General features: G+C 41.5%; 42 protein-coding genes (2 of these 42 only partly in view). 18 read left to right on the forward strand and 24 right to left on the reverse strand.

Translation table 11 applies throughout. The annotated features are described in order from the left end of the window. Positions 1–932 carry the 3' portion of a sugar porter family MFS transporter gene (locus FC093_RS02965; RefSeq protein WP_137260228.1) on the forward strand. Its footprint begins 469 nt before the window's first position, so 932 of the gene's 1401 nt are visible here — the last part of the coding sequence; the start codon falls outside the window, past its left edge; its stop codon occupies positions 930–932. Between the two features lie 99 nt (positions 933–1031). After that, positions 1032–1445, forward strand: coding sequence for an EamA family transporter (locus FC093_RS02970; RefSeq protein WP_137260229.1), 414 nt, complete (start codon positions 1032–1034; stop codon positions 1443–1445). Positions 1446–1685: 240 nt separating this feature from the next. On the opposite strand, the gene FC093_RS02975 is transcribed toward FC093_RS02970, so the two are convergent. Continuing rightward, positions 1686–2891 carry an acetate/propionate family kinase gene (locus FC093_RS02975; RefSeq protein ID WP_170970975.1) on the reverse strand — a complete coding sequence of 402 codons (1206 nt, stop codon included), beginning with the start codon at positions 2889–2891 and terminating at the stop codon, positions 1686–1688. A 125-nt stretch (positions 2892–3016) separates the two neighbouring features. Then, on the reverse strand, positions 3017–5110 hold the full coding sequence (gene pta, locus FC093_RS02980) for a phosphate acetyltransferase (RefSeq protein ID WP_137260230.1): 2094 nt from the start codon (positions 5108–5110) through the stop codon (positions 3017–3019). A gap of 791 nt (positions 5111–5901) precedes the next feature. Between pta and fcl the strand changes: the two genes are divergently transcribed. Further along, positions 5902–6840 carry a GDP-L-fucose synthase gene (gene fcl / locus FC093_RS02985; RefSeq protein WP_137260231.1) on the forward strand — a complete coding sequence of 313 codons (939 nt, stop codon included), beginning with the start codon at positions 5902–5904 and terminating at the stop codon, positions 6838–6840. A 345-nt stretch (positions 6841–7185) separates the two neighbouring features. Then, complete coding sequence (gene gmd / locus FC093_RS02990; protein WP_137260232.1) at positions 7186–8283, forward strand: GDP-mannose 4,6-dehydratase; 1098 nt, start codon at positions 7186–7188, stop codon at positions 8281–8283. Positions 8284–8357: 74 nt separating this feature from the next. Here the strand turns inward: gmd and FC093_RS02995 are convergent, their stop codons facing one another. The 5 genes from FC093_RS02995 to FC093_RS03015 form a co-directional block, all read right to left on the reverse strand. Beyond that, positions 8358–10409: an alpha-amylase family glycosyl hydrolase gene (locus FC093_RS02995; protein WP_137260233.1), complete on the reverse strand. Its 2052-nt coding sequence runs from the start codon at positions 10407–10409 to the stop codon at positions 8358–8360. Between the two features lie 36 nt (positions 10410–10445). Then, positions 10446–10679, reverse strand: coding sequence for an alpha/beta hydrolase family protein (locus FC093_RS03000; RefSeq protein WP_137260234.1), 234 nt, complete (start codon positions 10677–10679; stop codon positions 10446–10448). Further along, a complete protein-coding gene (locus FC093_RS03005; RefSeq protein ID WP_137260235.1) occupies positions 10676–10996 on the reverse strand; it encodes a hypothetical protein in 321 nt (106 codons plus the stop codon). Before FC093_RS03005 ends, FC093_RS03000 begins: the two co-directional genes overlap by 4 nt. Positions 10997–11265: 269 nt before the next feature. Beyond that, complete coding sequence (locus FC093_RS03010; RefSeq protein ID WP_137260236.1) at positions 11266–11844, reverse strand: helix-turn-helix domain-containing protein; 579 nt, start codon at positions 11842–11844, stop codon at positions 11266–11268. Positions 11845–11924: 80 nt separating this feature from the next. Next, positions 11925–12494 carry a helix-turn-helix domain-containing protein gene (locus FC093_RS03015; protein ID WP_137260237.1) on the reverse strand — a complete coding sequence of 190 codons (570 nt, stop codon included), beginning with the start codon at positions 12492–12494 and terminating at the stop codon, positions 11925–11927. Positions 12495–12645: 151 nt separating this feature from the next. On the opposite strand from FC093_RS03015, the gene FC093_RS03020 reads away from it, so the two are divergent. From FC093_RS03020 to plsY, 10 genes are all read left to right on the forward strand, one after another. After that, a complete protein-coding gene (locus FC093_RS03020) occupies positions 12646–13998 on the forward strand; it encodes a multicopper oxidase family protein (RefSeq protein ID WP_137260238.1) in 1353 nt (450 codons plus the stop codon). A gap of 4 nt (positions 13999–14002) precedes the next feature. Then, a complete protein-coding gene (locus tag FC093_RS03025) occupies positions 14003–14671 on the forward strand; it encodes a DJ-1/PfpI family protein (RefSeq protein WP_137260239.1) in 669 nt (222 codons plus the stop codon). A gap of 105 nt (positions 14672–14776) precedes the next feature. Continuing rightward, complete coding sequence (locus FC093_RS03030; protein WP_137260240.1) at positions 14777–15676, forward strand: methyltransferase domain-containing protein; 900 nt, start codon at positions 14777–14779, stop codon at positions 15674–15676. 316 nt (positions 15677–15992) lie between these two features. Continuing rightward, positions 15993–16661, forward strand: coding sequence for a GNAT family N-acetyltransferase (locus FC093_RS03035; protein WP_137260241.1), 669 nt, complete (start codon positions 15993–15995; stop codon positions 16659–16661). A 125-nt stretch (positions 16662–16786) separates the two neighbouring features. Beyond that, the gene (locus tag FC093_RS03040; protein WP_137260242.1) at positions 16787–19231 is read left to right on the forward strand and encodes a TonB-dependent receptor; all 2445 of its coding nucleotides are present in this window, start codon (positions 16787–16789) and stop codon (positions 19229–19231) included. 223 nt (positions 19232–19454) lie between these two features. Next, positions 19455–19898: a thioredoxin family protein gene (locus FC093_RS03045; RefSeq protein ID WP_137260243.1), complete on the forward strand. Its 444-nt coding sequence runs from the start codon at positions 19455–19457 to the stop codon at positions 19896–19898. A 118-nt stretch (positions 19899–20016) separates the two neighbouring features. Then, a complete protein-coding gene (rpsO, locus tag FC093_RS03050) occupies positions 20017–20289 on the forward strand; it encodes a 30S ribosomal protein S15 (protein ID WP_137260244.1) in 273 nt (90 codons plus the stop codon). A gap of 179 nt (positions 20290–20468) precedes the next feature. Continuing rightward, complete coding sequence (pnp, locus tag FC093_RS03055; protein ID WP_170970976.1) at positions 20469–22634, forward strand: polyribonucleotide nucleotidyltransferase; 2166 nt, start codon at positions 20469–20471, stop codon at positions 22632–22634. Positions 22635–22776: 142 nt separating this feature from the next. After that, positions 22777–23601 carry a 50S ribosomal protein L11 methyltransferase gene (prmA, locus tag FC093_RS03060; RefSeq protein ID WP_137260246.1) on the forward strand — a complete coding sequence of 275 codons (825 nt, stop codon included), beginning with the start codon at positions 22777–22779 and terminating at the stop codon, positions 23599–23601. Between the two features lie 79 nt (positions 23602–23680). Continuing rightward, positions 23681–24343: a glycerol-3-phosphate 1-O-acyltransferase PlsY gene (plsY, locus tag FC093_RS03065; protein WP_137260247.1), complete on the forward strand. Its 663-nt coding sequence runs from the start codon at positions 23681–23683 to the stop codon at positions 24341–24343. Between the two features lie 641 nt (positions 24344–24984). On the opposite strand, the gene infB is transcribed toward plsY, so the two are convergent. The 15 genes from infB to FC093_RS03140 all read right to left on the reverse strand — a co-directional run bounded on the left by infB (position 24985) and on the right by FC093_RS03140 (position 50564). Then, the gene (gene infB, locus FC093_RS03070) at positions 24985–28173 is read right to left on the reverse strand and encodes a translation initiation factor IF-2 (RefSeq protein WP_137260248.1); all 3189 of its coding nucleotides are present in this window, start codon (positions 28171–28173) and stop codon (positions 24985–24987) included. A gap of 348 nt (positions 28174–28521) precedes the next feature. Further along, positions 28522–29769, reverse strand: a complete 1248-nt coding sequence (gene nusA, locus FC093_RS03075; protein WP_137260249.1) for a transcription termination factor NusA — start codon at positions 29767–29769, stop codon at positions 28522–28524. A gap of 64 nt (positions 29770–29833) precedes the next feature. Continuing rightward, positions 29834–30352 carry an LSm family protein gene (locus FC093_RS03080; RefSeq protein WP_240743161.1) on the reverse strand — a complete coding sequence of 173 codons (519 nt, stop codon included), beginning with the start codon at positions 30350–30352 and terminating at the stop codon, positions 29834–29836. Positions 30353–30463: 111 nt separating this feature from the next. After that, positions 30464–31525 carry a GTP-binding protein gene (locus FC093_RS03085; protein ID WP_137260250.1) on the reverse strand — a complete coding sequence of 354 codons (1062 nt, stop codon included), beginning with the start codon at positions 31523–31525 and terminating at the stop codon, positions 30464–30466. 20 nt (positions 31526–31545) lie between these two features. Continuing rightward, entirely contained in the window at positions 31546–31884 is a 339-nt protein-coding gene (locus tag FC093_RS03090) for a peptidylprolyl isomerase (protein WP_137260251.1), read from the reverse strand. Further along, entirely contained in the window at positions 31881–34523 is a 2643-nt protein-coding gene (locus FC093_RS03095) for a GH116 family glycosyl hydrolase (RefSeq protein WP_137260252.1), read from the reverse strand. The genes FC093_RS03090 and FC093_RS03095 overlap by 4 nt, the downstream gene beginning before the upstream one ends. Positions 34524–34658: 135 nt before the next feature. Beyond that, positions 34659–36002: an L-fucose:H+ symporter permease gene (gene fucP, locus FC093_RS03100; protein WP_137260253.1), complete on the reverse strand. Its 1344-nt coding sequence runs from the start codon at positions 36000–36002 to the stop codon at positions 34659–34661. Between the two features lie 158 nt (positions 36003–36160). Further along, positions 36161–37933, reverse strand: coding sequence for an L-fucose isomerase (locus FC093_RS03105; protein ID WP_137260254.1), 1773 nt, complete (start codon positions 37931–37933; stop codon positions 36161–36163). Between the two features lie 144 nt (positions 37934–38077). After that, positions 38078–39325 carry a DUF6786 family protein gene (locus FC093_RS03110; protein ID WP_137260255.1) on the reverse strand — a complete coding sequence of 416 codons (1248 nt, stop codon included), beginning with the start codon at positions 39323–39325 and terminating at the stop codon, positions 38078–38080. Between the two features lie 153 nt (positions 39326–39478). Then, positions 39479–40513, reverse strand: coding sequence for a LacI family DNA-binding transcriptional regulator (locus tag FC093_RS03115; protein ID WP_137260256.1), 1035 nt, complete (start codon positions 40511–40513; stop codon positions 39479–39481). A gap of 334 nt (positions 40514–40847) precedes the next feature. Continuing rightward, positions 40848–43535, reverse strand: coding sequence for a GH116 family glycosyl hydrolase (locus tag FC093_RS03120; protein ID WP_137260257.1), 2688 nt, complete (start codon positions 43533–43535; stop codon positions 40848–40850). Positions 43536–43609: 74 nt separating this feature from the next. Next, positions 43610–44116: an FKBP-type peptidyl-prolyl cis-trans isomerase gene (locus FC093_RS03125; protein WP_137260258.1), complete on the reverse strand. Its 507-nt coding sequence runs from the start codon at positions 44114–44116 to the stop codon at positions 43610–43612. Between the two features lie 133 nt (positions 44117–44249). Further along, positions 44250–45410 carry a glycoside hydrolase family 172 protein gene (locus FC093_RS03130; RefSeq protein ID WP_137260259.1) on the reverse strand — a complete coding sequence of 387 codons (1161 nt, stop codon included), beginning with the start codon at positions 45408–45410 and terminating at the stop codon, positions 44250–44252. Between the two features lie 152 nt (positions 45411–45562). Beyond that, positions 45563–47302 (reverse strand): RagB/SusD family nutrient uptake outer membrane protein, encoded by a 1740-nt coding sequence (locus FC093_RS03135; RefSeq protein WP_137260260.1) that lies wholly within the window; start codon positions 47300–47302, stop codon positions 45563–45565. A gap of 67 nt (positions 47303–47369) precedes the next feature. Beyond that, positions 47370–50564 (reverse strand): SusC/RagA family TonB-linked outer membrane protein, encoded by a 3195-nt coding sequence (locus FC093_RS03140; protein WP_137260261.1) that lies wholly within the window; start codon positions 50562–50564, stop codon positions 47370–47372. A 726-nt stretch (positions 50565–51290) separates the two neighbouring features. On the opposite strand from FC093_RS03140, the gene FC093_RS03145 reads away from it, so the two are divergent. Together FC093_RS03145 and FC093_RS03150 are read left to right on the forward strand one after the other, a co-directional pair. Beyond that, positions 51291–52133, forward strand: a complete 843-nt coding sequence (locus tag FC093_RS03145) for an SDR family NAD(P)-dependent oxidoreductase (protein ID WP_240743162.1) — start codon at positions 51291–51293, stop codon at positions 52131–52133. A 456-nt stretch (positions 52134–52589) separates the two neighbouring features. Further along, the gene (locus FC093_RS03150; protein ID WP_170970977.1) at positions 52590–52952 is read left to right on the forward strand and encodes a response regulator transcription factor; all 363 of its coding nucleotides are present in this window, start codon (positions 52590–52592) and stop codon (positions 52950–52952) included. Between the two features lie 93 nt (positions 52953–53045). On the opposite strand, the gene FC093_RS03155 is transcribed toward FC093_RS03150, so the two are convergent. Next, the gene (locus FC093_RS03155) at positions 53046–53582 is read right to left on the reverse strand and encodes a DinB family protein (RefSeq protein ID WP_137260264.1); all 537 of its coding nucleotides are present in this window, start codon (positions 53580–53582) and stop codon (positions 53046–53048) included. Between the two features lie 357 nt (positions 53583–53939). Between FC093_RS03155 and FC093_RS03160 the strand changes: the two genes are divergently transcribed. Continuing rightward, complete coding sequence (locus FC093_RS03160; RefSeq protein ID WP_206106492.1) at positions 53940–54365, forward strand: hypothetical protein; 426 nt, start codon at positions 53940–53942, stop codon at positions 54363–54365. A gap of 152 nt (positions 54366–54517) precedes the next feature. Here the strand turns inward: FC093_RS03160 and nhaA are convergent, their stop codons facing one another. Beyond that, positions 54518–55705, reverse strand: a complete 1188-nt coding sequence (gene nhaA / locus FC093_RS03165) for a Na+/H+ antiporter NhaA (RefSeq protein ID WP_137260265.1) — start codon at positions 55703–55705, stop codon at positions 54518–54520. Between the two features lie 188 nt (positions 55706–55893). Here nhaA and FC093_RS03170 point away from each other — a divergent pair, with 188 nt between their 5' ends. Then, positions 55894–57671, forward strand: the 5' portion of a protein-coding gene (locus FC093_RS03170; RefSeq protein ID WP_137260266.1) for a bifunctional YncE family protein/alkaline phosphatase family protein. 637 nt of this gene lie beyond the right edge of the window; 1778 of the gene's 2415 nt are visible here — the first part of the coding sequence; it begins with the start codon at positions 55894–55896; its stop codon lies beyond the right edge, outside the window.

Raw genomic sequence — 57671 nt, forward strand, 5'->3', positions numbered from 1 at the left:
TTAATATTGTATTTGCCATTCTGGTGGCTTATATTTCAAACTATTTGCTGAAAGGTATTGGCGGCGTTAACGACTGGCGCTGGATGCTGGGCGTAATGACAATACCTTCCCTTATCTATTCTGTGCTGGTATTTACCATACCCGAAAGTCCGCGCTGGCTGGTAACCAAAGGCAAAGAAGCCGAAGCCAGAAAAGTGTTGGAACAAATTGGTATCATCAACATAGATGAAGAAATAGCCGGTATCAAAGCAGGCATACAGCATGAGACCAGCGGCAGCAATTTGTCGGGCTTTTTTAGTGCCAGGCACAAAACCATTCTGTGGCTTGCATTTTTTGTGGCTTTCTTCAACCAATGGTCGGGTATTAACTTTATTTTGTACTATGCACCGCGCATTCTCGAGCGGGCGGGGCTGGCAGCGAAAGACTCGCTGTTGAGTTCTATCACTATTGGCGGCACCAACCTGGTATTTACATTTGTTGGTTTGTATCTCATTGACCGCCTGGGCAGAAAAACGCTGTTATTAATTGGTTCTTTTGGTTATATTATAAGTTTGATGGCTGTAGCCTGGTGCTTTTACAGTCATGCAAGCCCTGGTTTATTAACCTTCTTTTTAGCTATGTTTATAGCAGCCCATGCAGTGGGGCAGGGCGCTGTTATCTGGGTGTTTATATCCGAAATTTTCCCTAATAAAATTCGGGCATTAGGGCAGTCTTTTGGTGCCAGCACGCATTGGGTATTTGCTGCAATTATTACACTTATTTCTCCTGTTTTTATTGATAAAGACAATGGTATTTTAAAAGATAATCCGTGGCCCATTTTTGCTTTTTTTGCTTTTATGATGGTATTGCAGTTGATTTGGGTAATAACGAAAGTGCCCGAAACAAAGGGTAAATCACTGGAACAAATACAGCAACAACTGGGTATTGAGTAAAGCGGAATATAGTTTGCATAAACGTTGCACAAATAAATACCTGTTGCATTCGCTTAAGCAAAGTAAATGGTATAATGGTATTTAAAAACTGATTCTTCAATGTGGTGGATATATGCTTTGCTCTCTGCTTTATTCGCAGCGCTTACAGCCATTTTTGCCAAGGTTGGCGTTACTAATGTCAATTCCGACCTGGCTACGGCCATAAGAACAATTATTATTCTATTCGTTGCGTGGGGCATTGTTATTACGCGCGGCGAAACGAAAGGGTTACCTGCATTATCAACACACAATCTTATTTTTTTAATTATCTCCGGTATCTGCACCGGCTTATCATGGATATTTTATTTCAAAGCCTTGCAGATAGGCAAAGTATCGCAGGTAGCGCCGGTAGATAAATTAAGTGTTGCTTTGACCATTGTGCTATCTGTTGTATTCTTGGGCGAAGCATTAACGTGGAAAACTGCTGTTGGTGCCATTCTTATTATTGCCGGTACACTGGTACTCATCTTTTGAATAAATGCCTCTATGTAGTAAGTAAAATTGATACCCGCCACATTACCATTTCTATATCATACACGGGTAATTTTTTAGCATTGCTAATGCCTGCCGGTAGTTTACTTTATTGTAGAAAGTATTGCAGCGTAATACTGAGCTTTTTAGTAAATACGTGTTTTATTTTACAGCAGAGAACGGGGATAAAACACAGGAGCATACAGTAAGCTATATACTTTGCGTCTTTGTGTCTTCGCAGTATCAAGAGCCGCCCAGCAACTCAAAACATTGCTTTGCTATTTCCAGTTCTTCGTTGGTAGGTATTACCAGTACTTTTGTTGTAGCATCAACTTTATTAATCTCAAGCATATTATTTACCCGCACATTATTTCTTTCATCATCTATGCTGATGCCTAAATAATCCATATTACTGCATATTCTTCTCCGCATACTGCTGTCGTTTTCGCCTACTCCTGCCGTAAAGATAATCGCATCCAATCCGTTCATGGCAGCAGCATAGGCGCCAATGTATTTTTGAATGCGATATGCATACATTTTGCAGGCAATTTCCGCTTCTTTATCACCATTTTCTACTTTCTTGTTTACATCGCGCATATCTATAAAGCCGGTAAGTCCCAGCATACCACTTTGTTTATTTAATAAAGTGCTTACCGTATCGGGTAAATAATGGAGTTCATTTATCAGATAAAAAATAACAGACGGGTCAATATCTCCGCTGCGGGTGCCCATTACCAGGCCCGCCAGCGGACCAAAACCCATGCTGGTATCTATACATTTGCCGCCAACTACTGCTGCCATACTGCAACCATTGCCAAGATGAATAGAGATAAGTTTGGCAGCAGGATTTTGCAAATACTGCATGGCTTGCTTAGTTACATAATCGTGGCTTGTGCCATGAAAGCCATACACACGTATGCCGTCGTTGGTGTATAATGAAGTGGGAAGGGCATACCGAAATGCATACTCTGGCATCGTTTGATGAAAAGCCGTATCAAAAATGGCTATTTGTTTAGCGCCGGTAAATACTTTTTCTGCCACTTCGATGCCCGTATAGTTGGCAGGATTGTGTAGCGGTGCTAATGAAAACAGCTTATGAATACTTTCCTTTACTTCAGTCGTGATGAAGGTCGCCGATGCAAATTTTTCGCCGCCATGCACCACGCGGTGCCCAACGGCATCGATGGACTGGAGGTTATCAATTACTTTATTAGCACCATGCGTTAATAAATCTACTGCCTGCTGCAAACCGGCTTCATGGTTGAGGAGGGGGAGTGTTTGTTCTGCTGTATCTTCTTTGCCACCGATAAAAGTTTTATGCTTGATGGTGGCATTTACGCTGCCAATCCGTTCTATCAATCCCGTACAAACTGGCTGTATAGAAGGCATTTGAAACAACTGATATTTGATGGAGCTGCTGCCGGAATTAATTACAAAAATATTCATCATATAGAGGCAAAGTTATTTAGCCGTAAAGGAGCAAAGACAGAAAGAAATAAGGCAATAAGAAAATGTACATCAGGAGTTATATTCTTTTTCTCTTTGCGCCTTCATGCCTTTATGGCTGCCAAAAATTATTTATCCTGACACTGGATAGCGGTAATGATTACCGTATTAAAAATATCATCTACCGTGCAGCCGCGGCTCAGGTCATTGATTGGTTTATTGAGGCCTTGCAGCATGGGACCAATAGCTAGGGCACCCGTCTCGCGCTGCACGGCTTTGTAGGTGTTATTGCCTGTATTGAGGTCGGGAAAAATAAGCACGCTTGCTTTGCCGGCTACCTGCGAGTTGGGCAGCTTTTGGCTGCCTACTACCGGATCTACTGCTGCATCGTACTGGATAGGTCCTTCTATTTTTAAATCCGGTCTTTTGCTTTTTACTATTTCGGTTGCTTGCCGCACTTTCTCTACATCCGCACCTTCGCCCGAGGTGCCGGAAGAATAAGACAGCATGGCAACTCTTGGCTCAATGCCAAAACGCCGGCTGCTTTCTGCCGATGAAATAGCAATTTCGGCTAATTGTTCAGCAGTAGGATTAGGATTCACCGCACAGTCGCCAAATACCGATACGCGTTCAGGCAAACACATGAAAAATACCGATGATACAATAGAAACGCCGGGCTTTGTTTTAATAAACTGCAATGCAGGTCTGATGGTATGCTGTGTAGTGTGTACCGCGCCCGATACCATGCCATCGGCATAGCTTTTATATACCATCATGGTTCCAAAATAAGATACATCAGTCATCAGGTCGCGCGCCATTTCCAGCGTTACATTTTTATTCTTCCGCAACTCATATAAAGTATGCACAAAGTCGTCGTAGTATTCTGAAGAAGCAGGGTTTACAATATTAATTTTATTAATATCCAGTGTTATACCCAGCCGTTTGATGGCGGCCGCAATCTCGCTGCTATCGCCCAGTATGGTGAGCTTTACAATATCCTGGGCAATCAGGCGTGCTGCTGCCCGCAGTATGCGGTCGTCGTTGCCTTCGGGTAGCACAATATGCTTTTTCTCGCTTTTTGCCCATTTTGCCAACTGATACAAAAACATGTGCGGTGTAATACTATCTGACCGGTATGTAACAATCTTTTCATCCAGTGCTTTAGTGTCCATGTACTTATCAAACACCGTAATAGCTAACTCTATTTTCTTGCTGTTGTCGGGTGTAATGCGCGACTGGATATTGCCTATTGTAGTGGTGGTTTCAAAAGTGCCTGTTTCTACGGCAATGATGGGTATAACAACAGGCGAACCTTCAATCAGCCGCATCATTGGCTCTTCGGGCAATGTGCCGGCAGTGAGTACAATACCAGCAACTTTGGGGTAAGAGGCAGATAAATTTGCCTGCAACGCCCCAATGATAATATCACCACGGTCGCCAGGCGTAACAATGAGTACATTTTCTTTTATATACGACAAAAAATGCGGCAACTGCATGGCGCCTACAATAAAATGATCCACCTGATTAGTGAGTTGTTGCTCGCCAAAGAGCAGCTTGCCATTTAGTTGCTCATTTATTTCTTTCATAGTAGGGCTTAGCAGGTTTCTATCCAGTGGAATCACGGCAAGGATAATATCTTTGGGCAGTTGCGTACGCAGTAGTTCGCGCACATCCCTTTCCTGCCCGGGGTTTACTTTGTTGACCACCAGGCTCAATACCTGCACCTCACGTGTTTCAAAATTGTGCCATACATTGAGGGCAAAATTGATGACCTGTGCAGTGGTTTTGTTATCGCCCGATACGACTATTACCACCGGTGCACCCAGGTTTTTGGCAATGAGAATATTGTATTCAAATTCAAAAGCAGTGCCTTCGCCCACAAAATCGCTGCCTTCCATTACCGTAAAATCGTATTGTTCTTCCAGCTTTTTATACTTGCTGATGATGGTGTTTATAATCTCGCCCTGGCTATTGCTTTCTATACCCTGCAACACCTGCTGGCGCGTAAAGGCATACGCATCGTCGTACACCACCGGCAGCGAAAAATAAGTGAGTACCGTATCTATATGCACTTCCCTTTTACCATTGTTATCGCCATTAATGATAGGTTTGAAATACCCAATTTTTTTTGCTTTGCCAAGCAGCATATTAATAAGCCCAATGGTAATGAGTGACTTGCCGCTATACGGTTCGGCTGCCGCTATAAAAATCATTTTTGTCATGCACCTATGTTGGTTTTATATGCGAAGGTAAAAGAGTAGCAAGGAACAGACCAATGGCTTATAAAATGAATAGCGGTGAGGGCTGGTTATAAATGTTCAAAAGATTATTTTACTGCCATTTGGGTTGAAATAAGGTACTTTTATTCCGGTTTTGTGCTTAAACTGGCAGGAGAAAGCAGCAGTGCTTTAGGATAAATCATTGGTTTCGTAAACACTGATTTTTCTACTACCTGCATAATCTGTTAGCAGCGGATGACAAAAGCAGTCTTGACTGTTAAATTAAACTGCATAAGAGTAAGTAGTACTTCCGGGCAAAAAAGTACAATCACACGCCGGTTGCAATCAATACAAACTTACTATACATAAAGTACTGGCACGATAACAAATAATAGAACATTATGGACTGCCTAATCTGGCATTAACAGGTACAGGTCACAGGGATAATATCTAACTTTTAATTACTTTAGCAGAAAAATACCTTGGTTAGTACAAGTTGAGGCATTTAAATAACACATAAGTTCCTGTTTTCTGATAAAGCAAGGACAAAAACCTTAAACACGCATTATTAAAATCAGTATAAAATATAGCGAAATTTTGAAGTGTGGCTTTGAGCCTTATTACACAATGGCAAACAAGAGTTTCTGGTTGAGCGTACGGCAATTACAGTTACAACCGCTATTATTTTGTACATCAGTGAGCATACATTGCCTTACTGGCAATAGTAGCCAGTTTCTTACAAATACTGGTCTATTCCATCATTCATCAAAACATTTATAACAATATTTGTAAATATGCTTTTATCCGATAAAATATACATTGCCGGCCACCGCGGAATGGTGGGCGGTGCTATCAAAAGGGCACTTGAAAAAAGGGGCTTTACCAACCTGCTGGTACGTACTTCTGCCGAACTGGACCTGCGTAGCCAGGTGGAAGTGAACCAATTTTTCAGGGAAGAACAACCAGCCTATGTATTTCTTGCTGCCGCCAAAGTGGGTGGTATTGTTGCCAATAATACCTACCGTGCCGAATTTCTATACGACAACCTGATGATAGAAACAAATATCATCCATGCGGCGTATGAAACAGGTGTAAAAAAGTTGATGTTCTTAGGTTCTTCGTGTATTTATCCTAAAATGGCGCCTCAGCCATTGAAGGAAGAGTACCTTTTGACCGGTCTATTGGAACCCACAAACGAGCCGTATGCCATTGCTAAAATAGCGGGCATCAAACTGTGCGAAGCTTACCGCGACCAGTACGGATGCAATTTTATATCGGTGATGCCTACCAACCTGTATGGCATGGGCGATAATTACCATCCACAGAACTCGCATGTATTGCCGGCTTTGATAGGCCGTTTTCATGAAGCGAAGGAGCGTGGCGATGCAGCCGTAGTGGTATGGGGAAGCGGTACACCCAAACGGGAGTTTCTATATGCCGATGACTTGGCAGATGCCTGCGTTTTTTTGATGGAAACGTACAACGATAAGAGCTTAGTGAATATAGGCACCGGCGAAGACCTGAGTATTAAAGAACTGGCTTATCTGGTAAAGGAAATCACCGGCTTTGAAGGTGATATTGTGTTTGATACCAGCAAGCCGGATGGCACACCGCGCAAACTGATGGATGTATCCAAACTGCACGGGCTTGGCTGGAAGCACACTACTTCATTAAAAGAAGGTATCCGTGCCGCTTATCAGGATTTTTTGAAAAAGGCGCACGCTATGGCATAAATACATTGATAAGTAAAATTGGTTAGAATATACAATTGTATTCGGATGGTGTTCAACCTAAAAGAATATCCTGCTAGCCAAACCATCCACTGAACTATTGAAATCCGTTTTAGAGTAAGTGGTGGCGTTGGCCCGGACAAATGCGCGGAGCGATCGGGTTGTCCTTGAATTTTTTTGTTACTTTTTTCTTTCCGGGGGAAAAAAGTAAATACGAACTACAGTTCTAAACCATCCCCAACACCTTTGATGTCTCACCATCCAAATACTATAAAGAACCTTTTTGACAGTGTACTTAAATAAAACAGATTTATACAATCATTCAATTATTCATATCAACATATCTACATGAAAACAGCTTTAATTACCGGGGTAAACGGACAGGATGGCGCTTATTTAGCCGAACTGTTGCTTCAAAAAGGCTATATGGTACATGGTATCAAAAGGCGCTCTTCCCTCATCAATACCGAGCGTATTGACCACCTGTACCAGGATCCGCACGAGCAGAATGTCCGCTTCCGGCTGCACTATGGCGACATGACCGACAGCACCAATCTCATCCGTATTATCCAGGAAACACAGCCCGATGAGATTTATAACCTCGCAGCCATGAGCCATGTAAAAGTGAGTTTTGATGAACCGGAATATACCGCTAATGCCGATGGTATAGGCACATTACGACTATTGGAAGCTATCCGGATATTGAAATTAGAAAAAAAGACGAGGATTTACCAGGCATCTACTTCGGAGCTGTATGGCTTGGTACAGGAAGTGCCGCAGAAAGAAACCACGCCTTTTTATCCCCGCTCGCCTTATGCCGTAGCAAAGCTGTATGCCTATTGGATTACGGTGAATTACCGCGAAGCATACGGTATGTATGCATGCAATGGCATCCTCTTCAACCACGAAAGCCCGCTGAGAGGTGAAACCTTTGTAACGAGAAAAATTACCCGCGGTGCGGCTGCTATTGCCCTGGGCTTACAGGATTGTTTGTATGTGGGTAACTTGGACGCTCGTCGCGACTGGGGACATGCTAAAGATTATGTAGAAGCTATGTGGCGGATACTACAGCAGGATGCGCCCGAAGATTTTGTGATTGCCACCGGTGTTACTACGCCGGTAAGAGACTTCATCCGTATGGCATTTGAAGAAGTGGGTATTATGGTAGAGTTTGAAGGCGAAGGTGCGAATGAAAAAGGGATAGTAACAGCTTGCACAAATGATGCTTACCAGTTGCCAAAGGGCAAGGTAGTAATAGCAGTAGATTCACGGTATTTTCGACCTACCGAAGTAGAGCTGTTGATAGGCGATGCTACGAAGGCAAGAACAAAACTAGGTTGGCAACCGCAATACGACCTGCCCGCATTGGTGAAGGAAATGATGCAAAGCGATCTGCAGGAATTTGATCGCAAAGGCTATTCGCATTACGAACACCTGATGGGCTAAGGAGCATAGAGATGACTGTTGGGAGTTGGCGGCATGCAGAAAGAAGCGTGTATTGTAAGTTGGTTATTCTAAACTTATTCAATAACAGGCTTTCCATTTTCCTGCATGCTGCCAACCAAAAAAATGCGTGTACAATAGCCATTCACAGGCACCTTTATTTTTTTCAAATTCATATTTTTATAACTAAAAACTTCTTTGGTTATAAGATCAGTGAGTGTAAGTGTATTCCCCTCCTTTTTCAATACTTTGTGTAAATCAAGTATAGCGTTGCGGGCAGATACATCCATGTTGATGACGGTTACAATATCTTCCTGCTCATCTCCCCGGTGAAATGCAACCATTGTAGCCGCGGGTGTAAGACTGATCTTTTGCATTGCCTGATTGCGAAGGCATGGATGAGCCGCACGGATAGCCGCAAGCTGCTGATGAAAACGAAAAAGACCATCTTTATCCTGTGCTTGTATAGATTCATCCGCTCTAAATGTTGGGGCTGCTTTGGAAGGCATTGTTGTTATGCCTGCTTCCTGTCCGTTGTAAATAAGCGGGATGCCAGGCAATGCAAAAAGGAGTGCTGTAGCCATTTTTGTACGGGACAAGTGGAGCGAAGTAATAAAGCGAGGAAGGTCATTGTTTTCAATAAAGTACAATCGTGGATGCGCCGAATCTCCATTATTGAATAATGCTTTTCTCAGCATATCTCCGCGCTTTTTTGCATGAGGAAAATTGAAAATAACCGGATTTTCCTGCGGGGCGTATTTATACTGCCAGGACCAATGTGAGACCCAGTTGGTATCGCTCGTCCAGTCGTAGGCAACATCAAAGCCTTTGGTGTAAGTACTGGTCATGGCACCTTTATCTTCTGCTAATAATAAGAGTTCCGGCTTGATTACTTTCAGTTCTAACTGCAGTCTTTTTCCAAAATCCGGTTTCCTTGCATTCACACCCCATACTGCATCAAAACGGTAGCCATCAATGTCCAATTTCTTTACCCAATACTTACAAGCTTCTATTACCCATTGCTGTACTTCTGCATTATCATAATTTAAATTTACCAGGTCTTTCCAGAAATAATACACAAAGCTATTTTCGTCTGTATGATAGTTGGATGAATATAGCACACCATCGCTTGTATGCTGGTAAAAGTTGTAATAATGCGAACCTGTTTTATACCTTACACAGTCCTGTGCATACGGGTGATGAATGGAAGTATGATTGGGTACAAAGTCAAATAGAACTCTTAATTTTAATGACTTTGCTGTTTGTATTAATTGTTGCAATTGCGTCTCGCTGCCCAAATCATCGCGAAGCGAAAAGTAGTCAACAATATCGTAGCCTTGTCCGCCACCGTGTGTTTTAAAAACCGGTTGCAACCATATAGTATTTACACCTAATGCTTTTATCTCCGGCAGTTTAGCGGTAATGTCATCATAAGAAGAATGCTTTACAAAAGCATGAGGGGTAATTTCGTATATCACTGCATCATTTATCCAGGCAGCATACATCGAATCTATGTTGAAAGCCTGCAGCTCTTTTTCATCTCTTGTAATAAAAGTTTTAAACCTTGCTGTATCCTTTCCAGATACAATGGTGAGATGGAAATAATAAATGCCATTTGCATCCGGTATTTGTATATAGGCTAATGAATCGTTCGCATTGCTAATTGTTACCGGCGCCGGATTGTTTTCATCATCTGTCCAGTGATATTGCAGCGGTTTCCAGGGGTTTAAAATAATGGAGGCATGCAATACGGCTGTGTTGTTTTGAATAACAGCATACGGCTTTATAACAGGTGTTGGATGATAGCCTAATTGCAGTGTAACCGTATCGGATATTACCCTATTATTACCATCATTTGCGTGCACCCAAATGTGGTTATCGTCATCGTGAAGTGTGAGCGAAAACGAAAAGGAGTTATCGTTGTTTACTGTAATAGTAAATGCTGTTGTATCGTGATGAACAGTTATTGTTTTTGTTGTAAAATCAACTAACGTGCCTTGTATGGTTTGCTGTGGAAGCCAGGCTACGGCATCGCGTGTATGTAATACAATAGAACCCGCCTTTAATTCTGAAAAGAATAAAAGGCAAGCAATAGAAAAAAGCAATATCCGCCTTGTTCTTTTATTCATGATTGTATTGTATGTGGATTAGATATCATTATAAAATTATCTGGCGGGCATCCATTGTTCAAACCACTCCATTGTTCTTGCACTCACCTCAATTATATCTTCAAATTGTTCAAAACTATGACCCTCATCGGCATATACCACCAATTGCGTAGGTACGCCCAACGCTTTTAGCGCATGCCAAAACTGAAAGGATTGCGGTGCCGGCGCTTCGCCATCGCTCTCGCCAACCAACACCAGCGTTGGCGTTTTAGCTTTTTTGATATACGTCATGGCAGATACTTTTTGGTAAGCGGCAGGATCGTCATACGGCGAAGCACCGATACTTTTATCACTTTTTCAGGATTAGACAGATTGATAAAAGAAACCATTTGACCATTTTCTCCATCAGCACTCCACGCAATAGCGGTTTCCTGCGCATTTAAGGTGGTTTGATAAACATAACGCACACCTGCCTGTACATTAAAGAAATGGGTGATAATATCTCTGTGGCTGGTTGCTTCTTTATTTTTGGAAATATCAGCTATTGTTTGTGCCGTAACAGTACAGCTAAGATGAACGAAAAACAGGATTATTATACATAAGAACATCTCTTTAAGAAAAGATAATCGTATTAATTTTAAAAAAAGAGAGTTGCTTGTATAGACTTGCATTCTCAAATATAAAAATTAATGAGATGGGCAGCAGGTATAAATTTGGAGGTGGTTTATAAATAGAAAACCTTGCATTTTTCCACTGTGAATTAGTAATGATATGCTTGCTTTTTTAAACATTACATGCCAAAAAATTTTAAAAATGCACTAGAACAAAGGCTTTCAGGTGTTGTAGGTAATCCAAATAAGTATAAAAAATAGTACTATTAATTGGCAGAAAAAACAACTTCTGTCTTTTGCTTTCTTACCTCTTTAAAAAAGGAAGGTGTTAAGCCAGTATGTTGTTTGAATTGAGTGGAAAGATGGGCTACACTATTGAAGTTTAATTTAAAGGCAATGTCAGAAAGTGTTAGCGGCGTGTAAACCAGGAACTCCTTCACCTTATTGATGCGAAATTCAATGATATATTGTTCTATGGTTCTTTTCTCCATAGCAATAAAGGCATCGCTTATGGCTTCATAATCTTTATTTAACCGTTCTCTTACCAGATTTGAGAACCGGAAGCCGTTGGGAAAATCAAAATTGCCGCAATAAACTTCTTCAACCAGCACTTTTAACTCTTTTACCACCTTTGTTTTCTTATCTTCCAGCAAACTAAAGCCAAGCAAGGATAATCTCCTTTCAAGTTCCAGGTGATTAAGTGCTTCCTCTTTATTCCAAATGGTCACTTCACCCAAAGTTACTTGTGCTGGTACATGACCTAATCTTTCCAGTTCGTTCTTTACAGTTAGTACACAACGGTTGCACACCATGCCCTTGATGAAAATTGTAGATTGCTTTTGCATATTAGTTGATTTGCTGCTGCAAAGATGAAAAAGCAAAAGCTGCAAATTGTTATATAATAACAACTATGATTTATATAATTTCAGGAGCCCACCTGGTCGAGGGGTTTGCGACCAAATTCTTTCGACTGCTTGTATTGCGAAGGTGTAAGTCCGGTAACTTTTTTGAACTGCTGCGAGAGATGTTGCACACTGCTGTAGCATAGTTTATCGGCAATTTCATTCAGACTAAGCTCATTATAAGCCAGTAGTTCTTTTGCTCTTTCTATCCTTTGCAGAATAACGTATTTCTCTATAGTAATACCTTCAACAGAAGAAAACAAAGCCGATAAATAATTATAATCAATACCTAATTTCTCAGATAGTAAAACGGAGAGCTTCTTGTTCATTACGGCATCGTCATCGCAATGAATATATTTAATAATACAGGATTTTATTTGTGTAACAATTGAAGCTTTGCGGTCATCCAAAAGCTCAAAACCTAAAACATGCAGATCGTCTTTTAAAGACAGGAATTGCTGATTGGTCAACGGTGTATTTAATTTGATCTCTCCTAACTCCACCGTGCTATAATCAATAGCAAGGGCAGTTAAACGCTGCTTCACCATCATAATACACCGGTCGCATACCATATTTTTTACAAACAATTCCATGTACTTAAAGATAAACGCTTTTTTCAAAATTACCACTCCCGGAATTATATAACTAAATGCCTTTAAACTATAACAGGCGCGGGATAGTGTCAGGTTAGTTTTGCATCATCAAACAAAATTATTTATTCCTTTCAAAACTAAAACAAGTAACATGAAACCACAAAACAACATTGTTGAGTACACGCTTGAAGCCAGCGAATTTAACTGGGAAATAAAGCCCGGGAAAACCATTGCTGCATGGGGCTTCAATAATCAGGTTCCAGGTCCTTTGCTGAAGGCAAAACAAGGTGATACTTTGGTAGTGAAAGTAGTGAATAATCTGCCCGAACCAACGCTCATTCACTGGCATGGCATCAGGCTTCCGGCTACGATGGATGGAACAGGTGAAGTGCAACAACCTATTCAGCCGGGAGAGCATTTTGAATACCGTTTTGAAGTGCCGGATGCAGGAACTTTCTGGTATCATTCCCATCAAAACGAAACGGTGCAAATGGAGCGTGGCATGTATGGTGGAATTGTGGTGGCAGCAGATAACGATCCCATAGTAGATAATGACAGGCTTTTTATGATTGATGATATGAAACTGACGAATGAGAATGCGTTTAAGAAACATGGTGCAATTGGCCGCTGGATAGAAAGACATGATGGACGTGAAGGAAGTACCTGCTTGCTGAATGGTAAAGAAGCTGCCATCTTGCATATGAATGCCGGCCAAGTAGAAAGATGGCGCTTTGTAAATGCAGCCAGCGCAAGGTATTTCTTACTCAGTTTGGGCGGTAAACCTTTTAGGATGATTGCAACAGATGGCGGACTATTGGAAAAGGCGAGAACAGAAACAGAGCTGTTGATTACACCGGGAGAACGGTTTGATATTGTAGTAGGCCCTTTTGAAGAAGGAACAATTATTAATATTGAAACGTTGCCTTATAATCGCACTACTTTTTTAAAGGCAAAGAAGCAACAATATGCAACCATACATGTTACTGCGGAGAAGCCTTCGAAAGCCTTTATACCCGAACAGTTAAATTGGATTGAGTCTTTAGCGCCGCAAGATGCCATAGCAAACCGGCAAGTAAAAATGTCTGTTGCACCGAGTTTAAAGCGCGGCATTGATTTTCTGGTAAATGATGAAATGCATTGCAATGATGAACCGGTAATGGTAGGCGATTTACAGGTTTGGGAAGTGTCAAACACAAGTATGATGGATCATCCGTTTCACCTGCATGGCTTTTTCTTTCAGGTATTGGAAGAAAACGGCAAAGTGCCGGCTTACAAAGCATGGAAAGATACGTATAATCTAAAGCCCAAAAGTACAATTAAAATAGCGTGGATGCCAGATAACCGCCCAGGAAGGTGGATGTATCATTGCCACATTTTAGAACATCATGCAGCGGGTATGATGGCCCATTTTGAAGTAGTTGACCCAAACAGTCCTGCTGCACCTAAGCAAAAGCCTGTGCATAGTTGCCAGCTTAAACAATTTCCTCACCATAAAACAAAATAAACAAATGGATATCGTCATTCTTCTTTATAAAGGCTTTACGGCATTAGATGTGGTTGGACCATATGAGGTACTAAGCCGCTTGCCCAATGCAGTTGTAAAGTTTGTGGCAAAACAAAAGGGCATTATTGAAAGTGAATATTCAAGTATGAAAATGGTAGCCACCCATACACTTGAAGAAATAGAAAATGCTGACATTTTAATGATTCCTGGCTCGACTACAGCGTTTTTAAATGTGGTTAAAGATGCTGAAACATTACACCATGTTCAGCGAATTGATGCAACCACCCAATGGACAATAAGTGTGTGTTCGGGAGCTGTTCTACTGGCTGCTGCCGGGCTTTTGAAAGGGAAAGCCGCTACCACTCACTGGGGTTTATTGGACATGCTTTCAAAATTTGGAGCCAATCCTGTTGCTGAAAGATACATTCAACATGGAAAAATTATTACTGCTGCCGGTGTAAGTGCCGGAATTGACATGGCATTGTATCTGACAAAAGCAGTTGCAGGAGAAGCCTATGCAAAGATGGTACAATTGATAATAGAGTATTATCCGGAACCGCCCATAAATATTTCTGATTTTTCTGCTGTGCCAAAAGAAGTGGAAGAAGCGGCCAGAGCATTTTTTAAAAAAGAAATGATGAAAATGAACATAGCTGCTGCTGCAATGAATTGATACTTGTAAAAGTCAAAACCTGCTACTGTTGGTAGCAGGTTTTGACTTTTAGAAATTGAATATAAACAGGTTCTCATTAATTTTGAACAAGTAGTGTTAATTTCTATGGCTTGGCAGGATTTAATAAAACTTCAGATAGATAGCAACAGGCAACTTAACCTGGTTTCTTCAAGGCATGAGAACGGCTTTCATTTTGCTGGTACGACACAGGAATTGATTAAGAGAATTGTAAACAATTTATTCTCTTCAGAAGAAGAAGAGGAATTGCTGCTTTATACTACACAAGTAACGCTTTCGACTTTATACCAGATAAATCAATACTACCAATTCGACCAACAGGCAGAAAAGCAACTGAAAAGCATCTACAAGCAATTGCTACTTGATATCAAAATCGAAAGTGATGGTGAACCTGACTTTGATAATTTAGCAAAAACACACTACCTGCGATTACAAAAATGGCTGATTGCACAACACCCTGAAACGCTGACCTATTATCCTACTACACAGCCAGTTATTGAAAATACCGTTGTATGTGCCGAATACAGTGCATTAACCCAATTAAACACGTTAGGTATTTCTATAACCAATCTACAAGAACCTATACTTGATGTTGGCTGTGGTAAAGAACACAATTTGGTGAACTATCTACAGAAAAAGGGATATAATGTTTACGGTATTGACCGGGATATTGTATCTTCTGAAAATTTAGTCCGGAGCAGCTGGATGGATTATAAGTTTCAACCCGATCATTGGGGAACGATCATCAGCCACTTAGGATTTACCAACCATTTTATCCATCATCATCTGAAGGCAGGCAGCGACCACTTGCTTTATGCAAAAAAGTATATAGAAATAATACAGTCTCTAAAGATTAGGGGCAGATTTTATTATACACCGGATCTACCATTCATTGAATTTTATCTTGACCCATATCAGTATTCAATAAAAAAGAAACAGGTGCACCAAACGCATTTTTATTCTGCATCTATTGAACGACTAAAGTGATTGCTGGTACCCTCACTGTATTCATGAATTATATAAATCTCTTCCTTTAAACTATAACAATAAGCCCTTACTAAGAGGGTAGTTTTGCATCATCAATTTATTAATCACTTAAACATTTAAACAATGGAAACAACAATCAAACACTGCGGATGCGCAGATGCAACAAGCGAAACTTCTATCTGCAACTGTGGCGATAGCTGCCCAGGCAATGGCTGCACTTGTGGTTGCACTTGCTGTGCTTAACAGAAAGTGGGAGAAGACAGGCTTCTCCCACTTTTACAAAACTTTCAAAAATTCAAATCAATAAATTTTAGTCATGTCACTTTATACCATTTCAGAAACAAATCAATTGCCTTCCATCAAAACACCTGAAGGGTTAAGAGTGGAAGTATGTACAGATGTGATGTTACTCTCTTTAATGGCATCCACAACCGTTGACGAAATAATAAAGCGGCTGGCAAACGATCATTTGGCCTTTGTTGCATACATCAACAATCAGCCTGCTGCTTTTGGTTGGATGGCAAGTGGAAAAGCAAAAATAGGAGAGCTGAATCACGAGTTAATTCTGCCCGAACGAAACAGGTACCTGTGGAATTTCAGAACGCTGGAAGCTTATCGCGGACTGGGTATCTATCCTGCATTGTTGCAATTTATCATTCGGTATGAGCGCCACAAAGCCAACAGGTTTTGGATTATTCATGCACCTGAAAATAAGTCTTCTTTAAGAGGTATCATAAAGGCAGGTTTTAGCTATGTTGGTACGCTCTACACAAAAGCCAATGGTAGCATTTACATTGAAGCTACTGGTTTTGCAGAAACGCACTGTACTCTTTTAGCATCTATGGGCATTCAACCATCCTACGAAACACCGGCTTCGTGCTGGAACTGCAGTAGTCCCTTTATCAAAAAGAGAATGCCTGAATGTTGTTGTTCCAATGCCGGTGAGGTATGTACCGATAACACCATTCTTTCTATAGCGTCCTGATCCAAAAAATTATAGCAACAGGCTTCTAAAGTGATGTTTAAAACATCGCCAGGGGAAGTATTATGCTAAAACAATTCCAGTAAAAACTAAACAACAAAAATTCATAAACAACAAAAGACTTACAAATGAAAAAAGTTTTACTTGCCATTGCTTTACAAGCATTAAGCGTGGCAGCATTAGAAGCACAGCAAATCAAAGGCTTTGTAAAAGATGAGCAAGGCAATGCCGTTAGCGATGCAACTGTTTCTTTATTAAAATCGAAAGATAGCACCGTCATCAAGCTGGCGCTATCCCAAGAAGGTAACTTTAGTTTTTACGATGTTTCCAATGATAGTTTACTCATCAGCATAAACTATGTAGGTCATCAAACTTTTTACTCTGAAAAATTTTCCTTTGTTGGCGAACCTATAATATTGCCCCCTTTTGTATTAAGCAAATTAAAAACCGGTCTGCAAACCGTAACAGTAACGGCGAGAAAAAAGATGGTTGATGTGAAAGGGGACAGAACAATTTTGAATATAGAAGGAACTATTAACGCCACCGGCAGCGATGCGCTGGAACTCCTTAAAAAATCACCTGGCGTTAATGTTGACAAGGATGAAAAGCTTAGTATAAACGGCAAGAATGGTGTTCAGGTGTATATTGACAATAAACCTACTCCGCTGAATGGCCAGGACCTGAGCAGCTATCTGAAATCTATTCCCTCTGCTCAGATTGAAGCTATTGAAATTATTAATAATCCCGGTGTAATGTATGAAGCATCGGGTAGTGCGGGTATCATCAACATTCGCTTGAAGAAGAACAAAACAATGGGTTTTAACGGAAGCGTGAATGCAGGCATCAGCGCCAGCAAGAACATAAGATGGGAAGATGGTTTTTCAATCAACTACAGAAACAAACGGGTAAATGCTTATGGCACTTACAGCGGCAACCATGGTAAGCTGCAAAGTGATTTCGAGCTGCACCGTGTAGTAAAGGATACCGCATTTGACCAGCAAAGCAGGATCTGGATGAATAAGAACAACCACACATTCAAAACAGGCGCAGATTATACAGTTAGTGCGAAAAGTAATATAGGTGTCATGGTTAACGGAAACATTGCTGCACCTGAAGTTACCAATCTGAATATTACGCCTATATCCTATTATCCTACCGGTGCTATTGATAAAATATTGGTTGCCGGAAATTTCACAAAGCAAAGAAACACCAACATCAATTCCAATATCAACTATAGCTATAAAGATACATCGGGTAGAACCCTGGTTGTAAATGCCGATTACGGTTATTACAACAACAAGCAGGATCAGGTGCAACCCAATTTGTTTTTTGATGCAACAGGCAAGCATACATTATATCAGCACAACTACCTGATCGTTTCTCCAGCCCGTATTGATATTTATTCTGTAAAGGCTGATTATGAACAGCGTTTTGCAAAGGGTAAATTAGCATTGGGTGGCAAGTTTGGATACGTAAAAACCAATAATGATTTCAACCAATACAACGAAGCGGGTAATGAATGGGAATTGGATAAAGACAGAAGCAATTTTTTTGGTTATAAAGAGAACGTGAACGCAGCTTATATCAATTATGCAAGGGAACTGAAAGGTATTGCCATCCAGGGCGGCATCAGGGCAGAACAAACCAATGTGGAGGGAAGCCTGAAAGGTTTTAAGAAAATGGGTAGTGATTACACTGCAGAAACATTCACATTCAAAAAAGATTATCTTGATTTCTTTCCAAGTGTAAGCATTACCATTGCTCCTAAATCGCAAAACCAGTTTGCATTATCTTATAGTCGCAGAATTGACAGGCCAGTGTATCAGGATTTAAATCCCTTTGAATACCGCATCAACGAATATACTTATCACAAAGGCAGCGTTGATCTACGTCCGCAATATACCAATACCATCAGTCTTACACATACATTCAGGTATAAACTAAATACAACATTGAGCTATAGCCATGTAAAAGATGTATTTGGCCAATTGGTAGATACTGCACAAGGTGTTAAAGGCTATTTGGTAAATAGCAATATTGCCAGCCAGAATATTACAAGCCTCAATATCAGCTATCCCTTCCAGTACAAAAACTTCAGCCTGTTTACCAATGTAAATACTTACTACTCGGCGTACAAAGCAGATTTTGGTGCAGATCGTAACATCAACCTGGATGTATGGGCAGTGCATATTTATGCACAAAGCAGTTACCGTTTTGGTAAAGGCTGGGCGGCAGAGATAAGCGGATTTTATACATCGCCTGCTATCTGGCAGGGCACTTTAAAAACAGCTTCGATGTGGAGTGCCGATGCCGGTGTGCAAAAGCAAATATGGAAGGGCAAAGGAGCCATTAAAGCTACTGTGAGTGATGTATTTAAAACGATGAAGTGGCGTGCTACCAGCAATTTTTCCGGACAAGATATTGCAGCAGCCGGCAGGTACGATAGCCGTCAGTTTAAAATAAACTTCACTTACCGTTTTGGTAACCAAAAATTGAAAGCAGCACGCCAATATAAAACCGGACTTGAAGAAGAAAGCAACAGAGCGCAAAGCAGCGGCGGGTTAGGACATTAATTATCTAAAAATAAAAGATGAAGGCTGTTATCCATTTATTCACTATCGCCGGGCAGTTTTAGCAAAGCAATATAACTATGAATGATGGTGGCAACACAAATACCATCAGCTTAAAAGAAGCTGCCCCAAATGGCAGCTTCTTTTTGTATGCTACGATATTTGCAGTGGTTAAAAATAGAGTGGTTTTATTACTTTTATTTTTTACAATGTATATTGCCCGGGTATGAAAACACTATTCGTCCTTTTGCCTATCCTCTTTTTATCAGCAAATAGCTCTTACAGCCAAATTCATTTTGAGCCGCTTTCGTGGCAGCAGGCTCTAGGAAAAGCAAGGGAAGAAAACAAAATGATTTTTATTGATGTATATACGACCTGGTGTTCCTATTGCAAGCAAATGGATGCACATATTTTTTCTATGAAAGCAGTTGGTGAGTATCATAATGAACACTTTATCAATTTAAGAATTGATGCAGAAAGAGGAGATGGCATTGCTATCAGAAACAGTTACCGGCTGTTGGGCTTTCCAACTTTTTTGTATCTTGACCCGCAGGGGACAGTAATTCGAAAAACTGCCGGTTATCAAAATAAAGAGCAACTGTTGTACAACAGCCAACTGGCATTTTCTTTATTCACAAAACCATCAGTCGATTCGTTAGCAAAACAATAAGATTGTTTGTAGCGGTTAATTTTTAATAAATATTTTCCGGATTCAGCAACTTTTATATTACTTTTGCCGCCCGAATATTAGATGTAAAATTTTGGATGCAATTTAAAAAAGTATTGAGATGCCTTATTTAACTACTGAACAGAGATCAAATATTTTTGAAACGTACGGCGGAACCGCCCAGAATACGGGTTCTATAGAAGCCCAGATTGCGATACTTACAGAGCGTATCAGCAGCATTTCCAAGCACTTACAAGCAAATAAAAAAGACTTCTCTACCAACCGCGGTTTAATGCAGATGGTAGGTAAGCGCAAACGCCTGCTGGCTTATATGCAAAAGCACAACCTGCAGGGTTACCGTGCATTAATTGAAAAGTTAGGTCTTCGTAAATAAGCATCTATGCTATAAATCATTTATTCCCAACTGGAGTTGTACAACAGTTGGGAATACTTTTTTATACGATAAGTGTTTGCCCGCAATTATTTTTGTTAACCTTGAATTTGTACGCTGCAACCTCTTTTTCCCACCTTGTGAGGTGCTGTGCAAATTCAATTTCTATTTATTTATAAATTATGCTAACTCAACCAAAGAGTGTATCATTTGACCTTGGTGGTGGCCGCGAGGTGTTTATCGAAACCGGCAAACTGGCACGCCAGGCTGACGGCGCCGTAACCATAAGACAAGGTAAAAATATTATACTGGCTACTGTGGTAGCTAACAAAGAACCCAAAGAAGGTCAGTCATTTTTCCCGCTAAGCGTTGACTACCAGGAAAAATTTGCTTCTGCCGGCCGTATTCCGGGTTCCTTTTTTAAGCGTGAAGCGCGTTTAAACGATTATGAAGTGCTCACAAGCCGGCTGGTAGACCGTGCCTTGCGTCCGCTTTTCCCCGAAGATTATTTATGCGAAGTACAGGTGCTCATTACACTGGTATCAAGCGACGAAGAAATATTGCCCGATGCGCTGGCTTGTTTAGCAGCATCGGCTGCTTTTGCGGTATCGGATATTCCTATTAAAGAAATTATTTCCGAAGTGCGCCTTGCCCGCATTGACGGCGAGTTTAAGGTAAATCCTACCCGTCAGGAAATGGAGAATGCAGATATGGATTTCATCATTGCCGCCACCGAAAAAAACCTGATGATGGTGGAAGGGGAAGCAAAGGAGTGCAGCGAAGAAGACCTGGTAAAAGCATTAGAATTGGCACATAATGCCATTCGTGTGCAAATAAAAGCGCAGCAGCAATTAAGAGAGCTGGTAGGCATTACCGGCAAGCGTGATTATACAAAGCCGGAAGAAAACGAAGCACTGAGAGATGTAGTAAAGAGTTTTGCAAAAGATAAAGTATATGCTATTGCCAAAAGCGCACTGAGCAAACACGAGCGGAGCGACAAATTTCATGAGATCCGTGATGAACTGATAGATTCTCTTGGTGAAGATGCCGATGATTTGCAGAAGCAATTAGCCAAAAAATATTTTGGCGAACTGGAATGGGAAGTTGTTCGCACCATGATTTTAGAAGATCGTGTACGCCTTGATGGACGCACACTCGACCAGGTACGCCCGCTGGCAATGGAAGTAGATCCGTTGCCTACCCCGCATGGTTCTGCATTATTCACCCGTGGCGAAACGCAATCACTTACTACCGTAACGTTGGGTACGCCATTGGATGAATTACTAATAGAAACTGCTGCCACTTCCCACGAATCTAAATTCTTTTTACACTACAATTTCCCGCCTTTCTCTACCGGCGAAATCAAGATGATGCGTGGTCCGGGACGGCGCGAAGTAGGACACGGCAACCTCGCCATGCGCAGCCTGAAGCAAATGATGCCGGGCAATGAGTATGCTTATACCGTTCGTGTAGTAAGTGATATTTTAGAGTCGAATGGTTCCTCATCTATGGCTACGGTATGTGCCGGTTCATTGGCACTGATGGACGCCGGTGTGCCAATTCCCAAGCATGTAAGTGGTGTTGCAATGGGCTTGATTACCCGCGAAGATGGCAAGTATGCCATTCTTACTGATATTTTGGGTGACGAAGATCACCTGGGCGACATGGACTTTAAAGTAACCGGCACACGGGAAGGTATTTGCGGCGTGCAAATGGATATTAAGGTAGATGGATTGAGCATGGAAGTAATGCGTGAAGCATTGGAGCAAGCCCGCATAGGCCGCCTGCACATTTTGGATGCGATGTATGAATGTATTCCTGCGCACCGCGAAGATGTGAAACCTCATGCACCACGTATGCTGAAGCTAATTATTGATAAGGAATTTATTGGTGCAGTAATTGGACCAGGTGGTAAAATAATACAGGAAATACAAAAAGAAACCGGCACCACTATCAATATTGAAGAAGTGGGCAATTTTGGTGAAGTAAGCATTTTCAGCAGTGATAAAACCGGTGCCGAAAAAGCGCTGCAGTGGGTGAAAGGTATTGTAGCCGTGCCGCAGGTAGATGAAGTATATGAGGCAACAGTAAAATCTATCCAGCCATACGGTGCTTTTGTGGAGTTCCTGCCTAAAAAAGAGGGCTTGCTGCATATCAGTGAAGTATCGTGGAAGCGCCTGGAAAATCTGGAAGGCGTGCTGAAAGAAGGCGATAAGATAAAAGTAAAACTGATTGGTATAGATCACAAGACCGGCAAATTCAAGCTGAGCCGCAAGGCATTGACTCCAAAGCCGGATTTTAATAAACCACGCCAGGAAAGCAGGTCATCCGATAATCAGCCGCAATAATTTTAATGTATAAATTTATTAAAACCCTGATGCAAGCATCAGGGTTTTTTATTTTATTTGGCTGCCAGGCAGAGATAGGAGCATGGTTCACCAGCATTCTTGGTGCATCTTCGCACCTTAGCCTTTCAACAACACACATATAATGAATACACCAAATTATATAGAAGTTATTTTTAATGATATCAATGCAGCGCAATCAAATATTTTAATTGCGCTGCTTAACAATTGTGGTTTTGAGGGTTTTGAAGAAAGAGAGGAGAAGCTGAAGGCTTATATAAGCGAAAGAGATTTTGATACGGCGGCTTTTGCTGAAATTACAAGTCCGTATCGGCTTAGCTACCATATACATATTGTGCCATCGCAAAACTGGAATGCAGTATGGGAAGAACAATTTGAGCCGGTTTCAGTACATGATTTCGTAGGCATCCGCGCACATTTTCATCCGCCGTTTGCTGGTAAAGTGGCACATGAAATTGTTATTACCCCCAAAATGAGCTTTGGCACTGGCCACCATGCTACTACCTGGATGATGATAGAGCAAATGCAACAGATTGATTTTGCCAACAAGCAAGTGCTGGATTTTGGTACGGGTACTGGTATATTGGCTATTGTAAGTGAAAAATTAGGTGCTGCGCACATATGGGCGATAGATGTAGATGAATGGAGTATTGAAAATGCAAAAGAAAATATAGCACGCAATAATTGTGGCGCCATTAGCCTGCAACAAGCAGATAAGGTAGCAACAGGTGAGACGTATGATGTAATATTAGCAAACATTAATAAGAATATTATCCTGCAAAATATACAACGGCTGAACGATTGTTTAGCCACGGGTGGTTGCTTGCTAATAAGCGGCTTACTGGCTGAGGATGAGCCGGATATATTGGCGGAAATAAGCTCATTACAGGTAACCCATAAACGCACAATGCACCGGCAGCAGTGGATTGCAATGCTGTTTACCCGTTAAAATTTCCTTAGAGGAAACATTAATAATCAATCGAAAGGGTGAATTTCTTTATATTTGTTACTCTCCAACTGAAAAGCTAATGCCAGAAGCACTATTAATTATTCTTGCGTATATGATTGGTTCTATCCCAACTGCCGTATGGATAAGTAAACATTTCTTTGGGATTGATATACGTGATTATGGTAGCGGCAATGCCGGTGCTACCAATACTTATCGTGTGCTCGGTTCTAAATGGGGCACGATCGTAATGATTGTAGATATGCTCAAAGGCGTGATTGCAACTTCTTTATACATTACACTGCCTTATTACACAGTACTGAGCCATGAGGTGGACAGAACCAATATGATGATTGGGCTTGGATTGGCGGCTGTACTTGGGCATATTTTTCCAATCTGGGCTAATTTTAAAGGTGGCAAAGGCGTGGCTACCTTGTTCGGAATGATTCTAGCCATTCAGCCTATCGTTGCAGCCTCATGTGTGGGCGTATTTCTGATAGTATTATATCTTACCCGTTTTGTGTCGCTTAGTTCTATTTTATCCAGTGTTGCCTTCGCAGTGTTTATTCTATTTATTTTTAATGATGATGTGCAACTATACCGTATTTTTTCGGTAGCCGTAGCCCTGATGGTTATTTTAACACATCAGAAAAACATTAATCGTATTATCAAAGGTACGGAGAGCAAAGTGCCCATTTTAAAGCACAGGGATCGCCGACGTCAAAAGAGGAGAGAAGAATTGTAAATTTCTTTTCGGCCTTCATTTATTTCTTGCTAATATTTTACTTCTCCAAATTATTCTTCTTTACAGGCAGATTATCTGTATATCCTACAGCTATACCGCGGTGTGTCAGAAAATTTAAGCTGAACAGCCTATCCGAAAATGGATATAAGTAGCCGCTATTTATAAGTAGAAGGATCTATATATTAAAATAAAAAGGGCGTGTATAGAAATACGCGCCCGGAATCCAATATCGCTATACAATAGGCAATACCAATGCCAATTAATTAAATTATTGATTTATAATGATATATATAATAAGCATAGTTGAATGTAGTATCGGAATGGGAAGATCATTTCAAAAAATGGAATTTTTGAATAACAGGGAGTAGGAATAGGCGCTATAATATATACTTAACTTTTATAAATAAATCTGTATAGGCTGAATTATGCTACTTGGGTACGTCCCTTACCACCGGAGTGATAGTCACACGGCAATGAGGCAAGTTGAAAGATTTATGCAGCAGCCTCACATCAGACGGAAGTATAAATGAATAAGTAGAGGATTTCCGATGGCCCTATAGACTAGCAAAGGCAGCACTGTAAATAACAAAAGCCCTCATAGTGAGGGCTTTTGTTATTTATACTACTTATTTTACAAATGATTACAATGTACGTTTTATCTCTTCTTCTTCAAAGGCTACAATGGTATCTCCAACATTGATGTCTGAGAAGTTTTTAACAGTCAAACCGCACTCATAACCTGCTGCCACATCTTTCACGTCATCCTTAAAACGCTTCAAACTACCTAATTCGGCAAAACCGCCTTCTGTTCTGGGGTATATTAATATACCGTCGCGGAACAGGCGTATTTTGCTATCGCGGCGTATTTTACCGTCAGTAACATAACAGCCAGCTACCGTAGCTTTATCAAACTTATACACTTCACGTATCTCAACAGTAGCCACTTCTTTCTCCTGTATCTTAGGTTCAAGCAAGCCTTCCATTGCGCTCTTCACTTCTTCTATTGCATTGTAAATGATGGAGTACATCTTTATTTGTACGCCTTCGTGATCTGCCAGTCTGCTGGCTTGTGTGCTTGGGCGAACGTTGAAACCTATCAGAATTGCATCGGAAGCGGTTGCCAGCAATACATCACTTTCTGAGATTTGACCTACCGCTTTGTGTACTACATTTACCGCAATTTCGGGTGTAGAAAGCTTCTGCAACGAGTCGCTCAATGCTTCTACCGAGCCATCCACATCACCTTTAATAATGATATTCAGTTCTTTAAAGTTACCTAATGCCAAACGGCGTCCAATTTCATCCAGCGTAATGTGCTTCCTGGCGCGTAAGCCTTGTTCCCGGCTTATCTGCGCACGCTTGGTAGCCACATCTTTAGCTTCTCCTTCATCTGCATACACTTTAAATTTTTCACCAGCCTGCGGAGCGCCGTTTAAGCCTAAAATCTGCACCGGCGTAGAAGGTGGTGCTATATTCACGCGCTGATTGCGTTCGTTGAACATTGCTTTTATACGCCCATAGTATTGACCCGAAACCATGAGGTCTCCAACTTTAAGTGTACCATTTTGCACCAGCACGGTGGCTACATAGCCACGTCCTTTATCCAGCGAGGCTTCAATAACACTTCCTGATGCTTCCCGGTCGGGATTGGCTTTCAGGTCTAAAATTTCGGCTTCCAGCAATATTTTCTCCAGCAACGCATCTACATTAATACCCTTTTTGGCAGATAGTTCCTGGCTTTGGTATTTTCCACCCCATTCTTCTACTAAAATATTCATTTGCGATAGCTGCTCGTATATCTTTTGTGGGTTAGCCCCTTCCTTATCTATTTTATTTACGGCAAAAATCATGGGTACACCGGCTGCCTGCGCATGGCTGATAGCCTCTTTGGTTTGGGGCATCACGGCGTCATCGGCAGCTACCACAATTACTGCAATATCGGTAACCTTTGCACCGCGGGCACGCATGGCTGTAAACGCTTCGTGACCTGGGGTATCGAGGAAAGTAATGCGCTTATCACCAGCCAGACTTACCTCGTAAGCGCCAATATGCTGTGTAATACCACCTGCCTCGCCAGCTACTACATTGGCACTGCGGATGTAGTCGAGTAACGAAGTTTTACCATGGTCCACATGCCCCATAATAGTAACAATCGGAGAGCGATGTTCCAATTCTTCTTCGGCATCTACATCTTCGCCATCTTCCTCATCCTCCATATCATCCAGACCTAAGAATTCCACTTCATAGCCAAACTCACCAGCCACCAATTCTATTACTTCAGCATCAAGACGCTGATTGATAGACACCATAATGCCGAGACTCATACACTTGCTGATGACTTCGGTAAAGTTAACATCCATCAGGTTGGCTAACTCGCTTACCGTTACAAACTCTGTAACCTGCAGCTTATTATCCTCACTTACGTTCATTTCTTCGGAAGCCTCGTGGCGCCGTTCGCGGCGAAGCTTCGCTTTCATACTCTTGCCACGTCCGCTTTGTCCGGTAAGTTTAGCCTGGGTTTCGCGTATTTTATCCTGAATTTGCTTCTGGTCAATTTCTTTATCATCCTGGCGTGGAGGGAAACGATCATTGCGTCCTTGCCCGTGACCGCCACCATGATGCCTGTTGCCGCCACCTTGCTGGCTGCCGGGACGTTGTGGCTGAAAGCGATTGCCGCCTCCTCCATGCTGACCACCCTGGTTGCCCTGCCCTTGACCAAAAGGACGACCGCTTTGATTGCCACCACCATGCTGTGGTCCACGCGGATTATTAATGTTGCCGCCACCCCTGTTAAAAGGCGGATTGCCACCACCAGGAGCGCCGGTACGTGCCTGCGGGTTAAAGTTGGACTGACCGTGAGTTGCTGCTGCCCCTTCTCCTTTTTTATCCACCGGAATACGTTTGCGCTTGCGCTTTTCATCTCTGTCCCGGGTGAAATTTTTAGGGCGGGTATCGCTGTCAACCGGCAAAGTAATTTTGCCTAATACTTTAGGTCCTTCCAGTTTTTCTGCTTTAATATTTTCTATTACAGGTGCAGTTTCTAACTCTGCTGTTTCCATGGGCTGTAAATCTTCTTCCGGTATTTCTGGTGCCGTAACAACAGGAGGCTCCGGCTCAACAGTACTTTCCGGTACATTGCTGGGCTGAACGCTTGTAACAGGCTGCTGCACTTCTGTTTTGGGGATTGTTTTTCTGGGACGTGTAGATGAATCTATAGCAGATAAATCAATTTTATCTACCACTTTAGGACCTTCTAATTCCGGTGCTTCCAACCGAATGACAGCAGGTTCCGGCTCTTCTACCGGCTGCGGAGCAGTTGGGGCAGGTGGTGCATCTGCAGATGGTGCAGGTTCCTGCTCAGGAGTAGCCACAGGTGCTTCCTGCCGGTTTTCCTGTACTTCCGGTGTTGCTGCTGCCGGTTGCGGTATTTCGGGTACCGGCTCGGGCTGCGGTTCGGGCTCTTCCACCTTTACTGCTACCTCAGGTGCCGGTGCAGGCGCAGGTTTGGGCTCTTCCTTAACTACAGGAGGAGCCGCAGGCACTGAAGCTGCTTTTCTTTCTTCTCTTTTAAAATTAATTTCTTCGTCTTCCCTGCGCTTACGCTCACCCTGGGCTTTAGGAATTTCAATAAGATCGGCTTTGTTCTTAATTGCTTTATCACTTTGAAACTCCTGCTGTAGAGCGCGGTACATGCCCTCGCTCAGCTTTGCCGTTGGCTTTAGCTCATCGCGGTTAAAACCTTTGCCCGCCAAAAAATCAACAAGGGTATCTTGTCCTATGTTAAACTCTTTAGCGGCTGCCAATAATCTTGGTAATTTCAGTTCTGACATTCAGTTGTTTTTAACCTTGCTCCAACTCTTTTGTATGAATAAAAGTAGATGAATTTTTCCGGAGCACTTCAATCGGTTAGATTTTAAATTTTTTATTTAATAAACCTTAATACTAATTTCTTCTTTAATACCATTTAGTATAGCTTTTGTAACCCTTTGACGGTACTAAAAGCTACATATTTTTTAAACTATTTTGTTTTATGGTGATGAATGAATAACTACTGCCTGTTAGTCTGCTCAAATCATCGAAAGACTTCTTCGGTCCACAATTTTAAAACGATGCTTACTTTTTTATATACTTAAAAAAACCTGGTGTTATCTATCAAGTGCTTTGCCACAATTATATTATCAGCCCCTGTCAAACTCATCCTGCAAAACTTTGCGTACGTCGGCAATTGTTTCACGTTCCAGGTCGGTACGACGCTCCAGCTCACTGGCAGATAAATCGAGCACGCTGCGGGCAGTATCGCAACCCACGCGTTTCAGTTCATCAATAATCCAGGGTTCAATTTCATCGCTAAACTCATCCAAATCTATATCGTATTCTTCTTCCTGTCCTTCATTTTCGCGGAACACATCAATATCATATTCGGTAAGTTCCTGTGCCAGTTTGATATTAACGCCCCGACGACCAATTGCTAACGACACCTGATCGGCTTTTAAATATACATCCGCTTGCTTTTTCTCCGTATCCAAATTCATATAGCTGATTTTTGCCGGGGTAAGTGAGCGTTGAATAAGCAACTGAATATTGGTAGTATAATTTATCACATCAATATTTTCGTTCTTCAGTTCGCGTACAATACCGTGGATACGGCTGCCTTTCATACCTACGCAAGCACCTACGGGATCAATGCGGTCGTCAAAGCTTTCCACGGCTACCTTGGCACGCTCGCCGGGCTCACGTACAATTTTGCGGATAGTAATTAAACCGTCAAAAATTTCCGGCACCTCTATCTCCAGCAGCTTTGCCAAAAACTCAGGTGCAGTACGGCTTACAATAATCACAGGTGAATTGTTTTTTAAATCCACGCGGCGTACCACTGCACGCACCATTTCACCTTTTTTAAAGTAATCCTGTGGTATTTGTTCCGATTTTGGAAGAATTAATTCATTGTTTTCTTCGTCCAGCAACAGCACTTCTTTTTTCCACACCTGGTACACTTCAGCAGTAATAATCTCACCCATGCGGTCGCCGTATTTCTTCACCAATACATTCTTCTTCAGATCACTGATACGGCTTGCCAGTGTTTGCTTGGCTGCTAAAATAGCGCGGCGTCCAAAGTCGAGCATATCCACTTCCTGAAACAACTCTTCGCCCACTTCAAAGTCCGGCTCTATTTTCACTGCTTCCGAATATTCCACTTCGGCCAGCGGATCCATTACTTCGCCGTCTTCTACAATCATGCGGCGGCGGAATATTTCCAGGTCACCTTTTTCGGCGTTTACAATAACGTCGAAATTTTCGTCGCTGCCATATTTTTTGCGAAGCAATGTTTTAAACACGTCTTCTACCACTTTCATCATGGTAGGGCGGTCTATATTTTCGGCATCCTTAAACTCCTGGAATGCTTCTATGAGATTGATACTAGCCATACTTTATGTACGATTTACGATGTAAGATGTACGATGTGCGGTTAAATGCGCCAAAGCCGTACGTTTAAAATTGAATTTGAACGGTTGTTGTTTTAATATTATTAAATGGTATTATTACTTTCTGGGTTACAGCCTTTTTGCCTTTGCCGGTCATTTCTTCTATAATAATGTCCTGATCGGTTGCCTGCACCAGCTTGCCTTCTTTTTTAGTGCCATCCGTAAAAATCACTTCTACCAGCCTGCCTATATTTTTACTGTACTGGCGGTGCATTTTAAGCGGCTCCTCCACGCCGGGCGAGGATACTTCGAGCGAAAATTCGCCGGGTGGAAAAAATCCGTTTTCATCAATGAGCTTATATAACTTGCGGTTGAAATACACACATTTTTCGATGGACAAGCCATTGTCTCCATCTAAATAAACTTTAACGTTGTTGGTAGGTTTTATTCTTAAGGATACCAAAAAATATTCCGGCTCATTGCTGAGCATTCCATTGGTTAATGCTTCTATGCGTTGTAGCTGCTCTTCTATTGTCATATCGTTTAAGAAAAAGAGAAGGGAACGTTGAGCGTTCCCTTCTGTCATTTCATTTTTCCGGTAGCAAATGTACGGTAATTATAGCATAGCTTCCAAATGTTTACGCAGCAAATTACGTTAAGGCAGTTTTAAAATGACTACCTGTTTTTATAGATCTTTTCAATCTGCCATGCGATAAGTTGGTCGTGGATAGCCAGGCTGAAAAGCGGAAATGCTGCTGATGGTAATATGGCTGTTTGTTGCTATTTCAATGTCTTTTATTGCTGCTTTTACCAGCCGGTCTAATGCTTCAGGCGTTACCTGCACTCTTGCATTAATGAGCAGTGTGGCGGTGGATTGATTGGTAATAATATACTGATTATCGGGCTGCGTAGTGGCGGTATAGCTTAGTTTAATATTGTCATTTAGTAAAAACTTCAAATGCCCGATGGCAAAGTGTTGCTGTTGTATTTTTTGGTAAATAGTACTGGCTAAAGCAACTGCACTTTGTACAGCATTGTCTGTGCTGTTGTAAATGGTAAGTTCTTCATCCAGCCACGCCAGCTTTGCTTCCCCGGCACCATATATTTCATAATCTATTTGCAAAGCGGAATGTTGTGCAGGTGAAAAAGTATTCAATGTTTGCAGCCATTGCTGAATGCCATCTGCATCTGTTGCGCTTAGATACAGCAATGTTTTGGTGCTGTATTTTTCCTGCATTAATTCCTTTATTTTATCCAGTTCTGTCGTGCTTATCAGATCTATTTTATTCATCACAATAATACCTGCTTCTTCTAATTGTTTATGGTAAATGTAACTAACCGCTTCATCAAAAACATTACTATTACCTGCAAGTAACATTTGCAGCAAGCGTACATCTGCAAAGGTAGAAATGGTCACCTGTACATCTTTGCGGATGTGTTGCAAAGGCTTTGATACCGTAGCTACTATATCGGTACAGGAGCCTACCGACTCTGCAAAAATTACATCGGGATTGTTGGCATCTATCAATGATTGGATGGAGGCATCAAGATCGTTGTAATTGCAGCAAAAACACCCATTTATTACTTGTTTGTTGGGTATGCCGAGGCTTTCAAAAAAGCTGCCATCCACCAGCTTTATTCCCTGGTCGTTGGTGATAACACCTACTTTGATATCCTGCTGTAACAAATTATAGCAGGCATATTGAATAGCTGTTGTTTTACCACTACCTAAGAAGCCGCTAAGGAGATGTATTTTCATGTTTGATTGAATAAAATAAATCAGGTATAACAATCACAATTCACTTCACATTTGTCTGTATTTATCTTTACCGGATAGCCCAGCAATATTTCTTCCGGCAATGCAGCACGAACGTTATCGATAATTACCTCAAAACTGAAATCATCATCAATCAATCCACTTTCTTTTTGCAGGTAAACTATCTTTTTATCGCCCGCTTTCAAACCTTCCAATTGTGCCTGCAACAGTGATTGTATGTCGCCGGAACCATGTAAATAACTTACAGGTGCAGCATTCATCGTATCTTCCAACACTGCGCCTTTGCTATTGCGCATAATGTAGCGCATTGCAACTACGGTATCTTTTGCAATGCACATCATGCTTTTACTGCTTTACCGCCTACTATTGTTTTATCTACATCAATGTTTCCATACACTACTTTCAAGCTTGGCTTACCACCTTTAAAAGTAACAGTGCCAAAGCCGGTAGCGGTTGATAGGAAAGAAGTAAAATCTCCAATTTTTGAATCAATATACAATGTTTTATCCACCGCATCGTAGCGCACGCCGGTAAGCCCTTGCAGCATGCCATAACTGCTCATAGCACGTGCATACCAATGTCCGCATTCATACTCATTAAAAGGATTGCGTATGGTGCCATCATACCGGTCGCGGCAAAGTCGTACAATGTCAAGCCCTTCCTGCACGTGTCCCATCTCCATCAGGTGCGAGGCTACCTGGTATTCAATGCCGGTCCACACTTCATCGCTATATACAAAGGGCAATGATAATTTGCCACCTTTTGGCCAAGTGCATAGTAATAAACCTCCTTCGCTGCCTAATGCATACGCCGGGCGCTGCGGGTTGGCATGTTCTTTTAATGTGGTGCGAAGGTTGTACTTATGTACAGCTAATAAATGACTCGCTACTTTTTGTGGATCAATAAAATCGAACAGCCCGCACATACTGCCAATCCATGCGCCTAAGATGCCATCGCTGAGGCAGCCTTTGCCGTATTGATACTTTGGACCTTCTTTTTGCAGTATGGCAATAGCTTCGGCAGAGTAATCGCCACCAAACGACTTGGCAGTAGCCGGATTTTCTGCATTCAGGTTTTTATATTCTATATCCTGAAAAAAATACTCTCCATCGTACAGTTTTGTTTCTATGTATTGCTTGCCTTTGCTGTACAAATCCTCATATTTGCTGATGTTTTTGTTGAGGTGTTTTCCCATCTGCATCGTAGCATATAAGGCACCGAGATAAAACGAGGTACACATGCCATCGGGGCCCCAAAACTCAATATCATACGTATTGTGATGTGGCTCTTCTACAACGCCTTTGCTGCGCGGATCCCAGATTTTTATGCAGTAATCCATGCTGGTAGTTACCACCGGGTAAATTTTGGCAAGCCATGCACTATCGCCGCTAATGCGCCAGTCGCGATATACTTTCATAATACCGCCCAGTTGTCCATCTGCTGCTGCATGAAAGTCGTGTTTCAATGGACTGATGGGCATATTGGCCCTGAAACCCTGGTGACCTTCCTTATTTTGATTTTCACAAAACTCGGTATTACGCAATGTTCTTTCCAATGCAGGAAAAAGATGTGGTATTGCCTGTGCATAATTCCATACGTGTGTACAGGAGCCATGGCAGCAACCGCCATCATCGCCGCAGCCTTCCCAGCTCCATAGCCTGCCATCGTACTGCCGCAGCACAGTTGGAGACTTAATAATAGTAAGATTTGCGGCCACTGCTTCCATTACTTCGGCAGGTAAGGTGCTGGCATAAAAAGCATCAGAAAAAAGCTTTGTGTTTTTGTATAAATCGTTGTAATTATTGCGCCAGTATTGAGCTACGTCTTCTACATTGGCAAAGCGGCTGCTATACCAGGGTTTGTAATTGGGCGAAGGACTTTGTTTGCCATTTTTTACCCCTAAATCTTCCGGCGCCGCACAACATCCACTTTCCGGGCTGCAATTTTTCTTTTCATCCATCATTACCTCGCCAATATGCAGATTGGTTTCCGGTACATACCATGCCATCATCAGGCGCACCGTTTTAGTAGCACCGGGCAGTAAGGTAAATGGTACAAACAACGATGCGCCGGGTGCGTCTTTTTCTACTGGTTCGGTTGCTCTGATGTTGCCATCACGTACGGTATTCCATGCCATCGTAAGTGGATCCCACCAGCCACCTCGAAACCAGCAATGATCAACAATGGTGTTAGCCTCATCTGTAAAAATAGCGAAACTGCCTGCTGTCTGCGGCTTATCTTTGGCTGCTTCCTGCATTAAAACAAAACCATTGGCTGTTTTGCCTATTTTATTTACAGCACTATCTTCCGTGGCTAAAAAATTTTTGGTGTTAAAAGAAAAAACAGCCTCTATATTTTTGGTAGTGTTATTGGTAAATGAATATTCCAAAGCGCCCACAGGTAAACTGCTGTTGTCTTCATCGGTTGGTATAAAAGGGCTCCAGCCTTTTATAGTTATTTTTAAAGGAATATCTGCGTCCTGCAATTGAATGGTGCCAAATGGGAATTTGGTGGTGAACTCCGCCTTTTGAAAACGTGGCAAACCATAAGTAGTGCCGGCTGCGCCATTGCCGGTACCGCGCTGTCCAAACATTTTCCAATCAGGTACTCCACCTTCCAGTACTTTTACGCCATTTGTTACTTCTTTTAGGGCAATAGCTGCAAATAGGGAAGGCTCATTAAAAATTTCCGGATGATTGCGCACACTCATATGCGAGATAGCACCGGTACCTTCGAGCGCAAACATGCCCGCACCTAAACCACCAATAGGAAAGGCGAGCCGGTTGAGGTTTTCGCCGGTGTAAGGTGTATTGTATTTGCGCTTAGCAGCACCACCAGGCGTTTGTTTGTTTTCTTGTTCAGCTTGCTGCTGTCCCGGGCTTTCAGCAGCTTTGAGCAAACTTGTGGGTGCAAGTGCGGCACCAGCGCTGCCCATAGCAATGGATTTTAAAAACGAGCGTCTTTTATTTATGTTGGTCATGCGCAATTTTATTTTAGTAAGGAATGAAAATCATGTATGCTTCTGCAACTCATTTGGCAGGCAACAGAATATTATCTTTTGTATAATAGATGAAACCATTGGTTTTATTAACCGGATAAGCAGGCTATGTTGATACTAATGGTATTGCAGCACTGTTACTTTACTTTCTCCTGCCATTTCGGCTTTGCTGCTCCTTTTGATAGCATACCAGCCAATAAAAGCAAAACAAAATAAAGGAATAGCAAAAGCTATCGGCATACCATAATGATCGCCGATTAAGCCCATTACCGGCGGACAAAATGCACCACCCGCAACGGCCATCACTAAAAACGATGCTCCTTTTTTAGTAAGCGGTCCCAGGTCTCTTAATCCCAAAGCAAATATGGTTGGGAACATAACAGACATAAAAAAGTAGGTAGAGAAAAGCGCAACTACCGAGAACCATCCCAACCCTAAAATAACAACGCCAACCAGTAATGTATTAGCAATAGCATACACCATAAGTAATCGCTGCGGAGCTATAAACTTCATAAGATAAGAGCCGGATAAACGTCCTATCCAAAACAAACCCATACCGCCGATTGCCAGTATCAACGAAGCGGCCTGCTCGGGATTCTTAGGCATAAAAACACTGCCAAAAATGCCAAGGTGTTGCATGATACCCTGTACCGGCGTTTGCAGCTTGGGAACAGCTTCTGTAACATAGTTGATAAAGAAAGAATTGACTCCTGTTTGTGCAGCAACATATAAAAACTGTGCAATTACTGCCATCACAAAAGCCGGGTGTCTTAACAGGTGGCTCATAGGTGGATCTTCATCTGTTTCTGTTTTGCTTTCCTGCTCAATTTCGGGCAGTTTGGTAAAGAGGAAAACAATGGCAACCACCACTACTACACAACCTACAATCATGTAAGGCGTTACCATAGATTCAAACTTGTCGCCACCGCCTTTATTTTCGGAGCCAAAAATGAGCAGCCCGCCCATCAATGGTCCTAATATCCAGCCCAAACCATTAAACGATTGTGAGATATTGATACGTCTTGCTGCATATTCTTTTGGTCCTAATACAGTAGAATAAGGATTAGCAGATGTTTCTAAACAAGCCAATCCGCAGGCAATGACAAACAGGGCTACGAGGAATGGTGTAAAAGCTTCCAGCTTAGCTACGGGGTAAAATAAAAATGCTCCTATGCTAAACAGGCTAAGCCCAACAATAATCCCTGTTTTATAACCATATCGTTTGATGATAAAACCTGCGGGCACAGCCATCACCAGATAACCGATATACAACGAGAACTGCACAAAGCCCGATTGCGCTTTGGTTACATGCAATATGTCCTGAAAGTGTTTGTCCAGCACATCTAGCAAACCATGCGCAAAGCCCCACAACAAAAAGAGGCTGGAGATAAGTGCAAACGGCATAAGAAAACTGGTACCATTGGGCAGCCGGGTAAGTGATGCAGATTTGTTTTTTTTCATAGCAAGAAATACGTTGTTTATCTATTGATGAATTAAAAGCAAGTTTGATGATTAAATAGTATTCTCCTCCGTTAATGCTGGATGCGTTAGCCTTTTATAGTAGTATCCCATTCTTTATTAATCCTGGCAATCCGGGACATCTTCCTCAATCTCCGTCCTTATTTATACAGAGGTCCATACGTGCTGCAGGCGCGGTAATCAGCACCTTCGGTTTCAGAACCAAAGGCATTCCATGCAGAAGGACGGAATAATTTATCTTCCTCTACATTGTGCATACAAACGGGTATGCGCAGCATGGAAGCCAGCGTAATTAAATCGTGCCCAATGTGTCCGTAACTGATGGCACCATGATTGGCACCCCAATGCGCCATTACACTGTACACATCTGTGAAAGCGCCCTTGCCGGTAATGCGTGGCACAAACCAGGTAGTAGGCCAGGTTTTATCGGTGCGGTCATCTAATGTTTTATGCACTTCGGCGGGCAAGTCTGTTGTTTCACCTTCGGCAATTTGCAGTACCGGGCCAAGGCCTCTTACCAGATTGATTCTACACATGGTAACCGGCATACCACCTTTGGTAACAAATTTTGAAGAATATCCACCACCCCGGAAATAACCATTGTTAGCAGGATACCAGGTAGTTGCATCTAAACAGGCGTTTGCTTCTGCTTCGCTAATCTCCCAGAAAGGCTTCATTACCGGCTTCCCATCCTTGCTTTGCTGTCCGCTGCCGTCCAATGTAGCCGAGCCGGAATTAATAAGATGAATAAACCCATTGACGGCAGCACCTTCGGGCGTGTAACCTGTAACTCGTTTTACAGCATCAGGACTCCAGTACGTGCGAACATCAGCAAATATTTGAGCCGTGTTGGTGAGTAAATAGCCAAATAACATGCTAATGCCATTGAAGGAGTCGTTTTCGGTGGCAACCATATAGGGGGCACGTATGCCGTTCCAGTCGAAAGAAGAGTTAAGGATTGCTTCAGAAAAATCGCCATTAGGTAAAAAGTCTGTCCACTGGCGTTGTCCCTGAAAGCCGGAAGCAATGGCATTATGTCCCAGCGATTCTTCACCAAAGCCTTTGTCTTTCAGATGCGCATTACCTGTCATTAAGTCGCGGATAATGATAGTCATCTTTACTACAAACTCCCAGTGCTTATCTTTTTCTTCGCGCGAAAATTGTTTTTCTTTTGGATTATAATCTTCGCCTTCTTTGCAATGTTGTTTTACCCAGGCTAATGCTTTTTCATATTCTCCTTCATCATAAATTTTCTTTTCCACACGGCGTAATACTTCAGAAGAATCTACATATTCATTGCGCATACCGAGATACTCTCTAAAGAAATCGGGCACTACAATAGAGCCGGCAATACCCATAGATACCGAGCCGATAGCCAGGTAAGATTTGCCACGCATGATAGCCACGGCAAGTCCCGATCTGGCAAAGCTGAGCAGCTTTTCTTTTACATCTCCCGGTATGGTTTCATCGCCTAAGTCCTGCACATCCCTGCCATAAATACCAAAAGAAGGCAAGCCCATTTGGTTGTGTGCAGCCAGTGTTGCAGCCAGATAAACTGCACCCGGGCGCTCTGTACCATTAAAGCCCCATATAGCTTTAGGCAACAGTGGATTCATGTCCATTGTTTCACTGCCATAGCACCAGCAGGGGGTAACAGACAAGGATACACCTACATTATTGGCTTCAAACTTTTGTGCGCATTGGGCAGCTTCGTACACGCCGCCAATGCAGGTATCGGCTATTACACATTGCACTGGTGAACCATCCGGATAGTGCAATTCTTTTTGGTATAAAGCCGCAACGTTTTGTGCCATTTTCATAGTCGTTTCTTCCAGTGATTCGCGCACACCACCAAGGCGTCCGTCTATTATTGGGCGAATGCCTATTTTAGGATAAATAGTTGTTGAATTCATAATGCGAGTTGTAAGTTGTGAATTGTCAATTGTGAATAATGAATAATGAGTTGACAATTGAAAGATGACAGATAGCAGATTTGAAAAACAGAGAATAATAATCCAGGTATCTGCCAACTAATAGTTGTCAACCGTTATCTCTATTTACTGAAATGCTCCTTTTATTTCGCTGATGGAAGTGCCCAGCAGCTTTTGTGCAACGGCATCTAATGCCCGCTCATTGCCGGTAAAGTGATATACTGAATGCTTGTGTGTAAGCGACTCATTTGGCTTTAAGAAAGCAGCCGGGGACACACTTTCTATTTCATAAAAAGGTCCCATTTGTGAGCCATCTGCCAGCGGTCCGTCGTTATATGCATTTACCGCATCGCCGGAGAATGTTGGTTTTGTCGTATTCCATTCCTGGTTTAAATATTTGGCAGAAGAATCCGGCTGAAACATTACTACCGTAAGCACTTTTGTAGATGCGTCATAACTACCTAATGCCGGCTTTGCATAGGTTGGTTTAATGCCCAGTTTGCCCCGGCTTTTGCCATCGGCTTTTAAGAACAATTTATTATCATCATGCTTTAATCTATCGGCTGGTATTTCTCCGAAATAATCGGTGGTAGCTACGTTTTTAAAGTTTTGTCCGGCTGCGTTTTTATACGGCACTACAATCACAGTTGCCGGCGTTGTTTTAAGCATATCCAGCATCCATATACAAGGCATGCCGGTAGCTTCTGTCCAGGCTTCATTGCCTTTATTTGTTATCTTATTGGTTGTAGCATAACCTACTGCTTTTACACTGGTATCCAATGTTAATCCGGTGTTTTGTGCTATCTGATTATTGTTCAAAATCTGGATGGTGCGGTCAACATGCAACTGCAGGTCAGTACCTTTATAATTGGTCAACTGCATATCTTTTTGCAGCGTAATAGCATCGCCGGTTTTGTTAGTTACATTCCAGCTTTCGGTGTCAAAAGGAGCAGGCGTCTTCCAGTTATCAAATTCCATTTTGGCACCCGGCTTGAAATAGAGCGAAAACCTGCCGCCTTCCGGTCCCAGCCAAAAGCGGTTTTCACCGCCATACGCATTCATGTGTGCATCGGTAGGTGCGGAGAAGGCTTTATAATTTACCCATCCAAAGCTCAGCCCTTCATTGCCGTTGGCAGTAGAGGTGAATACTTTTGCCTGGTACTTGGGCGATACAATAATTTCAGCATTATCATCTGCTTTTAATACCACCATGCTGTCATCGTGCTGTTGTAAAAAGTGGAGGTCATAACCAAATGTGCCTTGTGGATAAGCAGCACTGTCTTTATTGCTATCGGTTGATTGCTGTGCATTGTTGTTGCACGAAGAGGTGATCATCATAATGGCTGGAATGGCGTAAATAATTTGTTTTATCATGTTCTTTCAGAATTATTCAATACAGGTTGGCTATCGTTAATGTGTTTGTTTAAGATATCGGTTATGTCCTTAACATTATGGTTCATTAATTTTATCTACAGGTTCTGCACGCCGGATGACGCAGCATTACTTTTAACTAATTTTCTTTTACACTTACTTCTTCTTTTTAGTTTTGCTGCCACAACTTTCCCGCACTATCAGTTTTGCTTCTACAATCACGTTTGCCGCTTTTGCAGTTTTATTATGCAATCTGCTTACCACCAGCTTTACTGCTTCTTTACCAATATCTGCAACCGACTGACTGACATACGTTACCGGTGAGTAAAAAAAATCAAACGCATCACTTTCGTCAAAAGATATAATAGCAAGCTCTTCGGGAACTTTTATACCACATTCATTAATTTTCTTAAGCCCGGCAACGGCCAGCGAGTTGGTAGCAAAAAAGAAAGCATCTACCTGTAAGGGCTGTAATAAAGCACTCATCTTTTTGGCTACATCCTGCTCAATGTTTTGATAAGATGCTTCGAGCAGCCAGCTATTTTTAAAACGTAAGGCATTTTCTTTCAGTGCCGCCTTATAGCCTTCTTTTCTTTCCTGCATGTGCGGCAGTTGACTGTCGTAAGCAAGCATGGCTATTTTGCTACGCTTGTTTTTTATGAGGTGTTGCACTGCTTTATTAGCAGCCTGAAAATTGTTGATGTGTACACAATCGGCCTCCATACCCGGGAAGTAGCGGTCTATGAGTATAACCGGCACGTTCCTTTTTTTTAACTCCTTTATCTGCTTTTCTGTACCAGCAGAAGGTGCAATGATAAAAGCATCTACCAGCCTGTTTAACATTACATCAATAAGGTCTTGCTGCTTATCTGCACTTTCATCACTGCTGCCAAAGATGACTATATAACCATGCTTTTTTGCTTCATCTTCTATAATCCTTGCAATGCTGGAAAAAAAAGGATTGGATATGTCGGCAACAATCAACCCAATGGTGTTGGTTTTACCTATTTTAAGACTTTTGGCAATTACGTTGGGTTGGTAGTTCAGCTCGGCAGCAGCCTTGCGTATTTTACTACTCATTTCAGGGCTAACCCTTGCTTCCTTTTCCTTGCCGTTTAATACATAAGACACCAGCGCGGCTGATACACCTACATGCCGGGCAACGTCTTTAAGAGCTATTTTTTTTTCCACTTCTCAAATATAATCTGCTTAATCGTTTGAAGATAAATATTATCTAATCTATTTTAAACCTTTTGAGTGCATAAACATATATCGGAACACATGCAGCAAAGAAACTTTCTGATTTTTTGCCTGGATTTCCTCTTTGAGGAACCGGATAAAGACTGGTTGCATAGGCAAGAGTTATAATTTTAAGTGCAGTATGCTTAAACGTTTAAGCCTAACCGCCTGAAAAAACCCTTTTATCAGGGTAATTTTGCAATCGTTTGTAAAACCAAAAATAGCTTAAACGTTTAAGTAAACAAAAAGATTTAAGAACTTTATTTGATCAATACTTTTAATGTTACTATAATTTACTCATAAATATTTTTAAGACTTTATCAACCTGTAACAATAATGGCTGTGCAAATGTTATTAATACTTTACTGTTATTGGTCGTGTATGTAAGTGAAATTCTTTCTTTACCTGCGGTTGCCACCACCTGTTTTACCGGTATATCATCCAACTTTGTAACACTTATTTTATTCAATTTTAAATGCCCGTACTTTATAATAATTGAATAGGTTTGCCCATCTTGTTGTTTGCTTTGTAAGTAGCTGCCCCAACCTTTTGCAGCAGTAAAGGGCGCTTTAAAATTATCTTTATTCCACTTAGGCGCAAATTGTATATATCCTTTAGGTCCATCATATTCAAACCCGCAGGCAGAGAGAAAAGTGCCATAGCTGGCCATTGCCCGTGCGTAATGATCGCTACATTCTATCTCATTAAAAGGGTTGCGCTTGAAAGCATGATACCGGTCGTGAATGGTTCTGGTGATCACCAGCGATTCCTCAATCATACCTTCTGCCATCATGTGCGATGCAACCTGGTGTTCAAAGCCCGTCATGCATTCGCTAAAATAACCTATCTGCCAGGCTTTGGCTTCTCCATAAGGCTTATCGTCTTTGTGCGGATTAGTATTCATCACCAGTCCGCCTTCACCTGCCAGTGCATAAAAGCGGCCACCCGGATGTTCTTTTATATAAGGTCCAACATCCGGCATATAGTTATACTTCCATAATGCCTGTAAAGCACTCATTGTTTTTTCTTTACTCAATATTCTGCCAAGTCCTGCCTGCCATGCCCAGGACTGCCCATATACCTGGTCGATATGGCAAGTATCATAAGAGCCGATCTCTTTTTTACCCACTTTTGGATCGGGGCGATGAATAAAGTATTCGCCATTGAAAAGCTGGCTTTCCATGTTTGCGCTTCCCTGCGCTGTATATTGCCTGCAAACAGCAGCAAAAGCCGTATCCTCCATCCCTTTTGCCATCTGCTCTCCGGCACTTACAGCAGCAATACATAAACCTACAATCCACGAAATTTCGCCGCTCCATAAGGCATCGAGTGTGTTCTCCAGCGGCGTATCTTCCATGCCATCTTTATTCTTATCCTGCGCAATGATAAAAGATACTGCTTTTTTTATTTTAGGCCAGTTATTCTTTAGCAGCGCATCGTCTTCCTGCATTAAATATTCTCTATAAATACGTAACACAGTTCCGGCTTGTCCGTCAATAGAAGGTCCTGAGCCTTCGCCGCGATACCGTATCATGCCGGTAGCCTCATCAAAAGAAATTCCTAAGTCCACACGTTCCCGCGTATCCCGCTCCAGTTCCGGAAAAATGCGCGACATAGCGTGTGCATATTGATACACATGATTGCATGTACCATAACAACAGCCTACACCTTCCCATGCATAAAACCTTCCTGACTTAAACCTGTGCGACGTAGTGGTAGCAAGGGCAGAAATGTTTAAAAAAGTCCTGTCTAAAAACCAATAGGGGAGCGTACTATCGTACCAGGTGTCTCTCCAGAGCAGCGTATGCTCTTTTAAAAATGGATACCGCTGTGCAATATGATTTGCAACTGCTGTTGAACTTTCAAAGCGGCTGGCATAATAATGTGAAGCGGCATCTGCAACCTCCTTTAGCTGGTCTTTGTTTAAAGACGCATTTGGCATAAACCAGGAGATAATAAAATCTGTAACTGCTGCTTCATTCTCTTTCAAAACATGCGTACTTGTTATAGCTGCTATTGGCGCATTAGCTACAGGACTAACAAGGTTTTTTACTATTTGAAAAGTATCCTTAGAATCGGTTGTTATATCGCCTGTGCAAAGGGCACTTTTATCAAGTGTTGCAAACGTCATATTGCCAAAATCTGCAGCGGTTTTGATCGCTTCATTTTGGGTAGTACATCCTAAAAAAACACTTGCTATATGTTTATCTTTTAATACCGTGTTTGCACGCTTAAAATCGGTTTTTTCTTTTTGAGTGTATTGTAATATTTTATTCTCCAGCCATCCGGTAATGTGAACTGTCAAAGGCTCGGATGACAGGTTTTTAACTGAAACAGATTGTATTGTGGCAGGCAGCCCGCTGTTATCAGCATCGCCCGCAATAAAAGGTGAAAAAGCTTGCAGCATCACTTCAACCGGCAGCCGCTGATCAATATATCTTATCGTTGCAATGGGATAGGTAGCTTCAAAAATAATTTCATCCCAGTCATCCTGATGAAGCCGCTTGGTAATCGTATCATTTTTTTGCCGGATAATTAATGCAATGCCCTGTTGTAAAGCATTTGTATTTACAGCCGGCTCAAGATATAAAGTGCCATGTATATTGTTGATTTCTTTGGCATTAAAACCTTCCAGTTGTATAGGCAGTGTTTTATTAACAGCCCCTAACTGATTTTGATTGAATATATCCCATACCCATAAACGTCCGTCGCCACCAACATATACGGTGCCGCAGCATATACCACCTGCAGGCATCCCGATATATCTAAGCTCGTTTTTTGTTTTTGAATAGGAGGTAACACTACCTCTTTCATACAGCGATTTTATCCAGTTTTTATCCAGCTTTTTATCTTCAGGAATGTTACCATTGGCAAAGTCATTTATCGTAAAAGGACCAGCAACAGGCATAAAACGCTGAAGCCCGGAGGCAGCAGCCAATATACCAGATTGCTTTAAGAATCTTCTTCTTTCCATTACTTACATCTTATTGGGCAATTGTATTACTGTATCATTCCTGTAAACAATTGTATAATTTAAAATGGTTGGAGCTAACAGCGGCACCCCGGACCGCAAGCTATATCTTTCAGTTCCTCATCAAGTGCAATACATTTATTTATCTCAGCAGCAAGTGCAGACCTGCGTTTAACGATTTTTATCTGTACAAGAATTGTTTTGCCAGCCCAAGGATGATTTGCATTTACATACACTTTATCATCCTGTATTTTGTAAATAATCCAGTTAAATCCATCATTAGTGCCGATGTCAATACAATCACCTGCTTCTAATAGTTCGCCATTTGTTTCTATATCTTCCAGCGACACCTCCCTTATTAATTCTTTATCTGGATAGCCATAAGCCTCTTCGGGAGTGAGTGAAAGCGTAAATTCATCTCCTACCTTACCGGCATCTACTGCCGCTTCAATTACCTCCGGTAAACAACCAGCTCCCTGTAGGTAAGAAAAAGGTTTATCATCACTGGTAGATTCCAGCAGTAAGCCGTGCTCCTCTTTGATAGTGAAATGAATAGATGTTACTGTTCTGTTTTGTAATAACATTTTCTACGCTGGTTAAAAGAAAATTTATCTTCGTTAATGAGCCTTATTTCAGAGGTGCAATAGCAGTTTTATCGTTGTTTTGCATGAACGTATCAATAAAACTGCTATTGCAAAGAGAGCCAAGCAATTGCTATTAATTTACCTCTAAATGATCTTTGTCGGGCAGTGTTGGAAATTTATTGTGCGGCTCTGTTTGATACCAATACACAACAGAAGCAATATCATCTTTTAGCGGCAGGTAACGCCCTTCGCTTCTCCATCCCAAAGCCTGTATTGTTACCTTTAAGTTCTTGTCAAATCGTATAGGATCCATTATATGCCAGCGGTACATGCCAAAGCGTTGTGCAATCTCATAATGTCCATCGCCTTTTATCACCTGGTGCAGCCCTGCATAAGGAGTTGAATATTCAGTATAATTTACTTCATCTACCCCATACTGATTTTTTTTACGGGTATCAAAATCATACGATCCAAGGAAGTAATCTTCTGTACCGGTGCCATTGATGGTCGGATATTCCGTATCCCCATCCATATAGAACTTAATTTCTCCTTCGCCCCACCAGCCATTGTTGTGGGCACCATAAGCTATATAAGTTCCTACATACTGACCTTTGCCCACAATACTATCTACAAGAACATAAGGTGTCTTTTCGGGCAAAGGATTTACTCTTCTGAACTGGGCATGAAAGTAACCGGCATCTTTTGGAACATCTGTCAATGTGTAATCTACCTGGTAATACAGTACCATGTCTTCGTTGTTGATGTTTTCCATGGTAATGCGGCATTTTTTGCGGAAAGGCATTGGCCAATAACAATTGAATGCACTACCCGGGTTTACATTAACGGCTAAAGAATTAATCTGCGCATATTTACCCCAACCCATGCAAAAGAAATCGCCTACAGGAACTTCCACAGAAGGTGTAGTTTCGTCGTCCCAATAAAAGCGAAGAATAGAATACCGCCAGTTGCCGGTAGGCGTCATCCAGATGTGTTGTATGGCACCAGGCCCGGTAATTTCCGCAACCGTAAAGGTTGTATGTGCTTTGATAACAACACTGGGACTCACTTTCCAGCCTTTGCCTAAATCTCTCGATGCCCTCTCTCCGGTGCCGGTGGTAGCCATGCCGCCTTTACCTTTTTCACCGGTAAAGTTTTCCGGGCTGATAGAGCGCGTTTTTGCATCGGATGTCATATAAATATTGCCCATACCCATATTTAGTCCGTTGAAACCGGATTGTGCAAAAGCACCATACGACAAAAAGCTGAGTGCAACGATTAGAAGTCTTTTTTTCATAGAATGTTTGTAATGGTTAATAAATGGTTTGAAATGAATGACTGAAATTATGCTCTTTTAGAACTGCTGTTAGCGTAACCAATTTTGATTTTTGCATTGTATCTATCAAAACATATAAAATGGCGCATAGCAAACGTGCCGGGAAGATAAAGTTAATAACCCGGATTTTGTTTATACACACCAAAAGAATAGTTCATCTGAGGCTGAGGAATCGGCATAAATTCGTCGCGACCAGCGGTAAAATGCCCATCTTTCATCCAGGGGCGGTTGCGCGGAAACTCTTTTGCGAAGTATGCGTTCAAGGTAGGTTCAGCAATACCCCAGCGAACCAGGTCGTACCATCTTACGCCTTCCATTGCAAACTCCAAACGATCTTCCCACATTAATGCTTTCCATGCAAAATCGGGGGTCCAGTGGCAATTTACGCCATCCTGATAAAGGCTGATTTTGTAAGGCAACGTAGGTGTGCCGTTAGCAAACTTTAACCGGTCTGTACTGTTGGCTGCGCGCTGACGTATTTCATTTATAATTGGCAATGCTTCCGGTGCTCTTCCAAGCTTAATTAATATTTCAGCTTTTTGCAATAAAACTCTGTCGTAGCGGATGGCGATTTCATTTTTTGAATTCCACATCCAGAAAAGATTTACCAGGCCAGGGCAATCGGATTCCACATTTTCTTTCAATGAATTGAAATAGCCATAGTTATTCGGGTCTCTTGCACCACTGCTGTCAAACAACAAATTCTGCTGGTATTTCCATGGTAAGCCCGGAATAGCAACGGTATGACCAATACGTGGATCCCAGTCATTGGTTGCAAAATAGGATTGTTTATTGGTTATTTCAGCATTATTAAAGTTGTCAAAGAGCGGTATCCCGTTTTCATCAACTCTAAAAGCATTCACCATGTCGTAAGATGCTTTATGAAAGTCGCAGCAGCTAAAGTAAGGCGGCCACCAGGGAGCATTTAATGGCGTGCCGCCATTTAAATTACCATTGGGCGTTCCATCTCCATGGGTATATTGCCATTCAAAAATAGATTCAGGCGAGCTGTTATCAAAAGAATATAAAAAGTTCTCCGCAAAGTCTGGTGCAAGACTGTATTTGCCGCTGTTAATAATCTCATCGGCAATAGTTAATGCCTCGGATAATCTATTCTGATTGATGTTTACTACCTGGTTCTGATCGTTTTGTTCGTAAGCCATCCACATCAGGCACTCCAGCATTTCTGCTTTGGCTGCATATTTTGTAGGGCGACCTGCTTCTGCCTGGGATTCGGGTAAAACGGCAGCGGCGGCAGCAAAATCGTCATAAATATGTTGCCATAAATACAAATCATTTTGTGCTGTATCAGGATGATTAGGAATTTTTGCAATAGAATCGTTCGTTACATTTTCATCAAAATAAGGAATCCATTTATACCATTTTTTCAGATCTAAAAAAAGATAACCTCTCAAAAAACGAACTTCTGCAATTCGTTGCTGTTTAAGCGGATATGCCGCTTCATCAATGGTATTTAAAGCTCTTAATGCAGTATTGCATCTCGATACACCTTCGTATTGGCCATACCAGATACCATCGTTATTGCCGGTACTTGGCGTATTAAGCGAAAATACTTCCCATTGATACCAGGGAATCTGGTCGCCAATACCACCGCCACCTTTATAAGAATCGTCCGATTTTATGTCGGCCAGCCACGGACTCATTTTTTGGTTGAGGATGAAACCGTGCGGTATCCAGGCGTAGGCCGAAAGTACAAGCCCATCTACATTCCCGGGTGTACTTACATTTTCTTCTGTCACTACACCTTGCGGCGTCACATCCAGGAACTTTTTGCAACTGGCTATTGAAAAAATGATTACTGATAACAGTATATAATTTGATAACTTTTTCATTTGTATCCGTTTTTATTTTTAGCGTCACCGGTAATTTGAAATGCTAAACATTGTTTTTATAAGATGATTAGAAAGATACCTCTACGCCTGCTTTGAAAACTTGTGGCCGTACGTAAGGATTAGCGTATGATGCTCCATCAGGTGTTTCGGGATCAGGGCCGGTAAATGATTTACTTTTGAGCATAATGAGATTTTCGGCCATTACATACAGGTAAAATCTGTCCATGCCTAATTTTGAGCTAAACGACTTTGGAAGATTATATCCCAACTGAATATTTCTGAGCTTTAAATACTGGCCGGGCTCGATAAAATAAGTAGATAACCTGAGTTCGTCATTTACATTATTCAAAGACAAAGCAGGAATGGTTGAACTGGTATTGGCAGGTGTCCACGCATCTAATACGCGTGTTGGGTGGTTGAAACCGTTTTGCACCCAAACATTCCAAAAGTCGCTGTACGTTTTCCAGCCATTATATACATTAACACCGGCTATACCTTGCCAGAACATAGACAGGTCAAAGCTTTTATACGTAAAGTTTAAGGAAAGTCCGTATTCAAATTTTGGAGTTGTGCCATTACCAATCCAGGTACGGTCATAATCATAATCTATTACACCGTCTGGTTTTCCATCAGGCCCCGAAATGTCTTTGTAACGAATCCTTCCGATGCCTTTACCTGGTTGTACCGGCGAGTTATCTACTTCCTCCTGGCTTTGAAAAATTCCATTTGTAACAAAGCCATAATAAGCACCCCAGGGATGGCCTGCAATACCGTCGCCCTTTTGACTGGTGCCACCCCAGGAATAAGTAACTGATTGAGGCAGGTCATTAACTACATTCTCATTATAGGCAATATTGCCGCGTACGGTATAGCTAAAATTTTTACCTGCATTACCCTGATAAGCTACAGAAAGTTCAACGCCTTTATTGGTCATATTGGCAGCATTAATATATTGATAAGCACCTTCACCAAAAGTTCCGAGGTATGGAGGTTCAATCAACATTCCATCTGTATGCTTTCTGTAGAAATCTAAAGAGCCTGATATTTTTTGATTAAGTAAACCGAAGTCGAGACCAATATTCGTTTGCGTTGTGGTTTCCCATTTCAAATCGTCATTTCCGGTATGCACTCTGTAATAACCGGAAGGAAGGCTGCCGGTTTCTAAACCGCCAATGCCGTAGGAAGTGAAGTTGTAATCGGAGCCAAAATACGTTCGCGCAGCTAATGAACTGATATTAGCCAAGCTACCGTTCCTGCCCCAGCTTGCCCTGATTTTTAAATCGGATATCGTTTTACTGTTTGCAAGAAAATCTTCCTTACTCAAACGCCATCCTGCAGCCAGCGCCGGGAATAACGCGAACCTGTTGTTCTTACCGAATTTGGAAGAACCATCATATCTTAATGAACCTGACAACAGGTACCTGGAATTATAAGAATAATTGAACTTTCCAAAGTAAGATAACAGGTTATACTTGTTGCCGCCACCACTCATAGACATATTGCCGGTTGCTGTACTTAAATAAGCATAATCATAATTCTGAAATGCAATGGTTTGCCTGTTTGCATCCATTGTTTCAGACACATATTTGTTTGCTTCCATGCCAGCTAATACATCCAGGTTATGTTTACCGGTATTCAATTTATAATTAAGTGTATTGGTAAGATCAAGTGTTGATTCCTTCCAATACCATTGGTCAATGCTACTGATAGGGTTGAATTTACCGCCACCTTCCTGGTACGTGAACTGAATAGTTCTATGATAACCATCTGTATAAACAAGGCCTAACTGAGAGTGGAAGGTGAAGTTTTTAAGGAACATTACATTGGCATGTACATCCCCATAAATTTTGTTGTATTTATTGTTGTTGTCTTTATTTAATGTAAGTCCTCTCACAGGGTTCCAGTAATCATCCATGCCTAATGCAACGGCAGAACCACCCCAGCCGCCATTTGTTGTATGCACCGGAATAATAGGCGGTTCCACCAATGCATCGTGCATTGCGTTCTGATCATTTATTATCATGTGCGATGCTTCTACATTTTCACCTATTGTAAAATGATCATTAATTACTTTATACTCTGTATTTACACGAACGGTAAATCTTTTCAACCCTGTATGAATCTGTGTTCCTTCGTTTTCTAAATAATTTAATGATAAGAGCGAAGTAGATTTATCGTTTCCACCGGAAATGGTAAGCTGATGATTTTGCTGAATACCTCTTTGCGAAATAGCATCTAACCAGTTGGTATTGCCAGCAATCATCGTAGAGTCGGCATTCAGGTATTTAACAGGGGTGAGTTTATCCAACACAGGAAAGCCATTAGCATCTTTATGCCATTCATAATCATAGATTTGCGTAACGGCATTCGGGTCTTGCCCATCATTTACTGCAGCTTGCCACAAGGCGCGCCCGTATTGATCTGTATTGAGCATCTGGGGTTTATTATTGAATTCTGCAAAACCAACAGAGCCGCTGTAAGCAATTTTAGCTTTACCTGCCTGCCCTTTTTTAGTTTGAATAAGAATTACCCCGGCGCCGCCTTGTGTTCCATAAATACTGGCAGAATAAGCGTCCTTTAATATTTGCATAGATGCGATATTATCAGGATTGATATCTCTCAAATTCATATAGCTTGGTACACCATCTATTACAATTAATGGATTGGCTCCGTTTAAAGAGGTAAGTCCTCTCACCTGTATGCCAACGTTGCCTGCTGCGGGGTTGCCATCGGTAGTAATGTGCAAGCCTGGAACTACACCCTGCAACGATTGCATCACATTGCTGGCGCCATGATTTTTGCTTAATTCTTTTGGAGTAACAACAGCAACCGCTCCGGTTAAATCTGCTTTTTTCTGCGTCATATAACCGGTAACAATTACCTCATTAAGGTTTGAAGCCGATGCCTCTTTCAAGGTAATATTAATCGGGTTTTCGGAGCCTACCGTTATTTCCTGGGGAGCTTTACCTAAATAGGAAATTTCCAAAACCTGTCCTTTTTTGACGCTAATGGAAAAACTGCCATCAGCACCGGTGCTTGTACCAATTGCAGTGCCTTTAATTTGTACAGTAGCACCCTGCAAAGGCTGGGAATTCTCATCGGTAATGGTGCCGGTAATTGTTTGTTGCTGTGCATAGAGTGATGATTGCGACAACAGCAGAAATGCAAAAAGCAATAATATACAATACTTTAGCTTTAAAAGCCATCTCTTTTGAAAGAGCAGGAAAAGCAACGGTTTTCCTCCTGACAAGTGTTTTCTCATAGCATTTGATTTTTAAGATGAATAAGCATGTTTAAGATATATGCAAGCTTTTACTTAATCGTTTAAGCAAACAGGTAAAAAAATAAGTGTCCGGTCCGATGATTATGAGATCAATTACCTTTCTCATAACCACCAAACAAGTGCTGAATAGATAACTCAGCACAAGTATGTAGTTTCTCCATCCACTGTAATGGGTAGAGACAGTTATCCACCAAAATTTATTTACCTGATCAATACATAATGATCCAAATTGTTTTATCAGTTCTGTTTGTGTTGAAATACCGGCAGAAGATATTAGAAAGCCATCCGGTAAATCGGTAGTAATAATGCTGCTAAATTCAAATAGTACTAAAGTTGCATGCCATTGCTGCCACTACGTGAAGTTTTTCATAAGGTAATTCCTTAATCGTTTAAGCAATCATTTAGCCAATCAAAATATTTGTGTAAAAGTATTCCTTAATCGTTTAAGCAAACAAAAAAGCTACTTCTTCTTTTTTAACATTTTGCTCTTGAAAATTGACCTGTTTGTCTTTTGCAAGGCAATGAAAGCGGTGCAATGCACGCTATGTTATTATTTTGTATGCATCCGAAAAAAACACCACAGCAGGGTTGGTGATATTTGATACCTGATATAGGAAGCAGCAGCTTGTCAAGCCACAAAGTATGGCAAGTGCATTTGGATATTTATATTAAAAGTACTAAAAAGAGAACGGTATTAAAGGATTGATGCTTGAATGCTTTGCATTGAAACTGCACAAGCCTGCCGCAGATAAATTGAATTGTTATACAACTAATAAAGATAAACCTATGTTTAGTTTGCAACAGAAAATAGCAGTAGTTACCGGCGCCGGCAGTGGTATTGGCAAGGCAGTCGCCCTGTTATTTGCAAAGCAGGGTGCTCAGGTGTATGTAGCCGATATTAATAAAGAGCAGGCCGATGCAACGGTTAATGAAATCAGCAGCAGCGGTGGTACCGCCCAAAGCCTGGTATGCAATGTGGCCAAGCAAAAAGAAACACAGGATGCTTTTGCAACCTTTAGCCATATTGATATACTGGTAAACAGTGCCGGCATATCGCACATTGGCAAGGCAGAAGATACTACCGAAGAAGATTTTGACAGGATATATAATGTAAATATAAAAGGTGTTTACAACTGCATTAAAGCTGCACTGCCCAGGATGAAAGAGAAGGGTGGCATAATACTCAATCTTGCCTCTGTTGCCAGCAGTGTTGGCTTGCCCGACAGGTTTGCGTACAGTATGAGCAAAGGTGCAGTAGTGGGTATGACCTTATCGGTGGCAAAGGACTATCTGAAAGATAATATCCGGTGCAACTGTATTTCGCCGGCACGTGTGCATACGCCATTTGTAGATGGTTTTCTGAAAAAAAATTATCCCGGCAAAGAAGCGGAAATGTTTGATAAATTGTCTAAAACACAGCCCATCGGCCGTATGGCAAAGCCCGATGAAATTGCCTGCCTGATCTTATACCTGTGCAGCGATGAAGCATCCTTCATTACGGGCAATGATTATCCCATTGACGGTGGTTTTGTTAAGCTGAATAATTAAAGCAGACCTCCTGAATCAGCTTATCATTTTCTTTTGTGAATAGTGAGTAAACAGCTTGGGATACTCGCAACAGGCTACTCTCCACTCACAAAGAATATTGTACTGATGAGGTTGCTTGTAGTATTTTTTACAACGTGTTTTATATACTAACATTATTGCGGGCTTGTGTACATTATTGCACTCTGGCAACAATTCACCCTGTTGCACAATGGGGAAAAATGTTGTAATTGAATGAAACACAAATAATAAAAGTAATTGTTTACTGCCCCACAAATAGTTTAGTATAAATTTTGTTGCAAGAATTTAGCTCTGCGCTCCAACAGTTTTTTATTCGTTATCAAACGGTTGCGGCGATAAGTCCGCCTTTTGCTGTTTTTATACTGATAATACTGCATTAAAGGCATAATTAATGCTGCAAAAAAATACACCCACTCGGCTTATTTGAAAAATATGGCAATGAACAAAATTCTGGTAGTAGATGATGATCTGGATATATTGGAAGTGCTCAAGTTTCTTTTGAGAAAGAACGGCTATGAGGTTGTGTTATTATCCGAAGCTCAACGGGTGATTGAAACTACAAAGGAAGCTCAGCCGGACATTATATTGCTGGATATTAATCTGTCGGGCTACGATGGCAGGGAAATCTGTAAATACTTGAAAACAACGCTGAAGTTAAAAACGCCTGTTATTCTCTTTTCTGCCAACGTCTCTTACAAGTCTTCTTACAAGGAATACTATGCAGATGACTTTTTGGAAAAGCCGTTTGAAGTAAAAAAATTGCTGAGCATTTTGCGCTCGCACCTGCCGGTGAAAGCATAAACTGCCGGTTAAACAAACAATACCGCATGGTGGGCTGCTACAATGTGAGTGTTTGTTTCTTGTTAATGCGAATAATGCGAAGCACTGTAACTATTAATTGTTGTCTGTTTTCAAAAAAACGTCAATCCTTTTCTTTTGTCTCAAATGATGGCGAAAATGCATCTCCGTAAACTGCAGCCATTCACGGGCATTAAAATAGCCCAATCCTGGGTGTTTTGTTTTGCCATTATACAGATTGTTTGAAATTAGTGTTTCAACATTCCTGAATTCATCTGTTAATTTCATTAAGCCATTGGTTAACTGCTCTTTATTAGCTGGTTGTGGCGTATGGGCATTGGAGGGAGGCCCACTGAGTAGTTTATCTGGAAAGCTATTATGCAGAAACATTAGTTTAGCTGCGTCTGTTGCCTCTTCCGTTGCATAATCGTTGGTAGATGAGCAGATTGTTACTTGCTTAATAAAGTAACCCGTAGTCTCTAAAAGATGCATATATACTTGTCCAAGCGACCAGCTACCTGGCGATGGTTTAGTACACAACTGAACGAAGTTGTATTGTGCTAACGCTTGTATCCAAGTGTTGGTCGTGCGTTTAAAATCTTCAATTAATGTGCTTGCATCCTTTTTATCCATAGTGCAAAATAAAAGAGAAGAATCAGGTAGTGTTCCGGAATGTAAGATGGTTTAAAAGATCTATGCTATTTGAAAAAGCATTTATTTGTATGGTATTGATAAATTTAGAAAATAAGAATGTCTGTTCACCTTATTTATGGTCCCTTTTAAGCCATCTTACTTTTTAAAACACTAACCGATAAATTAATATCAGGAGTAATGTTTGTATCCAAGCATATAGGATAACAATATGCATCTGCTATAGGCCGGTGAAAAGCGGAATGATATATGCAGATATCTCATAAACCATTTAAAGACTTAGCTTTATAAAATTTATAAGAACATTTTAGCAAGAAAAGATTTACAAAACTTACTTCTATGGAAAATGCTACATTCAACATTCCGGTGAAAACCTTGCTGGTAATATGCTCGCTTTTGTTGTTGTCTTCCTGTGCCAAAAAGCTGCATTTTGCCACTTCTACCGTAGTGCCTGCAGCCGAAGGCACGGTAAAGTATAAAAAAGACGACAATGGTAACTATGCCATTAGTGTAAAAATTGTAAACCTCGCTGATCCTAAAAAATTAGTTCCATCCAAAAACACGTATGTATTGTGGATGGAAACAGACCGGAGTAATGTACAAAATTTAGGACAAATTAACTCTTCGAGTGGCTGGTTTTCGAGCACGCTTAAAGCCTCGCTGGAAGCGGTTACACCTTATAAGCCAAGAAGTTTTTTTGTAACTGCCGAAGATAATGCTACCGTTACCTATCCAAGCCCGCAGGTGGTTTTAAGAACGCAATAATGCCTGTTTACAGTTTTTATTAACTTTTTTAATTATAGTGTAACTACAGCAAATTGTATATCAACAGGCATACAATTATTGCCTCATTTATCCTTGTACCAAATGTTGTTTGTTGTTAGGCCCCGCAATATCTCTTATTACATACAAAAGCATTATGCCTGAACATCTTTTCTTTTAGCTGCATAAGCATTGATATTAAAAATAAGCAAGCCCGTAATTGCCGACAACGCTGACGCTATCAAAATGCTTAACTTGGAAGTAATAATTGTTTGCTCGTCGTTAAACGCCAGGTTACTGATAAACATAGACATGGTAAACCCAATGCCACCTAAAAAACCCAATCCCAGTAGTGACCGCCAGGTAATGCCTTCCTGCAAACTGGCCTTGCCCGTTTTGGTAAGCAGGTAAGGAAAAAGAAATATGCCGCTTACTTTACCTATGAACAAACCGAAGATAATGCCCAGTGCGTTAGCGCCTGAAAGCGTGTTTGCAATACTGCCGCCAGGCAGTGGAATAGCGGTATTCACAAGCGCAAAAATGGGAACAATAATAAACGTTACAGGCTTGTGCAAGGCATGTTGCAATTTATAAGAAATGTTTCTTCCCCTGGTGTTAAACGGAATAGCAAAGCCCAGCAACACGCCGGCAATAGTGGCGTGTACGCCAGACTTTAATAAACAATACCACATTACAATGCCCGGTATAATATACAAAAACAGCCGTTTTATTTGCAGCTTATTAAACACGAGCAGGAGCAAAAAAATACCAAGTGCTGCTCCTAAATGAATGAACGAAATGGTGCTGGTATAAAAGAAGGCAATGACGAGTACTGCACCAATATCATCAATAATGGCTAAGGCTGCAAGAAATACCTTTACCGCCGTAGGCACTTTATTGCCGGCCAGCGAAAGAATGCCCAGCGCAAATGCAATATCGGTAGCCATAGGTATGGCAAAGCCCGACTGTGTTGGCGTGCCATGATTAAATGCAAAATGAATAAGGGAAGGAACAATCATGCCGCCAATAGCTGCTGCCACGGGCAGGATTGCGCTGCTGAAGCTGGCTAATTCGCCAATCAGCAATTCGCGCTTTACTTCCAGCCCAACCATTAAAAAAAATATTGCCATCAAGCCATCATTTACCCATTGCTCTATAGAAAGGTTAAGCGCTACACCAACAAAGGAAAGATTTATAGTGCGGTGCATGAAGTGTATGTAAGATGCACCTACTGATGAATTGGCAATAATGAGCGAAATAATAGTGCAGAAGAGAAGAAATAAGCCGGCAATTTTTTCACTTTCAAAAAAACGCTTAAATACATCAGTAAACTTGTCGATCATTCTTATAGCTTTTACAGGGTCTGAAAAATAAAATAATTGTTCATATCCGGCGTGTGCAAGGTAATTATTTAAAATTGGGGTAATAGTAAGTGTGCAGGTACAATCATTCAGACAGCTTCACTTGTTTGCAATAAATTCTTACATCAGCAATAGCAGGTATTGTAAGTTTGCATATATAAACGTGCTTTATGAAAAAGCTGTTCACCTCGTTTTTGCTGCTTGCCACTTTTATTGTTTATGCACAGTCAGACTTATCTATTCATCGTATTAGTCTGCCCAATGGCTGGAGCTTATCGCCGGTGGGTAAATCGTTGGAATTGGGCGATTTGCCACTCAACATTGCAGTGTCTTCAACCAAAAAATATTTAGCCGTTACCAACAACGGGCAAAGCACGCAAACCATCCAGTTGATAGATGTGGCGAATAAAAAGGTGCTCGATAATGTAGTTATTCCTAAAAGCTGGCTGGGCTTGCATTTCAGTGCCAACGAAAAGTACTTGTATGCTTCGGGTGGTAACGACAACTGGATATTAAAATATGCCATCAGCAATAATAAGCTGGTATTGCAAGACAGTATTTTGCTGGGCAAAAAATGGCCCGTGCGCATATCGCCAGCCGGTATAGCATTGAACGATGCTACGCAAACCATATATGTAGTTACCAAAGAAAATAACAGCCTGTACACCATTGATTTAAAAACAAAACAGCCCGATTCGCTGAAGCTCGGTGCCGAAGCCTATACGTGTTTATTATCGCCCGATAAAAAAGAACTGTATATTTCACTTTGGGGCGGCGATAAAATTTTAATATATAATACCCTTCAAAAAAAGCTTACCGATAGTATTGCTGTTGGCGATAACCCCAATGATATTTGCTTAACTAAAAGCGGAAAATATTTGTTTGTTGCCAATGCCAACGACAACAGCGTTTCGGTAATAGATATTAAGAACAGGAAGGTCATAGAAACCTTAAATGCTGCCTTGTATCCCAATGCGCCCGCTGGATCTACCACCAACAGTGTTGCCTTGAGCAGCGATGAAAAAACATTATACATTGCCAATGCCGACAACAATTGCTTAGCCGTGTTTGATGTAAGCAAGCCCGGCTCCAGCCAGTCGAAAGGTCTTATTCCCGTGGGCTGGTATCCAACCTGTGTGCGGGTAGTTGGCAATACCATTTTTGTTGCCAATGGCAAAGGCTTCACTTCCTTGCCCAACCCCAATTATCGCCCCTTCGATACCAGCAAAACAACTGCATCTGCTTACCAAAAAGGTACGTTGCGCGATGAATATATTGGTGGTTTGTTCACCGGCACGCTCAGTTATTTTCCGGCACCTACGCCGTTGCAGTTGAGTCAATATTCAAGGCAGGTGTATGGAAACACACCTTATAATAAAGAAAAAGAAATGCAAGCTGCAGGCGAGCCGGACAATCCTATTCCTATGAAAGTTGGTGATACATCGCCTATTAAATATGTGTTTTATATTGTTAAAGAAAACCGGACGTACGACCAGGTATTGGGCGATATGAAAGAAGGTAATGGTGATACCAGCCTGTGTTTGTTTGGCGAAAAAATAACACCCAACCTGCACGCACTGGCAAGGGAGTTTGTATTGCTCGATAACTTTTATGTAAATGCCGAAGTAAGCGCCGATGGACACAACTGGAGCCTGGGTGGCTATGCTGATGATTATTTGGAAAAAACATGGCCAACCAGCTATGGTGGCCGTGGCGGAACGTATGATGGCGAAGGCAACCGGGAGATTGCCAATAACAAAGGTGGCTTTATATGGAATAATGCGGCGCGTGCTGGTGTAAGCTACCGCACCTATGGCGAATTTGTGGATGATTACAAGCCAAACATTCCAATACTGAAAAATCATTTTTGCCAATATTATACAAGTTGGGATCAAATGGTAAGAGACACTACCCGGGTAGGGCAGTGGAAGCGCGATTTTGACTCGTT

Source organism: Ilyomonas limi, assembly GCF_005233845.1.
GTDB lineage: Bacteria > Bacteroidota > Bacteroidia > Chitinophagales > Chitinophagaceae > Ilyomonas > Ilyomonas limi.

What these genes read in the sequence shown, in the direction of transcription:
- FC093_RS03035 (WP_137260241.1), top strand. Translation starts at nt 15,993, where the DNA reads ATGTCACTTTATACCATTTCAGAAACAAATCAATTGCCTTCCATCAAA.
- FC093_RS03010 (WP_137260236.1), bottom strand. Translation starts at nt 11,844, where the DNA reads ATGCAAAAGCAATCTACAATTTTCATCAAGGGCATGGTGTGCAACCGT.
- gmd (WP_137260232.1), top strand. Translation starts at nt 7,186, where the DNA reads ATGAAAACAGCTTTAATTACCGGGGTAAACGGACAGGATGGCGCTTAT.
- FC093_RS02970 (WP_137260229.1), top strand. Translation starts at nt 1,032, where the DNA reads ATGTGGTGGATATATGCTTTGCTCTCTGCTTTATTCGCAGCGCTTACA.
- FC093_RS03015 (WP_137260237.1), bottom strand. Translation starts at nt 12,494, where the DNA reads ATGGAATTGTTTGTAAAAAATATGGTATGCGACCGGTGTATTATGATG.
- FC093_RS03135 (WP_137260260.1), bottom strand. Translation starts at nt 47,302, where the DNA reads ATGAAAAAGTTATCAAATTATATACTGTTATCAGTAATCATTTTTTCA.
- rpsO (WP_137260244.1), top strand. Translation starts at nt 20,017, where the DNA reads ATGCCTTATTTAACTACTGAACAGAGATCAAATATTTTTGAAACGTAC.
- FC093_RS03125 (WP_137260258.1), bottom strand. Translation starts at nt 44,116, where the DNA reads ATGTTATTACAAAACAGAACAGTAACATCTATTCATTTCACTATCAAA.
- fucP (WP_137260253.1), bottom strand. Translation starts at nt 36,002, where the DNA reads ATGAAAAAAAACAAATCTGCATCACTTACCCGGCTGCCCAATGGTACC.
- FC093_RS03040 (WP_137260242.1), top strand. Translation starts at nt 16,787, where the DNA reads ATGAAAAAAGTTTTACTTGCCATTGCTTTACAAGCATTAAGCGTGGCA.
- FC093_RS02975 (WP_170970975.1), bottom strand. Translation starts at nt 2,891, where the DNA reads ATGATGAATATTTTTGTAATTAATTCCGGCAGCAGCTCCATCAAATAT.
- nusA (WP_137260249.1), bottom strand. Translation starts at nt 29,769, where the DNA reads ATGGCTAGTATCAATCTCATAGAAGCATTCCAGGAGTTTAAGGATGCC.
- FC093_RS03140 (WP_137260261.1), bottom strand. Translation starts at nt 50,564, where the DNA reads ATGAGAAAACACTTGTCAGGAGGAAAACCGTTGCTTTTCCTGCTCTTT.
- FC093_RS03020 (WP_137260238.1), top strand. Translation starts at nt 12,646, where the DNA reads ATGAAACCACAAAACAACATTGTTGAGTACACGCTTGAAGCCAGCGAA.
- pnp (WP_170970976.1), top strand. Translation starts at nt 20,469, where the DNA reads ATGCTAACTCAACCAAAGAGTGTATCATTTGACCTTGGTGGTGGCCGC.
- FC093_RS03130 (WP_137260259.1), bottom strand. Translation starts at nt 45,410, where the DNA reads ATGAAAAAAAGACTTCTAATCGTTGCACTCAGCTTTTTGTCGTATGGT.
- FC093_RS03105 (WP_137260254.1), bottom strand. Translation starts at nt 37,933, where the DNA reads ATGAATTCAACAACTATTTATCCTAAAATAGGCATTCGCCCAATAATA.
- FC093_RS03005 (WP_137260235.1), bottom strand. Translation starts at nt 10,996, where the DNA reads ATGTTCTTATGTATAATAATCCTGTTTTTCGTTCATCTTAGCTGTACT.
- FC093_RS03160 (WP_206106492.1), top strand. Translation starts at nt 53,940, where the DNA reads ATGGAAAATGCTACATTCAACATTCCGGTGAAAACCTTGCTGGTAATA.
- FC093_RS03030 (WP_137260240.1), top strand. Translation starts at nt 14,777, where the DNA reads ATGGCTTGGCAGGATTTAATAAAACTTCAGATAGATAGCAACAGGCAA.
- FC093_RS03110 (WP_137260255.1), bottom strand. Translation starts at nt 39,325, where the DNA reads ATGATAAAACAAATTATTTACGCCATTCCAGCCATTATGATGATCACC.
- FC093_RS03085 (WP_137260250.1), bottom strand. Translation starts at nt 31,525, where the DNA reads ATGAAAATACATCTCCTTAGCGGCTTCTTAGGTAGTGGTAAAACAACA.
- infB (WP_137260248.1), bottom strand. Translation starts at nt 28,173, where the DNA reads ATGTCAGAACTGAAATTACCAAGATTATTGGCAGCCGCTAAAGAGTTT.
- FC093_RS03045 (WP_137260243.1), top strand. Translation starts at nt 19,455, where the DNA reads ATGAAAACACTATTCGTCCTTTTGCCTATCCTCTTTTTATCAGCAAAT.
- pta (WP_137260230.1), bottom strand. Translation starts at nt 5,110, where the DNA reads ATGACAAAAATGATTTTTATAGCGGCAGCCGAACCGTATAGCGGCAAG.
- FC093_RS03095 (WP_137260252.1), bottom strand. Translation starts at nt 34,523, where the DNA reads ATGACCAACATAAATAAAAGACGCTCGTTTTTAAAATCCATTGCTATG.
- prmA (WP_137260246.1), top strand. Translation starts at nt 22,777, where the DNA reads ATGAATACACCAAATTATATAGAAGTTATTTTTAATGATATCAATGCA.
- fcl (WP_137260231.1), top strand. Translation starts at nt 5,902, where the DNA reads ATGCTTTTATCCGATAAAATATACATTGCCGGCCACCGCGGAATGGTG.
- plsY (WP_137260247.1), top strand. Translation starts at nt 23,681, where the DNA reads ATGCCAGAAGCACTATTAATTATTCTTGCGTATATGATTGGTTCTATC.
- FC093_RS03150 (WP_170970977.1), top strand. Translation starts at nt 52,590, where the DNA reads ATGAACAAAATTCTGGTAGTAGATGATGATCTGGATATATTGGAAGTG.
- FC093_RS03080 (WP_240743161.1), bottom strand. Translation starts at nt 30,352, where the DNA reads ATGACAGAAGGGAACGCTCAACGTTCCCTTCTCTTTTTCTTAAACGAT.
- FC093_RS03120 (WP_137260257.1), bottom strand. Translation starts at nt 43,535, where the DNA reads ATGGAAAGAAGAAGATTCTTAAAGCAATCTGGTATATTGGCTGCTGCC.
- FC093_RS03145 (WP_240743162.1), top strand. Translation starts at nt 51,291, where the DNA reads ATGCTTGAATGCTTTGCATTGAAACTGCACAAGCCTGCCGCAGATAAA.
- FC093_RS03155 (WP_137260264.1), bottom strand. Translation starts at nt 53,582, where the DNA reads ATGGATAAAAAGGATGCAAGCACATTAATTGAAGATTTTAAACGCACG.
- nhaA (WP_137260265.1), bottom strand. Translation starts at nt 55,705, where the DNA reads ATGATCGACAAGTTTACTGATGTATTTAAGCGTTTTTTTGAAAGTGAA.
- FC093_RS03025 (WP_137260239.1), top strand. Translation starts at nt 14,003, where the DNA reads ATGGATATCGTCATTCTTCTTTATAAAGGCTTTACGGCATTAGATGTG.
- FC093_RS03090 (WP_137260251.1), bottom strand. Translation starts at nt 31,884, where the DNA reads ATGATGTGCATTGCAAAAGATACCGTAGTTGCAATGCGCTACATTATG.
- FC093_RS03000 (WP_137260234.1), bottom strand. Translation starts at nt 10,679, where the DNA reads ATGACGTATATCAAAAAAGCTAAAACGCCAACGCTGGTGTTGGTTGGC.
- FC093_RS02995 (WP_137260233.1), bottom strand. Translation starts at nt 10,409, where the DNA reads ATGAATAAAAGAACAAGGCGGATATTGCTTTTTTCTATTGCTTGCCTT.